Raw genomic sequence first — 42701 nt, 5'->3', positions numbered from 1 at the left:
CCGATGCTGCCAAAGTCCCCATCAGCCATCGCATCAAGAAATGCGCCTGGAACGACGACTATCTCATCAATGCCATCACTCATATGCGATAGCCCTGCCCTCGAGAGGGAGATGGCCGGCAGGCCAGAGGGGGTTGCCGCGCGTGAAGCGCCAACTTTCTCTTTGGTCGTACATGGCGTCGCGCCAGCCGAGGCAACCCCCTCTGTCGCCTTCGGCGACATCTCCCCCTCGAGGGGGGAGATCACGCGCTCAGCCGCGCTCGACCAGGAAGCGGTGGCCGCCTGCCATCGCCGTCGTTTCGATCAGCCGATGGCCGCTCTCGGCGCAGAAGGCGGGAATGTCGATGACGGCGAGCGGGTCGGTGGTTTCGAGCCACAAGCGGCTGCCCGGCTGCATTGCGGCCAGGCGCTTTTTTGCCTTGAGCACGGGCAACGGACAGTTCAAGCCTTTGAGGTCGTAGACGGCGGCGGGGCTGGTTGAGGGCCTGTCTTCTTGGCCTCCAGCTTCCTGTTCAAGCATGAACCTCAGCCGCCAAACATGCCGAGCAGCTTCTTCTTCAGCCGTGTCGCCGTGCTTTCGGCGTCCGCAGCCTGCGTTTCCGCGACCGGAACGGCCTCCGCGGATGGCGCGACGGTTGCGGTCGCGACAGGCGCTTCGGCCGCCGCCTTGGCAGCATCCTTTTCGGCCAATGCCTGCGCCTTGGCGGCTTCCTTCTCGGCTAGGGCTTGCGCCTTGGCTGCGGCTTTCGCTGCCTTCGCCGCTTCTATCGCGGCAAGCCGCTGTTCCTCGGCCTTCTGCTTGGCAGCCTTTTCGGCGTCGAGCGCCGCCATCTTGCGGCCCGCCGGCGAATCGACGCGGCCCATGCGCGCTGTTTCGGTCACCGTGCCGTCCGGGTTGAGCGAGGGCGGCTCGATCGGCACGCGTTCGCCGCGCGCGCGCCGTTTCGACCAGTCGGAAACGATGCTGGCTTCCTTGATCCCGGCGATGGTCGGCTTGGGCGCCGGCACGCTGGCCTTTATGGCGCCGTTGAAGGCCGCCTCATAGGTGCTCTGATAGGCGTTGATGGCGCTTTTCAGCGAATCAGGCTGGGTGGTCGGCGGGCAGGGGCCGGTCGGATTGAAGGTCGAGCCGTCGGCTGCAACCTGGTTGAAGACGTAGCGCTTCTCGCAGACGTCGACTTTCGGCGGCACCTTGGTGACCTCGAAATTGTCGTAGCCAACCTTCAGCATCTTCCAGAATTCGTAGTTCGGGTCGTTGCGATAGCGCGCCATATTGGCTGCAGTCATGCGGAACGGAAAAGCCTGGATCTGGAACTCGGTCTGGCCGCCCTGGAAGGCGTCTCGGCCGAAAGCGTAGATCTGCTCGATCTGCGCGTCGGTCATCGAATAGCAGCCAGACGACGAGCAGGCGCCATGGACCATCAGGTTGGAACCGGTGCGGCCATTGGCACGGTCATAGGCGTTGGGGTAGCCGATATTGAAGGACAGGTGGTAATTCGACCGCGGGTTCATCTGTGCCGGGCGGACCGTGTAAAAGCCTTCCGGCGCCTGGCGGTCGCCTTCGGTGAATTTCGGGCCGAGCTTGCCCGACCATTTGCAGATGTCGTAGCTCGCGACCAGGTCGTAGCGGCCGTTGGTCTTGGCCTTCCAGATTTCGAGCTTGCCTTCTTCCTTGAAGATGCGGGCCATCACCGAGGAGGTGCGGACCATGCCCTTGGCTTTCATTTCGGCCAGGATCTTGTCCGGCAGCGGCTTGTTGGCTTGCGGCGCAAAATCCTTCATCGAAGCGTCATTGCAGCCGGCGACGCCGATCGCGGCGATCAGAACTCCGGTGCGGGCAAGCTTGGCAAACATGGATATGGCTATCGTCTCATCTCTGCGCCGCGGATGCCGCAGCTGCTAAACCGACCACTGACGGACTCTAAGCCCGTTAACCTTGAAAATTCCTTACCGCAAGCATGCGGCGCGTCCCCTTACGGCAAGCCCACTGAGCCGAATGCAGCGGCATTTTTGTGGCGAAACTGGTTCGCGCCGCCACATTTCAGGCCGCGTGCCTGGGTTGGTTACAGATTGCGGCCCATCGCCAGGTATTTCTCGCGGCGATGCTCGCGGAAGTCGGTGTTGGCGCCGGAGAATTCCTTCATCGTCCTGGCGATGAGGTCGCCGGTGGCGGCGATCACCGTTTCGGGGGCGCGATGGGCACCGCCGAGCGGCTCCGCGATGATGGCGTCGATGATCTTCAGCTCCAGCAGGTCCTGCGCCGTGATCTTCATGTTGGTCGCGGCATCCTTGGACCGCGTGGTGTCGCGCCACAGGATCGAGGCGGCGCCCTCCGGCGAGATCACCGAATAGATGGCGTGTTCGAGCATGTAGACGCGGTTGGCGGTGGCGATCGCTATGGCGCCGCCCGAGCCGCCTTCGCCGATCACCACCGAGATCGACGGCACCTTCAGGCCAAGGCAGGCCGAAGTCGAGCGGGCGATGGCTTCCGCCTGGCCGCGCTCTTCGGCGTTGACGCCGGGATAGGCGCCGGCCGTATCGACCAGCGTCAGCAACGGGATTTGGAAGCGGTCGGCGAGTTCCATCAGCCGCACCGCCTTGCGGTAGCCCTCCGGCCGCACCGAGCCGAAATTATGCTTCAGCCGGCTTGCCGTGTCGGAACCCTTCTCCTGGCCGATGATCGCCACCGGCTCGCCACGGAAGCGGGCGAAGCCGCCGACGATCGCCTGGTCCTCGCCGAAGTTGCGGTCGCCGGCGAGCGGCGTGAAATCGGTAAGCAGGCCCTTGATGTAGTCGATGCAGTGCGGCCTGTCCGGATGGCGCGCCACCTGCACCTTCTGCCACGGCGTCAGCGCCTTGTAGGCGTCGCGCAGCGCATCGCGCGAGCGCTTCTCGAGACGGGCGATCTCATCGCCGACATCGACCGCCTCGCCGTTCTCGGCAAGCTTCTTCAGCTCGAGGATCTTGCCTTCGAGATCCTGTACAGGCTTTTCGAAATCGAGGTAATTGTACATTCTTGGGCGGACCGGCAAGTCGGAAGGCAATGACTGACGCAAGCCTGAAAATGCAGGCTGGGCGCGGTGGAACGTCGTTCTCACATAGCGACATGACGCCTAGTCGGCAAGCGGATGATGATCGTTGACCAGGCGCATCAGCCGCTCCTCCAGCACATGCGTGTAGATCTGCGTCGTTGAAATATCGGCGTGGCCAAGCAGCTGCTGCACGGCCCTGAGATCGGCGCCGTTCTGCAGCAGATGGCTGGCGAAAGCATGCCGCAGCACATGCGGCGATATCTTCGCCGCGGCAATGCCGGCCCGCGCGGCAAGCGCTTTCAGCTCGCGGGCAAAGACCTGTCTCGAGAGATAGCCGCTGTCGGCGGCGGCCGGAAACAGGAACGGGCTGTCGGCAAGAGCCGGCACCGCCGCCCGTGCGGCAAGCCAGGTCCGCATCGCCGTGCGCGCCTTGGCCGACAGCGGCACCATGCGCTCCTTGTTGCCCTTGCCGCGCACCATGAAGAAGCGGTCGTCGCGCTGCGCCACCGCCACAGGAAGGCCGACCAGCTCCGAAACGCGCAAGCCGGTGGCGTAGAGCACCTCGACCAGTGCGTGGAGGCGCAGCGCCGCGAGCGTGTCGCCGTCATGCATGGAGGGGTCCTTCGCCTCTTGCGCGGCGCGGTCGAGCAGCCGGCCGGTATCGGCTTCGCTCATCGTCTTCGGCAGCGGCCGGCCCTTCTTCGGGCTGTCCAGCGTGCCGGTCGGATCGTCGCCGCGCAGGCCCTCGGCATAGAGGAACTTGAAGAACTGCCGAATCGCCGACAATTTGCGCGCCTGCGAGGTGGCGGCGAAGCCGCGCGCGGCGATGTCGTCGAGATAGGCGCGGATGTCGGCGCTGGTGGCACCGGCAAGTCCGCCGGCGATCCCGGCGGAAGCGTCCTCGAGGTCGCGGCGATAGGACGAAAGCGTGTTTTCGGCGGCGCCGCGCTCGGCGCTCATCATTTCCAGGAAGGCTTCGATGCGGGCGGCGCTGTTCATTTTTTCGGATTGAGCTTTTCCGGAGGGATACGCACGCTCATTTCCGCCTTTCTCGGCTCGACGAACATGACCAAGGCGAACATCGCGCCATAGACAATGCCGGCCAGAATCGCGAGCGTCACGACAAAGCGAAACAGTGTTGGCATTAATTTTCGCCCGTCGTCTTATTCTGCATTTCCAACCCTGTGCCCTTATGAGACGCCAATCCGGGCAATTCAAGGGAGAAGCCATATCCGGTCTTGGGCGCGTTACGCTTGACGCAAACAGGCTTTTGATGTCGATACGCCGGCAAAGAGGCCCTAGAAGCATGAACGCGCTACCAGCAAATCCTTCGGGCGAGAGCCATGCCGCGCTGCTCGGCCGGCTGGGCGGCCGTTCCATCGTCTTTGTCGGGCTGATGGGCGCCGGCAAGACGGCCATCGGCCGCAAGGTGGCGGCGATGCTGGCGCTGCCCTTCATCGACAGCGATCAGGAGATCGAAACTGTTTCGCGCATGAGCGTCCCGGACCTGTTCGAGCGCTATGGCGAGGCTGAGTTCCGGGCACTGGAGCAGCGCGTCATCCTGCGTGTGCTGGAGCACGGGCCGCAGGTGCTGTCGACCGGCGGCGGCGCCTTCATGAACGCGCAGACGCGCGAGGCGATCGCCAGCCATGGCGTTTCGGTATGGCTGAAGGCCGAGATCGATCTGTTGATGGAGCGCGTTTCCAAGAAGCAGAACCGGCCGCTGCTGAAAAGCGCCGATCCGCGCGCCGTGCTGGAACGGCTGATGGCGGAACGCTACCCGGTTTACGCCGCGGCCGATGTCACCGTGCCGACCCGCGACGACCGCAAGGAGATCATTGCCGCCGAGGTGGTGGACGCGCTGCGCGGCCATCTCGGTGTTGCCGACATCGATGAGGTGCGGTCGTGAGCGCTGATGCAACGGTCTCTGTCGAAGTCGGGCTTGGCGAGCGTGCCTACGACATTTTGATCGGCCCCGGCCTACTGTCACGCGCCGGCGCCGAGATCTCGCGCCGCCTGCCGGGCACAAGGGCGGCGGTCGTCACCGACGAAAACGTCGCAGCCGCGCATCTCGCAACGCTTGCGGCCGGCCTGGCAAGCGGTGGCATCCAACATGCCGTCATCACGCTGCCGCCAGGCGAAAAGACCAAGAGCTTTGCGCATCTTGAAGAGGTGGTCGACGGCGTGCTGGCCGCCAAGCTGGAGCGCGGCGACGTCGTCATCGCGCTCGGCGGCGGCGTCATCGGCGACCTGGCCGGCTTTGCCGCCGGCATCGCGCGGCGCGGCATGAATTTCGTGCAGGTTCCGACCTCGCTGCTGGCGCAGGTCGATTCCTCCGTCGGCGGCAAGACCGGCATCAACAGCAAGCGCGGCAAGAACCTCGTCGGGGTGTTCGACCAGCCCAAGCTGGTGCTGGCCGATACCGAAGTGCTCGACACGCTGCCGATCCGCGAGTTTCGCGCCGGCTATGCCGAACTGGCCAAATACGGGCTGATCGACCGGCCGGAGTTCTTCGCCTGGCTGGAAGAAAACTGGCGCCAAGTGTTTGCCGGCGGGCCGGAGCGGGCTGCCGCCATCGCCGAGGCCTGTCGCGCCAAGGCCGACGTCGTTGCCCGCGACGAGTTCGAGACCGGCGACCGCGCCCTGCTCAATCTCGGCCACACCTTCGGCCATGCACTGGAGGCGGCGACCGGCTATGACGGCGCAAGGCTCGTGCATGGCGAAGGCGTCGCCATCGGCATGGCGCTGGCGCACCGCTTTTCCTCAAGGCTCAATTTGGCGAGCCCCGACGATGCGGCGCGCGTCGAGGCGCATCTTCGCGCCGTCGGCCTGCCCTGGCGCATGGCCGACATTCCGGGCGAATTGCCCGACGCCGAGCAGCTGTTCTCCTTCATCACCCAGGACAAGAAGGTGTCGCGCGGCGCGCTGACCTTCATCCTGACGCGCGGCGTCGGACAGGCCTTCATCGCCAGGGATGTGCCGGCCTCGGAAGTGCTGGCGTTCCTCAGGGAGAACCATCCGGGTCGGCAGGAAAGCCGCCCGGGATGAGTCAGGCCGGCTGGATCGCGGCAGCAGTGCTCGCCGGCCTCGGCCTGCTGGGCTTCGTCCTGCGCCGGCACCTGCTCGCCGCCTTCGGCTATGAGCTGCAGCGCATCGAGCCGCAGCGCTCGGCGCGCGAGGAACTGCGCGGCGCCGTCGACGATTTCCGCCGCGACGGCCAGGTGGTGCGCGAGGACCGCGCCCGCATCGGCGGCCTGTTCGACCTCGAGGAGCTCGAAGTGTCGGACGTCATGGTCCACCGCACGAATATGCGCTCGGTCAATGCCGATGACCCGCCCGAAGCGGTGGTTCGCGAGATCCTGCAGAGCCCGCACACCCGCATGCCGTTGTGGAAGGGTTCGCTCGACAACATTGTCGGCGTGCTGCACGCGAAGGATCTGCTGCGCGCCCTGAACGAGGTCGGCAACGATTTCTCCCGGATCGACGTGATGAAGATCGCGTCTAAACCGTGGTTCGTGCCCGACACCACGACGCTGCAGGAGCAGCTCAACGCCTTCCTGCGCCGCAAGGCGCATTTCGCCATCGTCGTCGACGAATATGGCGAGGTCGAAGGGCTGGTGACGCTGGAGGACATCATCGAGGAGATCGTCGGCGAGATCGCCGACGAGCACGACATCGACATCCAGGGCGTCAAGCAGGAGGCCGACGGCTCCGTCGTCGTCGACGGCACGGTGCCGATCCGCGACCTTAACCGGGCGCTGGACTGGAACCTGCCGGACGAGGAAGCCACCACCATTGCCGGCCTTGTCATCCACGAGGCGCAGTCGATCCCGGACGAAAAGCAGGCCTTTACGTTTCACGGCAAGCGCTTCGTCGTCATGAAGCGCGACAAGAACCGTATCGCGCGGCTGAGGATCAAGCCGGCGATGCTTGGCGAATGACAGTGCGCACCGTGTGGCAGCCTTGGGCAGTCAGGAGTCTATGACAATCGATCGGCGAAGCCTGCTTCTGGTGTCAATGGCGGCGCTGTTGCCGGGGCAGGCGGCGGCATTGCAGCTGCGTTCGCCGTTGCCCGAAACCTTCGACTATGGGCCGGCCAAGCTCGACATCTATTCCCGCGCGGGCGCAAGCGGCCTGCCGGTCGTCTTCTTCGTCCATGGCGGCGCCTGGCGGGTCGGCAGTCGCGGCAACGTCAATGCCAAGCCGCAATTCCTGCTCGACAATGGCTTCTGCTTCGTCTCGATCGACTACCGGATGCTGCCCGAGGCCGACGTCGCCACCCAGGCGGCGGATGTCGAACTGGCCTATCGCTACGTCCGCGCCAACATCGCCAGGCATGGCGGCGATCCGGACCGGATCGTCGCGATGGGCCATTCGGCCGGCTGCCATCTCGTCGCATTGACCGGCCTGCGCGGCGGCCTGCCCGGGGTCGCGGCGCTGATCCTCGACGACACCAGGGCTTACGACCTGGAGGCATTGGCCAGGAGCGGCGGCATGGCAGGGGTCTATGCCCGCGCCTTTCCCGATCCGGCGCAGTGGCGCGCGCTGTCGCCTGTCACCTATGTGGAAGGCCGCAAGCACCCGCCGACCTTCATCGCCCATTCACGGGCGAAAGCCCGCGCGGCGGACGCGCAGGCCTTCGCCGGGCGTCTGCGCGCCACCGGAACCAGGGTCACGCTGTTCGACGGCAGCGCCTATTCGCACATGTCGATCAATCGCGACTTCGGCACCGAAGGCGATGCATTGACAGCGGCGGTGATAGCTTTCCTGAGGGCGAGCCTCGGCTGATCTACCAGCGGGTCTTTTCGCCGGGCGCCGCCGGCTCGATCGCCAGGGCGTGGACGCCGGATTTCAACTCTTCGGCCAGCAGATCGTTGACTGCACGGTGACGCTCGACGCGGCTCATGCCGGCAAAGGCTGGCGCGACGATGCGGACGCGGAAATGCGTCTCGCCGGCGCCGTCGAAGGCAGCGTGATGGCCGGAATCCACGTGATGATGACCGGCATGGAGATGGCTTTCGTTGATGACGTCCAGCCGTTCCGGCGAAAACGCCTTTTTCAGCTTATCTTCCATCGTTGCCTGTATGGACATCGCCGCTTCCCTTCACCACATCTATGTCATCGCACAAAATTCGCCATTCGCCGGTTTTATGCCGCGATTCAGCGGTTAGGGCGATCATCGCGAAAATGTCAATTCTTGTTTCGCATCCGCGAACGGCCCATAAATGGGTGAGATGAAGCCGTACCCAAAATATTTCGAAAAGATTCGTATCCGCCCGGAGAAGGACGCGGAGCTGAAGTCGCGTTCGCCGATCTGCCAGTGGGATGGCTGCAAGGAGGCCGGTACCCACCGCGCCCCGGTCGGACGCATGAAGGAAGGCGAGTATTTCCAGTTCTGCTTCGACCACGTGCGCGAGTACAACAAGGGCTTCAATTATTTCTCGGGCGTTCCCGACACCGAGATCGCGCGCTTCCAGAAGGAAGCCATGACCGGCCACCGGCCGACCTGGAAAATGGGCGTCAACGGCGCCTCGACACGCTCCTCGCCCGACTTCGCCCAGGCGCGTTCCGGCCGTGCCGGCTACTACAATCGCATGCGCGATCCCTTCGACCTGTTCAAAGGCCCGAAGGACCCGCGCGAAGCACGCGAGCGCAAGGCCAAGCCGCTTGAGGCCAAGGCACTGGAAACGCTTGGCCTTGATACAAAGGCAAGTGGCAAGGATATCAAGGCGCGCTATAAGGAACTTGTGAAACGCCACCATCCGGATGCGAATGGCGGCGACAGAGGTTCGGAAGACCGGTTCCGCGATGTGCTCCAGGCGTATCGCGTGCTCAAGCAGGCAGGTTTGTGCTGAGCGACCTTACGGTTCGTGTCGCTTTCCAACTTTCATAGGGTTGGAAAAGGCTCTAAGACCGCCCCCGAACAAAATCGATTACCAGCGAAACGCGGCGTTTCGCTTGTGGAGACGTGATAGAGATGAACAAGGTCGATCGCGACATCGCCAACTTGCCCGACACCACGGTGTCGGTGAAGGAGACATTCGGCTTCGACTCCAAGATGGTGGTGCCGGCCTATTCGGTGACGAGCGAGCATGTGCCCGACATCGATCCGGACTACCTGTTCGACAAGAACACGACGATGGCGATCCTCGCCGGCTTTGCCTATAACCGCCGCGTCATGGTGTCGGGCTATCACGGCACCGGCAAGTCGACGCATATCGAGCAGGTCGCCGCCCGCCTCAACTGGCCTTGCGTGCGTGTCAACCTCGACAGCCATGTCAGCCGTATCGACCTCGTCGGCAAGGACGCCATCGTCGTCAAGGACGGGCTGCAGATCACCGAATTCCGCGACGGCATCCTGCCCTGGGCCTATCAGCACAATGTCGCGCTGTGCTTCGACGAGTACGATGCCGGCCGCCCGGACGTGATGTTCGTCATCCAGCGCGTGCTGGAATCGTCGGGCCGGCTGACGCTGCTCGACCAGAGCCGGGTTATCCGCCCGCATCCGGCCTTCCGGCTGTTTTCGACCGCCAACACGGTTGGCCTCGGCGACACCACAGGCCTCTACCACGGCACCCAGCAGATCAACCAGGCGCAGATGGACCGCTGGTCGATCGTCACCACGCTGAACTATTTGCCGCACGACAACGAAGTGAACATCGTGCTGGCCAAGGCCAAGCACTATCGCGACGGCAAGGGCAAGGAGATCGTCAACAAGATGGTCCGTGTCGCCGACATGACGCGCTCGGCCTTCATCAACGGCGATTTGTCGACGGTTATGAGCCCGCGCACGGTTATCACCTGGGCCGAGAATGCCGAAATCTTCGGCAATATCGGCATGGCGTTTCGGCTGACCTTCCTCAACAAATGCGACGAGCTCGAACGCTCGCTGGTCGCCGAATTCTACCAGCGCGCCTTCGGCGAAGATTTGCCGGAATCGGCGGCGAATGTGGTGCTGGGCTAAGCAGAGTCTCGATGGCGGGTCCGGGCGACAACACGCGAAACAAATCCAAGACCGGCGCTGAGGCCGACAGCTTCAAGCGCGCGGTTACCGTCTGCATGCGCGCCATCGCCGGCGACAAGGATCTCGAGGTCGGTTTCGCCAAGGACCGGCCGGCGCTGGCCGGCAGCCGCGCCCGGCTGCCGGAACTGCCGAAGAAGGCATCAAAGGCGGACATCGCCATTACCCGCGGGCTCGGCGATTCCATGGCGCTGAAGCGCGCCTGCCATGATACGCGCATCCACACCAGGCTGGCGCCGGAAGGCAAACAGGCCCGCGCCATCTACGACGCGGTCGAGCAGGCCCGGGTCGAGGCGATCGGCAGCCGCGCCATGCAGGGCGTTGCCGACAATATCGGCTCGATGCTCGAGGACAAATACGCCAGGGCCAACCTCGCCGACGTCAAGGACAAGGCCGACGCGCCGATCGAGGAGGCGCTGGCGCTGATGGTGCGCGAAAAGCTGACCGGCCGCACTGTGCCGAAGAGCGGCGAACGGCTGGTCGATCTCTGGCGCCCTTGGGTCGAGGAAAAAGCCAGTGCCGATCTCGACGGGCTGTCGGCAAAGCTCGACGACCAGCAGGCGTTCGCCCGCGTCGTGCGCGAGATGCTCGCCTCCATGGAAATGGCGGAGGAGCTCGGCGACGACCAGGAGACGGAAGACTCCGAGGACAACGACGAAAACCAGCCGCAAGGCGAGGAGCAGAGCGAGGAGGGCGGCGAAGACGATTCCGGCTCCGAGCAGTCGCAGTCAGAGGATACCGAGGCATCGTCCGACGACGAGCAATCGGCCGAGACCGAAGCCTCCGACGCCACCGCCGAGGATCTCTCCGACGACGACGATGCCGATGCAGAGACGCCCGGCGAGGCGCGCCGCAACGACAATCCCTTCACCAATCTGCCGAAAGAGATCGACTACAAGGTCTTCACCACCGCCTTCGACGAGACCGTAGGTGCGGAGGAACTGTGTGAGGAGGAGGAGCTCGACCGGCTGCGCGCCTTCCTCGACAAGCAGCTCGCCAACCTTTCGGGCGTGGTCGGGCGGCTGGCCAACCGGCTGCAGCGCCGGCTGATGGCGCAGCAGAACCGCTCCTGGGATTTCGACCTCGAAGAAGGCTATCTCGATCCGGCACGGCTGGTGCGCGTCGTCATCGACCCGATGCAGCCTCTGTCCTTCAAGCAGGAGCGTGATACAAAATTTCGCGACACCGTGGTGTCGCTGGTGCTCGATAATTCGGGTTCGATGCGCGGCCGGCCGATCACGGTCGCCGCGACCTGCGCCGACATTCTGGCGCGCACGCTGGAACGCTGCGGCGTCTCGGTCGAAATCCTCGGCTTCACCACCCGCGCCTGGAAGGGCGGACAGGCGCGCGAGAAATGGTTGAAGGAAGGCAAGCCGCCGAACCCCGGCCGTCTCAACGATCTGCGCCACATCATCTACAAATCCGCCGATCATCCGTGGCGGCGGGCGCGCCGCAATCTCGGGCTGATGATGCGCGAGGGCCTGCTCAAGGAAAACATCGACGGCGAGGCGCTGCTGTGGGCGCATAACCGGCTGATCGCGCGGCCGGAGCAGCGCAAGATCCTGATGATGATCTCGGACGGCGCGCCGGTCGACGATTCGACGCTGTCGGTCAATCCGGGTAATTATCTCGAGCGGCATCTGCGCGCCATCATCGAGCTCATCGAGACGCGCTCGCCGGTCGAGCTTTTGGCCATCGGCATCGGCCACGACGTCACCCGCTACTATCGCCGCGCTGTAACCATCGTCGATGCCGAAGAACTGGCCGGCGCCATGACCGAGCAGCTGGCCTCGCTGTTCGCCGAGGAAACCGTGCGCGACACGCGGCGCGGCGGCATACGGCGCGCCGGATGATTTTTTCCCGCGGCGGCTTTTGGCAGAAGCTTTTGGCCGCCATTGCGTTGTTAGGCATCGGTTTGGCGCCGGCTGTCGCTGCCGGCCCGGCCTCGGTCGAGCCGGCCGAGATCACGGCACGGCCGATCAGCGAATTCCACATCGGCCGGCCGGACAAACAGTTCGGGCCGCTTGAATTCGTCGGCGGGCTCGAAATGACCTCGTCGACGCGCGATTTCGGCGCGCTGTCGGCGCTTCGGTTCCTCAAGCCCGGCAGCGATTTCATCGGCGTCGCCGACACCGGCTTCTGGTTCTTCGGCACCCTCGTCCACGATGCCGACAAGCGGCCTTCCGGCATCCAGAATTTTCGCATGCAGCAGATGGTCGATGCGGCCGGCCAGCCGATCGACGAGAAATGGGCGGTCGATGCCGAAGGCCTCGCGGTCCAGGACGGCATTGCCACGGTCGGTTTCGAGCGCGATCACCGTATCGCAGAGTTCAAGATCGATCCGGATGACATGAGGGCGCCGTTCAGGCAATTGGACTTCCTGATCCCGGCCTGGGAACTTCGGCGCAATCGCGGCTTCGAGACCGTCACCCGCGCCCATCCTTACGGACAGCACGCGGGCGGGCTGGTCGTGGTGTCGGAAAAGAGCCTCGACAAGGCCGGTAACATCTTTGCCGCGATCATCGAAGGGCCGCACAAGGGCGTCTTCACCGTCAAGCGCAATGGCGATTTCGACATCACCGACGGCGCCTTCCTGCCGGATGGCGACCTGTTGCTTCTGGAGCGCAGTTTTTCGATGGCTGGCGGCGTCAAGATGCGGCTGCGGCGCATCTATGGCGAAAGCGTCGAGAAGGGCGCTGTCGCCGACGGGCCGGTGCTGCTCGAAGCCGACATGGGTTACCAGATCGACAATATGGAAGCGCTCGACGTCTGGACCCGCGACGATGGCGCGCTGATCGTGTCCATGATGTCCGACGACAATCACTCGATCCTGCAGCGCAATCTTTACCTGGAATTCATCCTGCACGAGGATTGACGCGCGATCGCGGGCTGCTGCAGGCGCTCGTCGCCGAGCTTCAGAAACCGCAGTAGTCGGTGTGCCGGGCGGAGCCCAAACAGCAATCCGCCCAAATTGCTTCCGCTAGGCTTTGCTCGCGAGCCAGATGACGTGACGGGCGCCGCGCTTGCCGTGAGCCCGCGCCTTGACCTCCTCGACCGTGAAGCTCGCCTGCTTGAGCCGCCGGGTGAAGCCTGCGTCAGGGCCCTGCGACCAGACCGCCAGCATACCGCCGGGCTTGAGAGCTGCTCTCGCGCTGTTCAGGCCGGCGCCGCCGTAGAGCGCGTCGTTGCCCTTGTAGACGATGCCCTGGGGGCCGTTGTCGACGTCGAGCAGGATCGCATCCCAGGCCGAGGCTTGCGATCGGATGAGCTGACCGACATCGGCCTCACGAATGCTGACGCGCGGGTCGTCAAGGCAGCCGCCGAACAGCTCGGCCATCGGGCCCCGAGCCCAAATCACGACTGCCGGCACCAGTTCGGCAACGGTGACCTGGGCCTCGTCGCCAAGCTCGGCCAGCGCCGCACGCAAGGTAAAGCCCATGCCGAGGCCGCCGATCAGGATGCTTGGGTTCCGGCGGCCGGCAATCCTTTGACAGGACAGTTTCGCAAGCGCCTCTTCGGAACCGCTGAGCCGGCTGTTCATCAGCTCGTTCGCACCAAGCATGATTGAGAATTCGCCGCCGCGCCGTTTCAGGCGAAGTTCCTGTCCGCCGTCAGGCGTTTTTGCCGAATCCAGTTGGAGCCAGGGGATCAAAGACTGCCCCTTTGTTCGACCATGATCTTGTCCGAAGACCGGTTCCCACTTTCCGCTAACGCGGACCTTCGGTTCCGGGTCATGGTCTAGGCCGCCAGTGCCGGCTGGCTCCAGCGGGCGGCAAGCAGCCGGTAGGGGATCAGCGCCACCACCGCTATGACCAGTTTGACGCTGAGATCGCCGAGCGCCCAGGATACCCAGCGCATCGTCTCGACCGGCAACACACCCATCAGCGGCGCGGTTTCCAGCGCAAAGCCGTCGTTCGGTCCGGCGAAGGCGAAAGCCGCCGCAAAGGCGACGGTGAAAAACACCACCGTGTCGAAGACAGAGCCGACCAGCGTGCCGACAACCGGCGCGCGCCACCAACTCTGCCGGCGCAACCGGTTGAACACGGTGACGTCGAGCAACTGCGCGGTGAGGAAGGCGGCGCCCGAGGCCGTGGCAATGCGCACCAGCCGGTCGGCGGCGGTCTCGAATTCGATCAGGCCGTGGCGAAACAGCAGCGGCGGGATGACGATCGAGCAGATCACCGCTGTCATGAAGCCGACAAAGACGATCCTGCGCGCCACCGCCGGTCCATAACGGCGATTGGCGAGATCGGTGACCAGGAATGAGAACGGATAGGTGAAGGCGCCCCAGGTCAGGATGTCGGCCAACGACAACCCGCCGATTGCACCCTGCATCGGGAACTGCACAAGGATGTTCGAGGCCACGACGACGAGCGCCATGGCCGCCACGAAGGGCAGGTACCGCGAGAGGAAGATCATTTTTTTATCCTGGGTAATGGAACCAGCGGAACGCGATCCGGAACCCCGGTCACGCCCTGGAAGGCGGCTGCCGCCGAAAAACTCAGGCGGCCGGCTGTTCGGCGAGCTTCTTGGCGATCTGCTTCTTCAACAGGCGGGCGCGCTGCGACAATTCCTTGGCATCGGCCTTGGCCAGGAAGGCATCGAGACCGCCGCGATGCTCGACCGAACGCAGCGCGTTGGCCGAAATGCGCAGGCGCACATTCTGGTTCAGCGCTTCCGAGATCAGCGTCACATTGACGAGATTGGGCAGGAAGCGACGCTTGGTCTTGTTGTTGGCGTGGCTCACATTGTTGCCGGACATGACTGCCTTGGCAGTGAGTTCGCAAGTGCGGGACATGATACTAACCTTCGGTTCTCGGTCCTGGCCAAACATTCGACCCGCGCCGGGTGGCGCGCGGTTTCGGTCAGGCGGCCTCATGGAAAAAGTTGGCGTTCCATAGTTGCATTTCGCCGAGGCGTCAAGCTTGGGGGTTGCTTCGGGGATGGGGAATCGCACTTTCGGAGTAGGTGTCGTCAGTGAAGCTGCTGATCGCCTCCTCCGGAGGAGATGTTGCTGTTCCGCGGATCTCCCAAGATCTGGGTTCCTCGCCACGCATGATGGTTGCGCTCTCCCCACTTTCGTGGGGCGAGGAGCCCAAGCTGGAGTGAAGCCGCAACCCTTTCCCTCATCCGGGCCGAGGCAGATCCGCAAATTCGTCGATGGCCGCATTTTGTTCTTGCTTTGTGCCGGCAGCTATGCTACTAATTTAGGTATGGTGCTGATTCGCACCGACGACCCGCCCGCCGAGGCGGGTTTTTTTCTGGCCCTGGACCCTCCCCAGCGTTCCCTGTCGACGCCGCCTTTCACATTAAGGCCGGAATTCAGCCTATAAGCGGTCGCACAGGGACATGCCAGACCGGAGCCGCCCGTCCGGTCGACAACCAAGGACCCGCCATGCCTCGTTCTTTCCTCCATGCCCTGGTCGTGCTGATGGCCGTCGCGCTGTCGACGACGGTTTCGGCCGCTGAGCCGCAATCCTTCACGGGCGAGTATTCGGTATCGTTCCTCGGCCTTTCCGTGGCCAAAGCGAAATTCTCCAGCCACTACGAGGGCGACACCTATTCGATCGAGGGCAGCGTCTCCGCCGCCGGGCTCGCCACTTTGTTCGACGATACGCGAGGTACGATCTCGTCGAAGGGCAAGATTTCGGGCAAGCGGTTGCAGCCGCAAGCGTTCCACGCCGACTACACGTCCGGCAAGAAGGCATCGATGATCGACATCCGGTTTGCCAACGGCGTCGTCACCTCGACCAAGGTCGTGCCTGAGCCGAAGAAGCGCAATCCCAACAACTGGATACCGCTGGCCGGCAGCGATCTCGTATCGGTCCTCGATCCGATGGCCGCGACCGTCATCCATGCCGACAGCCTCGACCAGGTCTGCGGGCGCACGGTGAAGCTCTATGACGGCGAAATGCGTGCCGATCTCAAACTGACCTACGAGTCCAAAGGGTCGATCTCGGTGGCCGGCTACAAGGGCGATACGGTCACTTGCAGGCTGGGCTTCGAGCCGGTGGCCGGTTACCGCAAGAACCGCAAGGCGCTGAATTACCTGAAGAAACGCAGCCGCATCATGGTGACGTTTGCACCAGTCGGCCAAAGCGGCGTATATGCGCCGATCCGCGCCACGGTCAGCACGCAAATCGGCCCGTTGACGATCAGCGCGGAGCGGTTCGAAGCAAACGAATAGGCGTGATGGTGCGCCGCCAACGATGGGCAGGGGGCGACGGCTATGGCGCGCGCAACACTGATCGGCTTCTCCGCGGTCGCCATGTGGGCGCTGCTGGCGCTGCTTACGGATGCTTCGGGCGCCGTGCCGCCGTTCCTGCTTTCGGCAATCACCTTCACGATCGGCACTTGCGTCGGGCTGGTTGCCCGGCTGTTCATGCCGGCAGCCGATGGCGCCGCGAAGATACCGCGCCAGGTCTGGGTGATCGGTATTGCCGGCCTGTTCGGCTACCACTTCTTCTACTTCACCGCGCTCCGCAATGCGCCGGCCGTCGAGGCCAGCCTGATCGCCTATCTGTGGCCGCTGCTGATCGTGCTGGGGTCGGCGCTGATGCCGGGCGAGCGGCTGGCCTGGAACCACGTCGCCGGCGCGCTGCTCGGCCTTGCCGGCACGGTCCTGATCGTCACCAAAGGCGGCGGGCTTGCCTTCGACGCGCGTTATGCCTTCGGCTACGCCATGGCCGGCGTCTGCGCGGTGCTGTGGTCGTCCTATTCGCTGTTGTCGCGGCGTTTCCCGTCGGTGCCGACCAGCATCGTCACCTGGTTCTGCGCCGCCACCGCGGTCCTTTCGCTGGTCTGCCACCTATTGCTTGAACAGACGGTGCTGCCCGCCGGCGCCGGCCAGTGGCTGGCCGTGCTCGGCCTCGGTCTGATGCCGGTGGGGGCGGCGTTCTATGCCTGGGACATCGGCGTCAAGCGCGGCAACATCCAGGTGCTCGGGGCGGCGAGCTATGCCGCGCCGCTGCTGTCGACGCTGGTGCTGATCGCCGCCGGCTTCGCCCAGCCGTCATGGCGCATCCTCGCCGCCTGCGTGCTGATCACCGGCGGCGCGGCGCTGGCGGCGAAATCGCTGTTCCTGCGCAAGAGGGCTACGAGCGAGGCAAACGCTTGATGCCGTTTCCCGGCGGCATCGATGCCAATGCCAATGCGACGCTGGTGTTTTCGTTGGCGGCGGCGGTGATTTACGCGTTCAGCCTCGGCATGCCGCCGCGCCTTTCGCGGTCGGCGGCAAGGGCATTGGCGGTGGCGATGCTTGCGGTGCTGGTCGTGCAGCAGGGCGGTCCATGGCTGCTCGTCGCCGCACTCGGCGTCAGTGCCGTCGGCGACGCCCTCCTGTCGCGTGACGGCGAGAAGGCATTTCTCGGCGGCACCGCCAGTTTTCTTGCCGCGCACGTGCTTTACGTCGTGCTGTTCCTGCGTGCCGGCGGCGGCCTCGGGTTGCTTTTGGCCGAGCCATGGCGAGCAGCGATCGTGCTGGCGATGGCCGTGTCGGTGCTGGCGATGGTTTTCGCGCTCCGGCGCCGCGTCGGCCCTGCCTTGCGTTTGCCGATCGGCGTGCATGCCGCGGCACTGCTTGCCATGGGCATTGCGGCGCTCACCCTGAACAGCGGGGTCATTGGCGGCATCGTCCTGCTCATGCTGTCCGACGGGCTGCACGCCGCGGAAAAGTTCCTGCTGTCCGCCCTCTCGCCGCACCGCGTCTGGATGCGCTATGCGGTATGGGCGCTGTATTACGTCGGCCAGCTGGCGATCACGCTGGGTTTCCTGCTGGGCTAGGTGCCTATGGCGTTCCCGGCAGCCAGCCTGGTTCGGCAAGTTCGAAGGCGGCGAAATCGAAACCCGGCGCCACGGTGCAGCCGACCAGGGTCCATTCGCCGAGGCTGCGTGCCGATTGCCACCAGCCCGCCGGCACGACGATCTGCGGCCGCTCGCCTGCAGCGAGCCCGGTACCGAGGATCTCCTCGATGACGGGACCGCCTTCTCGATGGATCGACAGCGCCAGCGGCGCACCGTCATAGAAATGCCAGACCTCGGCCGCGTCCTTGACCCGGTGCCAAGCCGACAATTGGTCCTTCTCGAGGAGGAAATAGATCGCCGTCGAATGGCCTCGGGTGCCTGCCGCGCCGTCGCGAAAGGTCTCGGCATACCAGCCGCCTTCCGGATGCGGCTTCAGGCCGAGCAGAGCGATGATTTCGGCGGAACTGGTCATGACCCTAGCTCCTGGCGCCGCTCAGAAATTGTCCTTGCGCTTGCGGATCTCGGCGAACACTTCGGCGTCGGAGGCCTTCTCCAGGCCGAGATGTCTGCGGATCGCCGGATCGTGCCAGCGCAGGAACGGATTGGTCGACACTTCCTCGCCGATCGTCGTCGGCAGCGTCGGCTTGCCGTCGGCGCGCAACGCCTCGACTTTCGCGGCGCGCTCTTTCAGCGCCGAATTGGTCGGGTCGACGGTCAGCGCGAAACGGGCGTTGGCCAGCGTATATTCATGCCCGCAATAGACGACCGTGTCGGCCGGCAGCGCCGCGAGCTTCTTCAGGGATTCGTACATCACCGGCGGCTTGCATTCGAGCAGCCGCCCGCAGCCGAGCGCAAACAGTGTGTCGGCGGCGAATGCCACTTTCGACGCCGGCAGATGATAGGTGACATGGCCCGCAGTGTGGCCGGGCGTGGCGATGACCTCGATCCGCTCGTCGCCGAGGCGGACAACCGAGCCCTGTTCGACGGTTTCGTCGATGCCGGGAATCTTTGCCTTTTCGGCTTCCGGACCGACAATGCGCAGCTTGAAACGCTCCTTCAGCGCCAAATTGGCCTCGACATGGTCGAGATGGTGGTGGGTGGTCAGAATCATCGTCGGGGTCCAGCCGGTGCGCTTGATCGCCGCCAGGATGGGCGCCTCCTCGGGCGCATCGATGAGCGCCGTCTGGCCGCTTTTCGGGTCGTGCACCAGCACGCCGAAATTGTCGCTACGGCACATGAATTGTTCGATCTCGACCGGCATCGCATCTCTCCCTTTATTGCCGCAGACATAGGGCGCCTGCCGGCCGATGTCATCTGCCTTTGTTGAACTTGGACTGCTTCGAAGCTACCGTTCCGCGCATGCATTCAGACATTGTCGATCTCCGTTCTTTTTATTCGACCACGCTCGGCCGCCTGGCCGAACGCTCGATCACCATGGCGCTGTCCTCGATATGGGCCGTAGTGCCCAACGAGCGGCTGGTCGGCCTCGGCTATACCTTGCCGTGGCTGGAACGTTTCGGCAGCGATGCCGAGCGTGTCTTTGCCTTCATGCCGGCAACACAGGGCGCGGTCGTCTGGCCGGCGACGGGGCCGACGGCGACCGCGCTGGTCTTCGACGAGGAACTGCCGCTGGTCGATTCCTGCATCGACCGCATGCTGCTCGTCCATTCGCTCGAACATGTCGAGAACCCGCGCGAGACGCTGAACGAAATCTGGCGGGTGCTGTCGCCGGCCGGCCGTGTCGTCATCGTTGTGCCCAACCGGCGCGGCGTCTGGGCGCGCTTCGAGCATACGCCTTTCGGCAATGGCCGGCCGTTCTCGCGCGGCCAGCTCACCGAATTGCTGCGCGAAGCGAATTTCACGCCGGCAGCATGGTCCGATGCGCTGTTCTTCCCGCCGTCGCCGCGACGTTTCATGATGCAGTTCCACAATGTGCTGGAACGCGCCGGCCGGCGCTTCTGGCCGATCTTTTCGGGCGTTATCGTCGTCGAGGCGCAGAAGCGGCTTTATCAAGGCGTGCCGGTTGCCCAGCGCGCGTCCCGCCGCGTCTTCGTGCCGGTTCTCTCGCCGCATGGCGCCCCGACGCTCGGCCGGCTGTCGCGGGCCGAACATCCGGCGCCGGCAGGATGACGCGTTCGTGATCCGACGCAGGCTTTTTCTCACCTATCTGTCGCGGACGGGTTCGCTGCCCGATTGAAGGCATACGCAATCGGTTCTATGACCGGCGATTTCTATGACCGGGCTTCAGCACCGCTTCCGAATGCAAGGATTCACTCATGGCTGATCATCCGGATGTCGAGGCCAGCGCCCAGAAGCTTGCCACCTCGATCGAAGCCAGCAGCCTGCGTGAGCAGCTGGCAACAATCAAGATAGCGCTGACCACCTCGCCGGTGCGAAAGCAATTGTTTTGGGCCGCGATCGGCATCGTCGCCGTCATTGTCGCAACCTCGGTCGGGCAGATTCTGCTCAATCGCTGGAACCAGCCGTTCTTCGACGCGCTGGCGCGGCGCGACATGCCGGCCTTCCTGCATCAGCTTCTGGTCTTTGCGGCAATAGCCGGCGGGCTGCTTCTGTTTAACGTGGGCCAGACCTGGCTCGACCAGATGATCCGCCTGAAGCTGCGCGAGGCGCTGACGCTCGACCTGATCGGCGAGTGGATGCGGCCGGCGCGCGCCTTCCGGCTGGCCCATGCCGGCGCCATCGGCGTCAATCCCGACCAGCGCCTGCAGCAGGATGTCGCGCATCTCTCGGATCTTTCCACCGGCCTCGGCATCGGCCTGCTGCAGTCCTGCATCCTGCTTGCCTCCTTTGTTGGCGTGTTGTGGTCGCTGTCTTCCGGCTTCGTCTTCCACATAGGCGGCCATTCGCTGGCCATACCCGGTTACATGGTCTGGGCGGCAATCCTTTATGCGGGCACCGCCTCCTGGTTGAGCTGGTTGGTCGGGCGGCCGCTGATCCGCTTCAACAATGATCGCTATACGCGTGAAGCGGAGCTGCGTTCCTCGGTGGTTCGCGTCAACGAGAATGTCGATGCCATCGCGCTGGCGCATGGCGAGGCCGATGCCAGGCGCCGCCTCGAATTCGATCTCGGCATGGTGCTGGGCGCCATGCGGCACATCTACCGCGCCCAGATCAATCTTTCCTGGGTTACCGACACCTATGGCTGGATCACTGTCGTCGCGCCGATCCTGGTCGCCTCACCGGTCTATTTCGCCGGCGATATCAGCTTTGGCGGGCTGATGATGGCAGTTGGCGCCTTCAATCAGGTCCATTCTTCGCTGCGCTGGTTCATCAACAATATCGGCGGCATCGCCGATTGGCGCGCCACGCTGATGCGGGTCGCCGACTTCCGCATCGCGCTTGGTGACACCGACGCGCTGCACGATACGGAAAGGCGCATTTCATTCGGCGAAAACCCGGACGGCAGCCTGACCTTCGAGAAACTCGAGATCGCCTCGCCGGAGGGATGCACCAAGCTTGCCGAGCCGCATGTCGAAATCCGCGCCGGCGACCGGGTCATGATCACCGGAGATCCGGGCGCCGGCAAGACGCTGTTCTTCCGGGCCATTGCCGGTCTGTGGCCATGGGGCAGCGGGCGGATCGGCATGCCGGCCGGAGAAGCGCCGATCTTTGTTCCGCGCACCCCTTATTTCCCGCTCGGCAGGCTGCGCGAGGTGCTCAACCATTCGGGCGGCGCGGCCGAGGCGAGCGATGCCGAGATCTCGGAGGTGCTGGCCGATGTCGGGCTGCAACGCCTGTCGTCCTCGCTCGATCGCTCGGCGCGCTGGGAGCGTGAGCTCAGCGACGACGAGCAGCGTCTGCTGGCCTTTGCCAGGCTGGCCTTGCGACGGCCGAAATGGGTGATCATCGACGAGGCGCTGGATGCGTTCGACGGCCCGACGCTGAGGCAAGTGCTGTCGATGCTGGAGAAGCGCCTTCCCGACGCCGCGATCCTCAACATCGGCCGCGGCCAGCACAATGCCCGCTTCTTCCGGCGGGCGTTGACCATCGTCAAGGATGCCGGCCAACCGCCCCTCAAGCCGGTCCGTATCAGGGCAGGTGCCATCGAACCGCCTCCGGCCATCGCCTCGGCCGGCGGCAAGAAATAGAAGGGCAAGCTTTATTTCGCCGCGATCGCGGCGAAAAACTGTCGCGATCGTTTCAGATGGGAACGTTCCGATCGGCCATGCTTGACGCTCTCGCCCTGCTCGCCTGCCTTGCCTGCGCCCCCGCAGCACCTGCGGCCGCGCCGGCCAATGCACTTGCCGTCGATGTCGAGCTGGTGCTGGCCGTCGACATCTCGCAGTCGATGGATGAAAGGGAGTTTGCCCTGCAGCGCGCCGGCTATGTCGCGGCGCTGCGCCATCCCGACTTCATCAACGCCGTGCGTGCCGGCACCTCCGGCCGCATCGCCATCGCCTATTTCGAATGGGCCGGCACCATCCGCGACGACGCGGTCATTGCCTGGCAGGTCGTCGACAGCAAGGAGAGCGCCAACGCTTTCGCCGACAAGATCGCGGCCCGCCCGTTCAGGAGCTTTCGCGGCACCTCGATTTCCGGTGCAGTGGCCTTCGGCGCCGAGCTTTTCAACGGCACGGCCTTCGCCGGCAAACGCCGCGTCATCGACGTCTCGGGCGACGGCCCAAACAACACCGGCTTGCCGGTCACAACGGCACGCGATGCGGCGCTGGCGAAGGGCATCGTCATCAACGGACTGCCGATCCTGATCAGCCCGTCACCCACCTTCAGCCATCTCGACCGGTATTATGCCGAATGCGTCACCGGCGGGCCGGGCTCGTTCGTGCTGCCGATCTATGCTGCTTCCGAATTCGCCACCGCCACTCGCCGCAAACTGATCCTCGAGGTCAGCGGCATCGAGTATCCCAAGGTGGATCCGAGGACGATCCGCATCGACGCACCGATCGACTGCCTGCAAGGCGAGCGCGACCGGCGGTTTTTCTCGGACCCGTACTTCCCGGAACTTGACCGATAAGGCTGGCCCAGGGGTAGGTTAGGCTGGTGGCAGGCCGAAGACCGGGAACAGAGATGGCCCGAGCGGCCCTATGAAGATCGTCAAGGAAGCGATCCCGCCCTCGGCTGCGTCGAACACATGCAGGGAATGGGCCCGCCATTCAGGGCCATCGTGGCTGCGGGAATAAACCCCGACCGCCGGCTGGGCATTGGCCCGAGTGGCCAGCGTGCGGAAGCCGCCAAACCTCGGCCAGACGGTCTCGAAAAAACCGCGGATCGCTTCGCGGCCTTGATACCATTCGCGCCAAGGCGGCATTGTGTAGATGGCGTCCTCACGCAGCAGCTCGATCAAGCTGTCGAGATTGGCGGCCTGCCAGGCCTGCATGTAACGTTCGAGCAGCAGGCCTTCTTCAGGGCTGGGTCGTGATCGGCTGGCCGGCCGTCCCTGAGGATAGCGCGCCGCCAGCGTTGCGCGGGCGCGCTGCAACGCGCTGTTGATCGAAGCCGTCGATCCACCCAGCAAACGCGCCGTCTCGACAGCCGACCATCCCAGGACGTCGGCAAGCAGCAGCGCGGCGCGCTGCCTGGGCGGCAGATCCTGGATCGCGGCGACGAAGGCGAGCTGGACGGCCTCGCGGCTCTCGTAACGGGCTTCCGGACCTGGCTCGCTGCCGGCAATGTCTGGAAGCTCGGCGTCGGGGTAGGGCTCCAGCCAGGCGATGTCGGCCACGGGCCCGCCTATGGCCGCCCCGTGCGAGGGCGGCCGTCCGGGTTCCCGGAGAATGCGACGCGCCCTCGACCTCGCCTTGATGGCGTTGAGGCAAGCGTTGGTCGCGATCATGTAGAGCCAACCGCGAACCGAACCCCGCCCGTCGAACTCCGATCTGGCGCGCCAGGCGCGAAGCAACGTGTCCTGGACGAGGTCGTCGGCCTCGTGCAGCGAACCCATCATGCGATAGCAATGCAGCTTGAGCTCGCGGCGATGCGCCGCCGTGACCCTCTCGAAGGCCAGCCGATCGAGGATCGGCTGGGGTGCTGGGTCCAGAGGTGGTTGAGCGTCTGTCATGTGGCTTGTGCGGTTACGAGTGAGCGTTGCATTACGCGCGCCTCAGGCGGCCGAGGCAAGCCCGCTCCCGCTGACCATGAAGGAACTGCCTTGCGGCTGGCCGGTGGCGAGCGCGACCACCGCCCGTCCGACATCGGCCGGCGTTTGCATGTCGGTCATGGCGGCGATGAAGTCCGCCGGCTGGATGCCCATATAGGCAGCGATGCTGTCGACGCCGGCCTTGCCCACGCCGGTTTCCGGCATGATGCGCATCGGCGCGAGCGCCATGAAGCGAAGGCCGAGGCCGAGACGGTCGGCTTCCTTCTGGCTATGACCGGCCAGGAACATCTGCATGCGTTTTGCGCCGGCATAGCCGCCGGTATTGGGTGGCCCGCCGGTCAAGGCCGCGCCACTGGAGATCAGAACGATACGGGTTCCCGGCTTGAGCGGACGCCGCAGAGCGGCCCGGCAAAACAGGAACGATGCCTTGACGTCCGTGTCCCAGTTTGCGGAGAACGCCTTCCAGTTCTGTTCGTGCAGCGGCGCGGAAGGGGCCAGCGCGCCTGCGCAGATTACCAGCACGTCCGGCTCCAGCGCGGCGAAGACCTTATCGGGGGCGGAGTCCACCGTCGCATCGACCGCGAGCGTCTTCACGCTCGAGACCTCCCAGGCAAATCGCGCCAGGGCCTGTTTTCCGCGGGCGACGGCCAGCACCGTAGCTCTCTCCTTGAGGGCGGCCTCCGCGATGGAGCGGCCGACCCCACGGCTGCCTCCGACGACTACAACATTCTGACCTTGCAACGATCCCATGGATCACCTCTCTGTTCCCGGCCGCCGGACCATCCAGGCGCGCTCATCGATAAGGACAGCGCAGGCGTGCGGAAATCATCGGTGCCGGGCGGAAATATTTTTCAGGTGACAGCAGGGCTCGCGCACGGCCCTGTTCGGAGCAGCAACGGCAGAGGCGCGTCGGTTTTGTATTCAGTGTCATTACCTCGGGGGCAATCGACCAGCGTGCAAGGTCTCGGCAAACTGCTCCAATCAAGCCGGTTGTCTGGCTTCGACCACCAGGGAGACAGCCATGACCGCCTACGCCGTCGCGCATATGCGCCAGGTCACGCCGGGGCCGCAGATCGTCGAGTACCTGCACAAGATCGATGCCATGCTGGAGCCGTTTGGCGGGCGCTTCATCGTGCATGGCAGCGAGGTGGAAGTCGTTGAAAACACCTGGCCGGGCCACCTCGTCATGATCGAATTTCCAGACATGCAGCAGGCGCGCATGGTACCGCTCGCCCGCCTATCAGGAGATATTGCCGCTGCGCACCGACAATTCTCAGTCCGACGTGGTCCTGGTCGATGGCGTCCAGCACCCGCACAAGGCCACCGACGTTCTCGAATAAGGGGACGACCTGCGACGATTGGCTCTTATCGTTTCAGCAGAAACACCGCCTGCTGGCCGAAAAAGTTCCAGAACCACCAAGGCATCGAGAAGCCGATCCGCTGGCCATTGGCGTCGAGCGCGGTCGCCTTTTCCACCGTCGCGCCAAGCTCGTCGCACAGATTGACGAAATCGCGAATGGTGCAGAAATGGATGTTGGGGGTGTCATACCACGAATAGGGCAGGTCCTTGGTCACCGGCATGCGGCCGTTAAACAGTAGCGAAAAGCGCACCCGCCAGTGGCCGAAATTTGGGAATGAGACGATGGCGCGGTTGCCGATCCTGAGCAGTTCGTCGAGCACCAATTTCGGATTGCGGGTCGCCTGCAAGGTCTGCGACAAGACGACGAAGTCGAAGCCCTTATCGGGATAGAATTGGAGATCCTTGTCGGCATCGCCCTGGATGACCGACAGGCCGCGCGCCACGCATTCGTTGACGCCGCGCTGCGACAGTTCCAGCCCGCGACCGTCGACCTTCTTGGTCGCCTGCAGCAATTCGAGCAGCAGGCCGTCGCCGGAACCGACGTCCAGCACCCGCGACTGCGGCGGGATGAGATCGGCGACGACCTCGAGGTCGACGCGCTGGGCGCGGTTGACGCTCATGGGCTCGCCTTCTGCCTGGCGCATGATCCTGATCCGAAAAGTCTGCAACTTTTCGGGGTCATGCGCCGATGCCTGGCGCATGATCCTGATCCGAAAAGTCTGCAACTTTTCGGGGTCATGCGCTGATGCCTGGCGCATGATCCTGATCCGAAAAGTCTGCAACTTTTCGGGGTCATGCGCCGAGCCCTCTCGCCCGCGCGGCCGAGGCGATGAAGCCTTTGATGGCGGCGAACAGTTCCGGTTCGTCGAGCAGGAAGGCGTCGTGGCCGCGGTCGGTCTCGATCTCGACGAACGAGACCGAGGCGCCGGCCGCATTCAGCGCGTGCACGACCGAGCGGCTCTCCTCGGTCGGGAACAGCCAATCGCTGGTGAACGAAACCAGGCAGAAGCGCGTCTTGGTGCCGGCGAAGGCATCGGCCAGCCGGCCGCCATGGTCGGCGGCGAGATCGAAATAGTCCATCGCCCGGGTCATGTAGAGATAGGAGTTGGCATCGAAGCGATCGACGAAGGTCATGCCCTGATGGCGCAGATAGCTCTCGATCTGGAAGTCGGCATCGAAGCCGAAGGTCAGCGCTTCGCGGTCCTGCAGGTTGCGGCCGAACTTGCGGTGCAGCGCTGCTTCCGACAGATAGGTGATGTGAGCGGCCATGCGCGCCACCGCCAGCCCCTTTTCCGGCCGCTTGCCATGCTCGAAATATTTGCCGCCATGCCAGTCCGGGTCGGCCATCACTGCCTGCCTGCCGACCTCGTGGAAAGCGATGTTCTGCGAAGAGTGGCGGGCGCCGGTGGCGATCGGCAGCGCCGAGAAGACGCGCTCGGGATAGCTCGAGGCCCATTGCAGCACCTGCATGCCGCCCATCGAGCCGCCCAGCACGCTGAACAGCTGTTCGATACCGAAATGCTCGACCAGCATCAGCTGCGCGCGCACCATGTCGCGGATGGTGATGATCGGCAGGTCGAGCCCGTAGGGCTTGGCGGTGGCGGGATTGGTCGAGGCGGGGCCGGTGGAGCCGAGGCAGCCGCCGATGACGTTGGACGAGATGACGAAGAAACGATCGGTGTCGATGATCTTGCCGGGGCCGATCAGCACTTCCCACCAGCCCGGCTTGCCGGTCACCGGATTGGTGTTGGCGACATGCTGGTCGCCGGTCAGCGCATGGCAGACGAGGATGGCGTTGGAGCGCTCGTCGTTGAGCGTGCCATAGGTCTGGTAGGCGATCTGGAACGGCGACAGCAGCGTGCCGGCGTCGAGCTTGAGCGGCTTGTCGGCGCCGAAACGCAACACCGGGCTCGACGGCTGGTCGGCCTCGTTGTTGGTTTTTCGCGCGCGCAAAGCGACCATCACATCTCCTTGCCCGGCCTTCAGTTGTCCACCGCCGGTCTGGGCAACAACCAGCCAGGGCAACAAAAAACCGGCCATGCCTTCGCAAAGCCGGTTACAAGATGCAAACGGCCCTTTAGCAAGTTGTTTAACGTGGCTGCAAGCCGACCGGCCAAATCACCACGGGACTTTCGCTGCTCTTCTAGGACCGACGCATGGCTTCGTCAACGGCAAGTTCTTGATCCCGAATTGCCGCCCCTCGACATTCCGGGCCACGGCTTGTATTTCCGCTGCGGCCTCCGGATGGAGGCAATCTCGACGGATTTCATGGAATGAGCCAGATACCGGATCAGACACGTCCAAGGCCCCGCGCCGGCATCATGGACATCGAAGCCTATGTGCCCGGCAAGAGCGCGGCGCCTGAAGGTGTCGCCAACGTCCATAAATTGTCGTCGAACGAGAACCCGCTCGGCCCTTCGCCAAAGGCGATAGAGGCCGCGCGCGCGGTCGCCGACAAGCTCGCGGTCTATCCCGACGGCAGCGCCAGGCGCCTGAGGGAAGCGATCGCCGAGGTGCACGGGCTCAACCCGGCGAACATCGTCTGTTCCAACGGCTCCGACGAGATTCTGGGCCTGCTGGCGCAGACCTACCTCGCACCCGGCGACGAAGCGATCATCACCGAACACGGCTTCATGGTCTACAAGATCTACATACAGTCGGCCGGTGCCGTCCCGGTTACGGTCAAGGAGACCGATGAACGCGCCGATGTCGATGCAATCCTTGCCGCGGTGACGCCGCGTACCAGGATCATCTTCCTTGCCAATCCCAACAATCCAACCGGCACCTACGTGCCGTTCCAGGAGGTGCGCCGCCTGCATGCCGGCCTGCCGCGAAACGTGCTTCTGGTGCTGGATGCCGCCTACGCCGAATATGTCCGGCGCAACGACTATGAAGCCGGCGTCGAGTTGGTGGGCAGCGCGGAAAACGTGGTCATGACCCGCACCTTCTCCAAGTTGGGCCTAGGCGGCGCGCGGATCGGCTGGATGTATGCGCCAATGCACGTCATCGACGCGATCAACCGCGTGCGCGGGCCTTTCAACGTCAATGCGACTGCTATCGAGGCCGGTATCGCGGCGATCCGCGACCGCGTCCATATCGAGCGCAGCGTGGCGCATAACGAGACCTGGCTGGCATGGCTGACCGAGCAACTAAGCGGGCTTGGGCTGCGGGTGACACCGAGCGTCGGCAATTTCATCCTTATCCACTTTCCCGAGGACAAAAAGCATTCGGCGGCGGCTGCCGACGACTACCTCAGTGCGCGCGGCTACATATTGCGGCGCGTTTCCGGCTACGGTTTTCCGAACGCGCTGCGCATGAGCATCGGCACCGAAGAGGCCAACCGCGGCGTTGTCGCCGCACTCGCGACATTCCTGAAAAGCTAGAACACCATGACCTCACCGATGTTCGAAAAGATCGCGCTGGTCGGCATCGGCCTGATCGGCTCGTCGCTTGCCCGCGTCATCCGCCGCGAGGGGCTCGCCGGCCAAGTCGCGATTTCGACGCGCAGCGAAGCGACGCTGGCGCGGGCGAGCCTACTCGCCCTCGGCGACGCCTACACGACGGATGCGAAAGAGGCGGTTCGCGATGCCGATCTGGTCGTCGTTTCGGTGCCGGTCGGCTCTTCGGGTATCGTCGCCGCGGAGATCGCGCCGGCGCTGAAGAAGGGCGCCATCCTCACCGATGTCGGCTCGACCAAAGCATCGGTGATCGCGCAGATGCAGCCGCATGTGCCTGATGGCGTGCACTTCATCCCCGGCCATCCTTTGGCCGGCACCGAAAAGTCGGGACCGGATGCCGGTTTTGCCGAACTGTTCGAGAACCGCTGGTGCATCTTCACGCCGCTGCCCGGCACCGATCCCGCGGCACTGGAAAGGCTCTCGGAATTCTGGCGCCGCTGCGGCTCCAACATCGACACGATGGACCCGCAGCATCACGACATGACGCTGGCCATCGTTTCGCATCTGCCGCACATCATCGCTTATAACATCGTCGGTACCGCCGACGATCTGGAGTCGGTGACCAAGTCCGAGGTCATCAAATACTCGGCTTCCGGCTTTCGCGACTTCACCCGTCTCGCCGCGTCCGACCCGACCATGTGGCGTGACGTCTGCCTGCACAACAAGGACGCCATCCTCGAAATGCTGGCGCGATTCTCGGAAGATCTGTCCTCGCTGCAGCGGGCGATCCGCTGGGGCGACGGCGAAAAGCTGTTCGACCTGTTCACCCGCACCCGCGCCGTCCGCCGCTCGATCATCGAGGCCGGCCAGGATATCGACGTACCGGATTTTGGTCGCCAGGCAGTCGAACACCCGCCGAAGGGATAAGCCGCGGCAGGCCGATCGCAGGCCAGACAGGCTTGGAGCGGTTTATCGTTTCACGGAAACGCCGAACCGCTCTGTCTCTTTGTTTTTTGCGCAATTCCGGACGGAAGACCGTTCACACTTTTCCTGGAATTACTCTAGTCGAGCGGCTTGATCTTGCCGAGCGGGATGAAGCCGAGCGAGGCCTTGCCCTTGACGATCTTCAGCGGCATCGACGGCTGGTTGCCGAGCAGCGCCAGTCCGGCAAAGCCGGTTTGGATCTCTTTCTTCTGCTCGGGGATGGCGGTGGCAAGGATTGCCGCCACGGCCTTTGGATCATTGAGCTTGATCGTCAGATCGGCATTTATGAGACCGTCGTCATCGACCGACAGCGGTCCGGAAACGGTGATGCGCGCAGTTCCGGACGACAGATCGAGCTCGTGGATTTCGGCCGCGAGGCCGCGCAGGCTCTTCGAGTTTGCCTTGATCAGCGTCACGCCGTTCTTCAGCGTCACATCGCCGCTGCCATCGAGCGGCGGCAAGACGCGCCCGTCGATGGCCGCCGCGTCGATTTCGAGATCGGTGAAATTGCCGGCATAGTCGATGTCCGGGCCGTTTGGGCGCAATTGCCCGCTGGCAGTTCCGGCGCTGAACAGCGAGACGGGATCGGCATCGTCTGCCGGATCGGTCTGGCCGGACAGGCCTTCTGCCTGCAGCGAGAGGCGTCTCGGCAGCGGCCAGGACAGCTTTATGTCGGCCCGCAGATCATCCCAGTCGATCCACAGCGGGGTCATGCCGGGAACGGAGGTCCTGAGTGGCCCCCTGAGCTCGGCGGCAGGCGACAGAAGCCGCGTGATCTGGGTGGCGGCGTTGATCTTGCCTGTCGATGCCGCGACGTTGCGGCTGTCGTCCTCGTAAGCCAGACTGTCGCAGGAAAGGCTGAAGCTGAAGGGATAGCCGCTGACCGCGAGATTGGCACAGTCGGCCTTGATGCCCTTGTCATCGAGATCGGCGACCGCCTTATCGGTGGCGCTCTCGACCAGATCCGCCAGGTAGAACCAGCCCGCGCTGTAGATGCCGAACAGCACGAGAATGAAAGCGGCAAGCCACAACAGGCGGCGACGCTGGCTGGGCGGCTGGCGCTCGTCACTTGACGTCATGCTGCGGCTTTCGTTAACGCGGGTGGCACGGGCGGGCTGTCGCTTGCGGCAACAACAGGTAGACGGACTGAAACACCACCGGTGGAGTGGTTCGTTACAATCAGGCTTGGCGATATGGGCGATTTTTGGGTTTTTGGCTACGGCTCACTGATCTGGCGGCCGGGATTTGCCCATGTCGAGACGCGGCGTGCCCGCCTGCATGGCTACCGCCGTTCGCTCTGCGTCTACTCTTTCGTGCATCGCGGCACGCGCGAACGGCCGGGCCTGGTGCTCGGACTCGACCGCGGCGGCTCCTGCATCGGGCTGGCGTTCCGGGTCCCAGGCGAGCTGCGCAACGAGGCCATCACCTATCTGCGCGAACGCGAGCTGGTCACCAACGTCTATCTCGAACGTGTGCTCAGCGTTCGCCTCGACAAGAGTGAAACGGATGGGAGCGGGACGGTCGAAGCCATCGCCTATGTCGTGGACCGCAGCCATGAGCAATATGCCGGTGCGCTCGACCCGGCCGAGGCGGCGGCCGTCGTTCGCGGCGCCGTTGGCCAGTCGGGGAGGAATGAGGATTACGTGCTCAGCACGCTGGAGCACCTCGAAGCACTGGGTATAAGCGATCATTGGCTGGAAGACGTGACGAGACGGATCACGACATAGCGCCTTTTATCGCGTTACCATGATGTTTTCGGTGTCGTGACGCGGGCTACATCCTGAAAATCTGTTTACCAAGATCGGCGCGATCCAGGCTGTTTGCCACCGCAAGCTTGAACTCGGTCAGCGCGTGGAGACCGCCGACAGGAACGTGGAAGCCCGGCTGGCCAAAGATGTCGATGATCTCGCGTAGGACAGGCCGGTCGGCTTCGGCCGGTGGTGAAAAGAAATAGCGATAGATATTCGCCCTGATCTCGACACCGCTCAGCAAGACATCGAAATTGTGCAGTTCGAAGCGCTCGGCACTCATTCCGCCATTGATCACCATCTGCCCGCCGAGCGCCAGGGTGCGGATCAATTCGCCGCTGACAGGTCCGCCGACATTGTCGATAATCCCGTTCAATCCGGCGCCGCCGGTGATATCCATCAGCGCTTCCCGGATACTTGCCTTCAAGTCCGAAAGGTCAAGAATGACAGAGGCGCCAAGCGTCTTCAGGTCGAAGCTCTGGTGCGAGCGCCGCACCAGCGCGATGACGTTGATGCCGCGTCGTTGGGCGAACTGCATCACCATTGTTGAAATCGACGAATAGCCGGCCGTGACAGCCAGCCACTGCCCGGGCCGGACACGGGAATCCGTCAGCAGATCCCACGCGGTAATGGGGTTCACCATCTGCCCGGCGCGTTCGACCGGATAGTCCGCAGGCAACGGGATCAGCCATTCGGCGGGAATGGCCGCGTACTCGGCCCAGCTGCCATAATAGCTGAACGCGACAAGCGTGCCCGGTTCCAGCAAGACATTCGCGCCAACGGCTTCGACGATGCCGGCACCGTGGTTTCCCGCGATCTGCCGGGGAAAATGCGGCTTCTTCGGTTCGGGATAGAGGTCCTGGATAAACAGGAAGTCGCCCGGATTGATCGAAGCCGAGACCATCCTGACCAGCACCTCGCCGTCGCCGATGCGCGGAATCGGCAGGTCGTCCATGTAGAGCACGTCGCGCGGCGAACCGATGGCGTCAAATACGATTGCTTTCATGCCGTTCTCCATAACAAATGATCCCATGCCAACAGTCTGGCCCGGCCGACCGCGTTAGCGCGGCGGAACCTACGGTCGGCTGGCAAAATCAGAATTGGCAGATTTGACAATCTATGTGCCAAATTTGCCAGATCGTTTCTTCAGAGGCTGCTGGTTTGGATTCCGGGAACCAGCGCCTTGAGCCGGACACGGCGCGGCGGGTCGCGGCTTTGTGAAGCGCCGGCGGGTTGGCAAAGAGGCTATACGTTTGACGTTGCCACGGCGCGACATAGGTTAGCCCGGTCGGCGGCTCCCATCCGCCCCAGCATGAATCACCATGGAGATCAGTCTTGCAGAAACGTCGTCTCGGTCGCACCGACCTATCCATCGCGCCATTGATTCTGGGCGGCAACGTGTTTGGCTGGACCGCCGATGAGAAAACCTCGTTCGACCTGCTCGATGCCTTCATTGAGGCCGGTTTCAACGCCATCGACACGGCGGATTCCTATTCGCGCTGGATTGCCGGCCACCAGGGCGGCGAATCCGAAGCCATCATCGGCAGATGGATGAAGAGCCGCGGCAACCGCGACAAGGTCGTCGTCATCACCAAGGTCGGCTCGGATATGGGACAGGGCAAGAGGGACCTTTCGGCCGCCTATATCGAAAAGGCCATCGATGCTTCGCTGAAGAGGCTGCAGGTCGACAGCGTCGATCTCTATCTGTCGCATTGGCCCGACCCGGCGACGCCGTATGAGGAAACGCTCGGCGCTTACCAGAAACTGCTCGACAAGGGCAAAATCCGTTATGCCGGCGCTTCCAACCTCGACGCCGCCCAGTTACGCGCCGCACTCGACGTGGCAAGCCTGCGCGGCCTGCCGCGCTACGAGGTGCTGCAGCCGGAGTACAACCTCTACGACCGCTCGTCCTTCGATGGTCCGCTGCGTGACCTCTGCACGGCCGAGGACATCGGCGTCATCACCTATTTCAGCCTCGCCAAGGGATTTTTGAGCGGCAAGTACCGCAGCGAGTCCGACCTCGGCAAAAGCCCGCGCGGTGGCGGTGTGAAAGGCTATCTCAACACGCGCGGCATGCGCATCCTCTCAGCGCTCGATGCCGTGTCGGCCAGACATTCGGCCACGCCGGCGGAAGTGGCGCTTGCCTGGGTGATGGCGCGGCCCGGCGTCACCGCTCCGATCGCCAGCGCGACGACGCTCGACCAGCTCGACAGCCTGATGCGGGCCGCGTCGTTGCAGCTCAGCCCAGACGATATCGCCGAGCTCGACAAGGGCAGCGCATAGCCGCGCACGATCGTTCAAGACCGGCGCCGCTGCCTTGCCCTACCGTCCCTGCATCGTCACAGGATGCAGGGACGTCGCATGGCCGGACAGGGTCTTCTCGATCAGCAGCTATGGCAGCAATTGCTGGCGCTTGTGCTGGCATCGGCCATCGTTATGGGCGGCCCGGGGCCGGCGACGATAAGTGTCACCGCGATCGGCGCCGCGTTCGGCCTGCGCGATTCGCTCCGTTATGCCTCGGGAATCGTTGTCGGCACGGTCCTCGTGCTTTTGGTGGTGGTGACGGGCATCATGGCCGTTCTCACCGCGCTGCCGAAGCTCGCAGCGCTGTTGGCGGTCGCCTCGGCAGCCTACATCCTCTATCTGGCGTTCAAGATAGCGACGGCGCCGCCACTGGCGGCACGCGTCGGTAGGGCACCGCTTCCCACTTTCCTTGGCGGGTTCCTTCTGGCCGTTGCCAATCCGAAAGCCTATGTGGCGATTGCCGCCGTGTTTGCTGGCGCGTCTTCCGGCACCGGCGGTCTTGCTATTTCAGCCAAGCTGGCGGTCCTCGCCTTGATGATCGTTGCCATTCATCTCTTGTGGCTTCTCGCCGGCGCGGCTTTTGCACGTTTGCTGCGCAAACCGCTGGCGTCGCGGATCATCAATCTGGTGTTTGCGGTGACGCTGATTGCAACAGCCGGCCTGGCTGCCTTGCCGTGAACCCTTCTGGCGTTCGCGGCAGGGTGTCTCAGCCTTTCAATTCACGTTTCGCGTCCAGCTCACCAAGCCTTTTCACCGCCGTCGGCGGCATCGGCGGCGGGTTCGGCGTCTGCGACGCCTCGACGAGGAGCTGGTCGCAGGCTGCTTCCGTCTCGCCGATCAGCCGGTGCATGAATTCTTCCTTGCCGAGGCCCGGCGGGATCGGCGGCAGGAAGCGCGCCTTGATCGTACCGGGATAGCGCAGGAATTTGCGGCGCGGCCAATAGAGGCCGGCGACGTGAGCGACGGGCACCACTGGAATGCCAAGTTGCGCATAAAGTTCGACGATGCCGTATTTGTAGACCGGTTCGTCGCCCGGCGCACGGCGCGTGCCCTCGGGATAGATGATGAGCTGGCGCGGATTGCGCGCCAATTCCTGTTTGGTCGCGGCGATAACCATCTTCAATGCCTTCGAGCGGCTGCCGCGATCGACCGGAATCATCCGCATCTTCAAGATGTACCAACCGAAGAACGGGATCCAGGTCAGCTCCCGCTTCAATATGTAAACGGGATCGTCGAGATACGGCAGGAAAGCGATCGTGTCCCAGAAGGACTGATGCTTCGGCGCCAGGATGAAGGAGCCTTCAGGCAGGTTTTCCTGGCCGGTGATCTCACTCCTGGTGCCGGCGACCTTATCGTAGAGCCACATGCTGGTGCGCGACCAGAATTTCGGCACAAACCAGGCGCGATGGCGCGGCGACAGAAAATAATACGGAGTCCAGAGGATCATCTGGACGATCAAGTTGAGGTAGAAGGCGAGATTGAACGCCAGCGAGCGGAAATAGAGCATACAGCAAGTGCCCGGTGAGGAGGTGTGCGTTGGTTACACCAAGCGCCGGCAAAAAGGAAACGCTGCGAGGCGGGCGATCGGCCGCTCTTGCGATGGGCCGTCTTCGTCACATTTGCCACGTCGCCTGCAGCAGGCGCTGTCTCAGGCGCGGGGCGGCGAAATCGAGAAACGCACGCAGTTTCACTGGCAGCAGACCCTGGCCGGCATGCACGAGACTCACCGGCCATGGGTCTGGCTCGAACTCCTGCAACACCGGGCGCAGCGTACCAGACCGGACGGCGGGGGCGATCTGGTAGGAAAGCAGCCTCGTCACGCCGACGCCGGCAATCGCCGCATCGATTGCTGCCTCAGCCGTGTTGACCCGTAACCTGGAGCGGATCGGCACGCTGAATTCAGCCTTGCCGGTGGCGAAGCTCCAACTGGCGGCGGTGAGCCCTTCGAAGGTGATTGCACTGTTCCTGCAAGGTCTTGCGTCGTTTTCGGTGTGCCGTGCTCGGCGAGATAGGCCGGGCTCGCGCAAACGACGCGGCGGATTGAACCCAGGCGGGTGGCGATCAGGCTCGAATCGGCAAGCTCGCCGATGCGGATGGCGAGGTCGATGTGCTCTTCGACCAGTTGGGTTATCCGGTCGGCGAGTGTCAGCCGCACACTTACCTCGGGATAGACGGAGAGGAAGCCGGTGACGACCGGCAGCACATGCAGGCGGCCGAAGACGATCGGCGCAGTGACGATCAGTTCGCCGGTCGGGGCGCTGTATTCGCCGGCGGCCATTCGCTCGGCCTCGCCGATCTCATCGAGAATGCGACGACAGGCGGCGAGATAGGCGTGGCCTGCATCGGTCAGCGACAGCTGCCGTGCCGAGCGGTTCAACAGCCGTGTCTTCAGGTGCTTTTCCAGGTCCGAAACCTTGCGGCTGACCGTCGTCAGCGGAATGCCGAAGCGACGCCCGGCAGCCGAGAGGCTGCCTGTCTCCGCCGCGGCAACGAAAAGCGACATGGATTGGAGGCGATCCATAGCTCTACCGAAAATTTGCTCTTCCGAAAAACGGAAGGATAGGTTGCACATATCGCATCTGCATCTCGAAGACGGAAGGCCCTATTCTCGTAGGCGAACAATGCAGCGCAACTCGGCGCCTAAGGAGATCTTCATGAACGCTCACACCAGCGATGTCGCCTTCACCCCGACGGTGAAGGCGATCCAGGCCCGCAAGGGCTCGCGCCAGGCCTATGTCCGCGTCGAGGAGCGTGGTAGCTGGCAGGCGGCAATCACGCCCGATCTCGCCGCCTTCATCGAGGCGCAGACCAGCGTCTTTCTGTCGACCGCCAATGCGGACGGGCAGCCTTACATCCAGCATCGCGGCGGGCCTGCCGGTTTCCTCAAGGTGCTCGACGAACGGACGATCGGCTTTGCCGATTTTTCCGGCAACAGGCAGTTCATCACCCAGGGCAACCTCAGCGACAACCCACAGGCTTTCCTGTTTCTGATCGATTATGCGCACCGGCAGCGCATCAAGATCTGGGGCAAAGCGCAAGTCGTCGAGGGCGATACCGAGCTGACGGCAAAGCTGATGCCGCAAGACTATAAGGCGCGACCCGAGCAGGTTATCCTGTTTACGGTTTCGGCTTGGGATTCAAATTGTTCGCAGCACATCCCGCAGCGTTTCGAAGCGGCCGACGTGGCGGCGGCGCTGGGCGAACGCGACAAGCGCATCGAACGGCTCGAACAGGAGATCGCACGCTTGCGATCGGATGCAGCAGCCAGGGAATAAGAGCCAGGGGATAAAAAGTGCCGGTGCCGTTCAGCTTCCGCCTGCGGCGTCGGCCAGCGCGACGCTCTCGGTTTGCTTCACCGGCATGATGCCGCGCGCCAGCGCCAGCAGGTATTTGTTATATTCGGTGAACAGCACACGCAGCGCTTCCGGCTTGGTCAGCCAGCCGCCATTCTCGAGGTTGGTGTTGACCACCGGATAGGGCTCGAGCCTTGCGCCGTGCAGCAGCCGGCCCATTTCCAGCAGGCTGCGCGGCATGTGATAATTGTTGGTGACGAGAATGACCGTGCCGTAGGCATGGTCCTCGACCCATTTGGCGCTTTCCTCGGCATTGCCGATCGTGTCGAGCGCAGCGCGGTCGATGTCGACGCAGCATGAAAACAGCCTCTTGTCGCCGCCGGTCGCGGCTTGAAGCTGGCGGCGGCTGGCGGAAGGATGGACGCCGCTGATCAGCAGCCGCTCGCCCTTGCCTGACGCAAGCAGGCCCATAGCAGCGTCGAGTCGCGACTGGCCGCCGGTCAGCACGATGATAGCGTCTGCCCTTGCCGGATTGGCGGGCGTCGTCAGACGGCTGACGGTATTGGCGAACCAGCCGAAGCCGGCAACAAACAACGCCACAAAGGCGAGCAGAAGGAGAGCCGAGAGGCGCAAGGAGCGGGCTGCCAGCAGCCGCCCATGTTTGGCGGATTGATCCGGCTTGGCAAATTCATCAGGCCCGGCGAATTCATGCGGACGCGCAACCAGCACTGGCATGCACCCAGCGGTATCGGTCGAGTCCCGAACGTCCATCATGAAATGGTTAATCCCGAAATACGGCCTTTGGTAGGAAAAAAATGCAATTTTCGTGACGAGGCGTTTTCATCCGTGATCGATCTTTCCTTTAGCCGGCGTCCGGCTGGCGAATATCGATGTCGCTGAGATAGGTAACCACGGTGAAATGGGAGGTTGCCGCCGTCAGCGCGCCGATTACCAGCACCATGACAGCGACCCCGAGATAACCCGCCGAGCCGATGGCGAAATTACCGAACAGGGCGGCCGCCTGGTCGGCCTGCGGTGTCGCCATATTGCGTGACGACCACCAGGAGAAGACGATGAAGACGAGGATCGCCGCGGCGCCGCCTGCCGCGGCGCCCTTCATGCCGGTGACCAGAAAATGCCGGCGGAATTCGCGCGCGATGAAGCGCGCCTCGGCGCCGACGAAATGCAGCACCTCGATGATGTGGCCGTTGCCGGCCATGGCGCCGCGCGTCGCGAATACAACGGTCAGCACCGTCGCAGACAGCATCAGCGCCAGCACTGCGATACCGATCGTTACCGTGGTGCGGGCCATAGCAACCAGCCGGTCGACCCAGGTGCGATGATCGTCGAGCGAGGCGCTCGGCAGCTTCGGCGTGATTGCCGCACGCAGTGCGGCGAAATCGGGCGGACTGTTCTCGTCAATGGTGATGATGATCAGGCGCGGCACCGGCAGCTCATCGATGTTCAGGCCCGAGCCCAGCCAAGGCTCGAGCAGTCGGGCCGTTGCTTCGCGATCGACGATCCTGGCGCTTTTCACGCCAGGGAACTCGCCGGCGATCTGCGAGGCAAGCGCAAGTGCGGCCTCCATGTCGAGGCCGTCGACCGGCTTGATCTGGATGGTCGCTTCGCGCGAGATCTGGTTCTCCCAGACGGAGGCGGTGTCACGCACCAGCGTGACTGCGCCAAACGTCAGACAGGACAGAAACGTCATGATGGCGATGACCAGCACCAGCGCCCGGCCGGCGATGTTCTGCGCCGGCACGATCGGCGCCATCTTGCGCTGGACGCGGGGCTTTGCCGCCGCGGCGTCCTGACCCTCGAAATGTTCGACAGAGAGCTCAGTCATAGATGTCCAGCCTTCCGCCGGCCAGGATCATTCGCCGTGCGTCCACCTGTTCCATCAGGCCGAGGTCGTGTGTGGCAATCACCACGGCGGTCCCCAGCCGGTTGAGCTCGATGAACAACCGCAGCAAGCGTCGCGCCAGCGGCGGGTCGACATTGCCGGTCGGCTCGTCGGCGAGCAGGATCTCGGGCTGCTCGATCAACGCGCGGGCGATGGCGGCGCGCTGCTTCTCGCCGCCAGACAGCACCGGCGGCAGCACATGCATGCGCTCGCCGAGGCCGACCCATTTCAGCAGCTCGGTGACGTCGGTGCGGTAGGTAGCCTCCTCGCGGCCGCGTACGCGTAGCGGCAAGGCCACGTTCTCATAGGTGGTCATATGGTCGAGCAGGCGAAAATCCTGGAACACCACGCCGATGCGCCGTCTCAGATGCGGCAATTCGGTGCGCGAGATGCGCGAACGGTCCTTGCCGAAAATGGTGATCAGGCCGCGCGTCGGCTTCAGCGACATGAACAAAAGCCGCAGCAACGTCGTCTTGCCGGCGCCTGAAGGTCCGCTCAGGAACTGAAAGGAGCGCTCCGGAATGTGCAAGGAGATGTCGCGGAGAATCTCCGGACCCATGCCATAGCGGAGGCCGACATTTTCAAAGCGGATCACTTTCGACGACCTGAAATTCTTGGCGGCGAGATGCCAGCCCTTTCTGTGGTAAGACCATCGGCCGGCATGGTTAACCGACGGTTAATTTGGCGGCTTTTCGAGCGAGTCACAGGGGTTCCGGTGGGGAAGCGTTAACCATTTCCGTTTACCCAAAAGAAACGAACGGCGAACAGGTGCTGTAGTGTCGGGCCATGATGGCTGAGGATCGAACCGCGCGCCCGGTTTCCGGCGAAATCATGACCGATCCGGCCGCCGGGCCGGAACGCATCATGCATGACGTGACCACCGACGTCATCGATGCCGACTATGAGGTGCTGCCCCGCCATTTTACACGCCCAGACTTTGCGCCGCCGCCTGCGCGCATGATTTCCACGCCTTCGATCGAAGGCATGGACATGTTGCGCAAGCCCGAAACCGCCGTCGAACGGCCGTTGTGGGTGCACGGTGGGCCGATCTTCTGGATTGTCGGCGTCGGCGCCGCCTTTGCCGCCTTCTGGATGTCGGGCGGCCATGCGCTGGTTCGTTAGAACGGCGCCAGAAAATCAACAGGTCACCAGGTAAACGATTCGCGACGCGCTGGGGGCATCCGACCGTTCGCGGGCGTTCTGCGTAAGATTTGGCCTTGCCAGCCGGCTCGACATGCCTAGAAACGGGGTTGAAGACCGTTTCGGTCGGCTTCGCCTACATGGCGATCATTTCTGGAAGGGCAGCCAATGCCAGTTGTGCGCGGCAAGGACATCGAAGTCCTGTTTTCAGCGTCCGCCATTGCGCGGCGGAACCTGGAACTTGCCAAGGAGATCGCCGGGCACGACTACCAGGACCTTCTGGTAATCTCGGTGCTGAAGGGATCATTCATCTTCGCCGCCGATCTTATCCGTGCCATGCACGATGTCGGCCTGTCGCCGGAGGTCGAGTTCATCTTCATCTCCAGCTATGGCGCCGGCACGACCAGCGGCGAGGTGAGGGTGCTGCGCGACATCGACAACGAGGTCGCCGGTCGCGACGTGCTTCTCATCGACGACATTCTGGAATCCGGCAAAACGCTGAGTTTCACCCGCGACCTCATGCTGTCGCGCGGCGCCAGGAGCTGTGCCATCGCCGTGCTGCTCGACAAGCGCATGCGCCGCCAGACCACGCTCAACGCCGACTATGTCGGCTTCGACTGCCCCGATTATTTCGTCGTCGGCTATGGCATGGACGTCGCCCACGCATTTCGCGAATTGCCCTTCGTCGGCATCGTCAAGGGCGACGCCTAGTTGGGTTGTCGCCGCTCGCGGTTCAGGAAACATCAACTTTTCCTCGCCAAATATCCTGCCCATGGCAAAGCTCCTGATCGTCGAGGACGATGAATCCGTCCGCAGCCTCGCCGCCCGTGCGCTCGAACGCGCCGGGCATAATGTCACTGTTGCCGTCGATGGCGCGCACGGTCTTTCTCTGATCGGGGCGGCGCAGGGGGGCTACGACCTTGTGCTGTCCGACATCCGCATGCCGGAGATGGACGGCATCGAGATGGCCAAGGCGGCAGTGGCGCTGTTCCCGGCGGTGAAGATCGTGCTGATGACCGGCTATGCCGACCAACGCGAGCGCGCCGAGGAATTGGACGGCATTATTCTCGACGTCGTGCAAAAACCGTTCGCGCTGGCTGAAATCCGCGCCCGCGTCGAACAGGCGCTCGCCTGCTTCGCCTAAAGCCTAAGGTCGACCGCCTTCAGGCAGGGTCGCCGGTCGCCGCAATGGCTGGCTCGCCGCTCCGGCGCCGGCCGGCATTGAGCGCAAAAAGCCCGGCGCCGATGATGAGGGCTGCGCCGGCCGCCGTCGCTGGTCGCGGCATTTCGGCAAAGAACAGAAAACCCCATAGCGGCGACCAGATGATACCGGTGTATTCGAAGGTAGCGACGCTGTTGGCGGGCGCCAGCCGGTAGGCCTGCGACAACAGGATCATTCCGGCCGAGGCAACGAAGCCGCATGCCCCCATCTTGAGGAGATCCGGCGTCGCCGGCCAGGCCCATGGCCGGACGAGGAACTCGAGGCTCGGATGCACGGCGTGGTCAATGCCTGCCAGCCAAAACAATGCCGCTACCAAGGCCGCGCCGACCAGATAGGCGCCGTTCTGATAGAACGCCATGACGGTCGAGGATTCGGTGTCGCCGATCTTGCGCGCCATCAGCTGCGAGAAACCGTAGAGCAGAGCCGAACCTAGTGACAGCAGCGCCGCCCAGTCGAACAAGCCGGCGCCTGGGCGCACCATCACCAGCACGCCGAGCATGCCGACCAGGACGGTGGCGAGCGCCTGCCAGGACACGCGTTCGCCGAGATAGGGGCCGGCCAGCGCCATGATGAACAGCGGCGCCATGAAATAGAGCGCCACCGCGTCAGCCAGCGGCAGGGCGGCGATTGCCAGATAGTAGGCCGTGTAGGAGGTGAACTGGATGAAGGCGCGCATCGTCAGCATGCCGAACCGCTTCGACAGGATTGCCTGCAATCCGACATCGGCGTGGACGAGGAAAACCAGGATCGGCAAGGCGACGATCGAGCGGATCGCCATCACCTCGGTGACCGGATAGTGGCTCGACACCGCCTTGACCAGCGGGTCCTGCAGCGAAAAGACCAGTACGCCGAGACAGAGGCTGAGGATGCCGAGCACAAGCCGATTCTGCATAGGCGCTCCTGTCCCCGCGTGCGCGGCCGAACGCAGGCCTGCATCCGGGTAAAAAGAACCCGCCGCCATTTCGGGCAGCGGGTACGAGTGAGGACTTTTGATTGGTCCGCGGCCGATTTCGCGGCCGCATATCCAATGGGTAAGGCGAACTATTGTCCGCCGTTTGACATGTTGCAAACGAATTGGAATGATGCCAGCAATCAGATTTTCTTATGGCGGGCACATGCGACCCAATCTCGACAGCGACCTGTTGCGAACCTTCGTGGCGGTCGCCGACAGTGGCAATTTCACCAAGGCGGCGGAGCGGGCCGGCCGCACCCAGTCGGCGGTCTCGATGCAGATGAAGAAGCTTGAAGGCATGATCGGCGACAGCCTGTTCGAGCGCGGCTCGCGCGGTGTGGCGCTGACACGGCGCGGCGGCGAGCTCATCGCCAACGCCAGGCGCATCGTTTCACTGCTCGACGAGACGGCGGCATCGATGGTCGCGGCGCCGCTTGGCGGGCCGGTGCGCATCGGTATCCCGGAGGAATATGGCCACGCGATCCTGTCGCGCGCGCTCGGCGCCTTTGCCAAGCGCCATCCTCAG

The 42701-nt window shown here is 63.8% G+C and carries 46 protein-coding genes, 2 pseudogenes and 1 riboswitch (1 of these 49 running past the window's edge); of the genes and pseudogenes, 25 read left to right on the top strand and 23 right to left on the bottom strand.

Annotated features, from left to right (window positions below; genetic code table 11):
• Window positions 1–249: 249 nt before the first annotated feature.
• The 5 genes from NKI79_RS25995 to NKI79_RS25975 form a co-directional block, all read right to left on the bottom strand.
• On the bottom strand, window positions 250–519 hold the full coding sequence (locus NKI79_RS25995) for a sulfurtransferase TusA family protein (protein ID WP_352805604.1): 270 nt from the start codon (window positions 517–519) through the stop codon (window positions 250–252).
• A 5-nt stretch (window positions 520–524) separates the two neighbouring features.
• Window positions 525–1853, bottom strand: a complete 1329-nt coding sequence (locus NKI79_RS25990; RefSeq protein ID WP_254817064.1) for a L,D-transpeptidase family protein — start codon at window positions 1851–1853, stop codon at window positions 525–527.
• 209 nt (window positions 1854–2062) lie between these two features.
• Window positions 2063–3013, bottom strand: coding sequence for an acetyl-CoA carboxylase carboxyltransferase subunit alpha (locus NKI79_RS25985; protein WP_352471457.1), 951 nt, complete (start codon window positions 3011–3013; stop codon window positions 2063–2065).
• A 99-nt stretch (window positions 3014–3112) separates the two neighbouring features.
• Window positions 3113–4030, bottom strand: a complete 918-nt coding sequence (locus tag NKI79_RS25980) for a site-specific tyrosine recombinase XerD (protein ID WP_352476241.1) — start codon at window positions 4028–4030, stop codon at window positions 3113–3115.
• A complete protein-coding gene (locus tag NKI79_RS25975) occupies window positions 4027–4176 on the bottom strand; it encodes a hypothetical protein (protein WP_023677884.1) in 150 nt (49 codons plus the stop codon). The genes NKI79_RS25980 and NKI79_RS25975 overlap by 4 nt, the downstream gene beginning before the upstream one ends.
• Before the next feature lie 161 nt (window positions 4177–4337).
• Here NKI79_RS25975 and NKI79_RS25970 point away from each other — a divergent pair, with 161 nt between their 5' ends.
• Genes NKI79_RS25970 through NKI79_RS25955 form a run of 4 tightly spaced genes read left to right on the top strand, consistent with a single transcriptional unit; the run spans window position 4338 to window position 7819 of the window.
• Window positions 4338–4940: a shikimate kinase gene (locus NKI79_RS25970; protein ID WP_352476242.1), complete on the top strand. Its 603-nt coding sequence runs from the start codon at window positions 4338–4340 to the stop codon at window positions 4938–4940.
• Window positions 4937–6079 (top strand): 3-dehydroquinate synthase, encoded by a 1143-nt coding sequence (gene aroB, locus NKI79_RS25965; protein ID WP_352805601.1) that lies wholly within the window; start codon window positions 4937–4939, stop codon window positions 6077–6079. Before NKI79_RS25970 ends, aroB begins: the two co-directional genes overlap by 4 nt.
• Complete coding sequence (locus NKI79_RS25960) at window positions 6076–6972, top strand: HlyC/CorC family transporter (protein WP_352476244.1); 897 nt, start codon at window positions 6076–6078, stop codon at window positions 6970–6972. Before aroB ends, NKI79_RS25960 begins: the two co-directional genes overlap by 4 nt.
• A 40-nt stretch (window positions 6973–7012) precedes the next feature.
• The gene (locus tag NKI79_RS25955) at window positions 7013–7819 is read left to right on the top strand and encodes an alpha/beta hydrolase (protein WP_352476245.1); all 807 of its coding nucleotides are present in this window, start codon (window positions 7013–7015) and stop codon (window positions 7817–7819) included.
• Between the two features lies 1 nt (window position 7820).
• On the opposite strand, the gene NKI79_RS25950 is transcribed toward NKI79_RS25955, so the two are convergent.
• Complete coding sequence (locus tag NKI79_RS25950; RefSeq protein WP_352476246.1) at window positions 7821–8123, bottom strand: BolA family protein; 303 nt, start codon at window positions 8121–8123, stop codon at window positions 7821–7823.
• A 133-nt stretch (window positions 8124–8256) separates the two neighbouring features.
• Here NKI79_RS25950 and NKI79_RS25945 point away from each other — a divergent pair, with 133 nt between their 5' ends.
• The 4 genes from NKI79_RS25945 (at window position 8257) to NKI79_RS25930 (ending at window position 12927) form a co-directional block, all read left to right on the top strand.
• Entirely contained in the window at window positions 8257–8886 is a 630-nt protein-coding gene (locus NKI79_RS25945) for a J domain-containing protein (protein WP_254816626.1), read from the top strand.
• Between the two features lie 122 nt (window positions 8887–9008).
• On the top strand, window positions 9009–9995 hold the full coding sequence (cobS, locus tag NKI79_RS25940) for a cobaltochelatase subunit CobS (RefSeq protein WP_023721131.1): 987 nt from the start codon (window positions 9009–9011) through the stop codon (window positions 9993–9995).
• 11 nt (window positions 9996–10006) lie between these two features.
• On the top strand, window positions 10007–11905 hold the full coding sequence (gene cobT / locus NKI79_RS25935) for a cobaltochelatase subunit CobT (RefSeq protein ID WP_352805597.1): 1899 nt from the start codon (window positions 10007–10009) through the stop codon (window positions 11903–11905).
• Window positions 11902–12927: an esterase-like activity of phytase family protein gene (locus tag NKI79_RS25930; RefSeq protein ID WP_352476248.1), complete on the top strand. Its 1026-nt coding sequence runs from the start codon at window positions 11902–11904 to the stop codon at window positions 12925–12927. Before cobT ends, NKI79_RS25930 begins: the two co-directional genes overlap by 4 nt.
• 105 nt (window positions 12928–13032) lie before the next feature.
• Here the strand turns inward: NKI79_RS25930 and NKI79_RS25925 are convergent, their stop codons facing one another.
• From NKI79_RS25925 to rpmB, 3 genes are all read right to left on the bottom strand, one after another.
• Window positions 13033–13704, bottom strand: a complete 672-nt coding sequence (locus tag NKI79_RS25925; RefSeq protein ID WP_352476249.1) for a spermidine synthase — start codon at window positions 13702–13704, stop codon at window positions 13033–13035.
• An 86-nt stretch (window positions 13705–13790) separates the two neighbouring features.
• Entirely contained in the window at window positions 13791–14471 is a 681-nt protein-coding gene (locus NKI79_RS25920) for a queuosine precursor transporter (protein WP_352476250.1), read from the bottom strand.
• 82 nt (window positions 14472–14553) lie between these two features.
• Window positions 14554–14850 (bottom strand): 50S ribosomal protein L28, encoded by a 297-nt coding sequence (gene rpmB / locus NKI79_RS25915; RefSeq protein WP_006328411.1) that lies wholly within the window; start codon window positions 14848–14850, stop codon window positions 14554–14556.
• A 597-nt stretch (window positions 14851–15447) separates the two neighbouring features.
• Between rpmB and NKI79_RS25910 the strand changes: the two genes are divergently transcribed.
• Genes NKI79_RS25910 through NKI79_RS25900 form a run of 3 tightly spaced genes read left to right on the top strand, consistent with a single transcriptional unit; the run spans window position 15448 to window position 17834 of the window.
• Complete coding sequence (locus tag NKI79_RS25910; RefSeq protein ID WP_352649297.1) at window positions 15448–16239, top strand: DUF3108 domain-containing protein; 792 nt, start codon at window positions 15448–15450, stop codon at window positions 16237–16239.
• A gap of 42 nt (window positions 16240–16281) precedes the next feature.
• Window positions 16282–17169 carry an aromatic amino acid exporter YddG gene (gene yddG / locus NKI79_RS25905; RefSeq protein ID WP_352805593.1) on the top strand — a complete coding sequence of 296 codons (888 nt, stop codon included), beginning with the start codon at window positions 16282–16284 and terminating at the stop codon, window positions 17167–17169.
• The gene (locus NKI79_RS25900) at window positions 17169–17834 is read left to right on the top strand and encodes a lysoplasmalogenase family protein (protein WP_352805592.1); all 666 of its coding nucleotides are present in this window, start codon (window positions 17169–17171) and stop codon (window positions 17832–17834) included. The genes yddG and NKI79_RS25900 overlap by 1 nt, the downstream gene beginning before the upstream one ends.
• Window positions 17835–17838: 4 nt before the next feature.
• Here NKI79_RS25900 and NKI79_RS25895 read toward each other — a convergent pair whose 3' ends face one another.
• Both NKI79_RS25895 and gloB read right to left on the bottom strand, forming a co-directional pair.
• Window positions 17839–18267, bottom strand: coding sequence for a cupin domain-containing protein (locus tag NKI79_RS25895; RefSeq protein ID WP_352805589.1), 429 nt, complete (start codon window positions 18265–18267; stop codon window positions 17839–17841).
• 21 nt (window positions 18268–18288) lie between these two features.
• On the bottom strand, window positions 18289–19056 hold the full coding sequence (gene gloB / locus NKI79_RS25890; RefSeq protein WP_352805588.1) for a hydroxyacylglutathione hydrolase: 768 nt from the start codon (window positions 19054–19056) through the stop codon (window positions 18289–18291).
• A 98-nt stretch (window positions 19057–19154) separates the two neighbouring features.
• Here gloB and NKI79_RS25885 point away from each other — a divergent pair, with 98 nt between their 5' ends.
• The 3 genes from NKI79_RS25885 (at window position 19155) to NKI79_RS25875 (ending at window position 22788) form a co-directional block, all read left to right on the top strand.
• Entirely contained in the window at window positions 19155–19925 is a 771-nt protein-coding gene (locus NKI79_RS25885) for a class I SAM-dependent methyltransferase (RefSeq protein ID WP_352476256.1), read from the top strand.
• Window positions 19926–20071: 146 nt separating this feature from the next.
• A complete protein-coding gene (locus NKI79_RS25880; protein WP_352805585.1) occupies window positions 20072–21904 on the top strand; it encodes an ABC transporter ATP-binding protein/permease in 1833 nt (610 codons plus the stop codon).
• A 77-nt stretch (window positions 21905–21981) separates the two neighbouring features.
• On the top strand, window positions 21982–22788 hold the full coding sequence (locus NKI79_RS25875) for a DUF1194 domain-containing protein (protein WP_254816638.1): 807 nt from the start codon (window positions 21982–21984) through the stop codon (window positions 22786–22788).
• Window positions 22789–22806: 18 nt separating this feature from the next.
• Here NKI79_RS25875 and NKI79_RS25870 read toward each other — a convergent pair whose 3' ends face one another.
• Complete coding sequence (locus NKI79_RS25870) at window positions 22807–23832, bottom strand: RNA polymerase subunit sigma-70 (protein WP_352805582.1); 1026 nt, start codon at window positions 23830–23832, stop codon at window positions 22807–22809.
• A gap of 42 nt (window positions 23833–23874) precedes the next feature.
• On the bottom strand, window positions 23875–24621 hold the full coding sequence (locus NKI79_RS25865; RefSeq protein ID WP_352805579.1) for an SDR family NAD(P)-dependent oxidoreductase: 747 nt from the start codon (window positions 24619–24621) through the stop codon (window positions 23875–23877).
• A gap of 271 nt (window positions 24622–24892) precedes the next feature.
• Between NKI79_RS25865 and NKI79_RS25860 the strand changes: the two are divergent.
• Window positions 24893–25211, top strand: a pseudogene (locus NKI79_RS25860) (DUF1330 domain-containing protein).
• A 25-nt stretch (window positions 25212–25236) separates the two neighbouring features.
• Here the strand turns inward: NKI79_RS25860 and metW are convergent.
• On the bottom strand, window positions 25237–25851 hold the full coding sequence (metW, locus tag NKI79_RS25855) for a methionine biosynthesis protein MetW (protein WP_254817066.1): 615 nt from the start codon (window positions 25849–25851) through the stop codon (window positions 25237–25239).
• A gap of 172 nt (window positions 25852–26023) precedes the next feature.
• Window positions 26024–27193, bottom strand: a complete 1170-nt coding sequence (metX, locus tag NKI79_RS25850) for a homoserine O-acetyltransferase MetX (protein ID WP_254816640.1) — start codon at window positions 27191–27193, stop codon at window positions 26024–26026.
• 95 nt (window positions 27194–27288) lie between these two features.
• Window positions 27289–27366, bottom strand: a riboswitch (SAM riboswitch).
• 138 nt (window positions 27367–27504) lie between these two features.
• Between metX and hisC the strand changes: the two genes are divergently transcribed.
• Entirely contained in the window at window positions 27505–28614 is a 1110-nt protein-coding gene (hisC, locus tag NKI79_RS25845) for a histidinol-phosphate transaminase (RefSeq protein ID WP_352805576.1), read from the top strand.
• A 6-nt stretch (window positions 28615–28620) separates the two neighbouring features.
• Window positions 28621–29556 carry a prephenate/arogenate dehydrogenase family protein gene (locus NKI79_RS25840; protein ID WP_352805574.1) on the top strand — a complete coding sequence of 312 codons (936 nt, stop codon included), beginning with the start codon at window positions 28621–28623 and terminating at the stop codon, window positions 29554–29556.
• Window positions 29557–29690: 134 nt separating this feature from the next.
• Here the strand turns inward: NKI79_RS25840 and NKI79_RS25835 are convergent, their stop codons facing one another.
• Complete coding sequence (locus NKI79_RS25835; protein ID WP_352805571.1) at window positions 29691–30692, bottom strand: DUF2125 domain-containing protein; 1002 nt, start codon at window positions 30690–30692, stop codon at window positions 29691–29693.
• Window positions 30693–30806: 114 nt separating this feature from the next.
• Here NKI79_RS25835 and NKI79_RS25830 point away from each other — a divergent pair, with 114 nt between their 5' ends.
• Window positions 30807–31340, top strand: a complete 534-nt coding sequence (locus NKI79_RS25830; RefSeq protein ID WP_352476264.1) for a gamma-glutamylcyclotransferase — start codon at window positions 30807–30809, stop codon at window positions 31338–31340.
• Window positions 31341–31386: 46 nt separating this feature from the next.
• Here the strand turns inward: NKI79_RS25830 and NKI79_RS25825 are convergent, their stop codons facing one another.
• Window positions 31387–32367 carry a zinc-binding dehydrogenase gene (locus NKI79_RS25825; protein ID WP_352805568.1) on the bottom strand — a complete coding sequence of 327 codons (981 nt, stop codon included), beginning with the start codon at window positions 32365–32367 and terminating at the stop codon, window positions 31387–31389.
• A gap of 329 nt (window positions 32368–32696) precedes the next feature.
• Between NKI79_RS25825 and NKI79_RS25820 the strand changes: the two genes are divergently transcribed.
• Complete coding sequence (locus NKI79_RS25820; RefSeq protein WP_352805566.1) at window positions 32697–33644, top strand: aldo/keto reductase; 948 nt, start codon at window positions 32697–32699, stop codon at window positions 33642–33644.
• A 78-nt stretch (window positions 33645–33722) separates the two neighbouring features.
• Window positions 33723–34343 carry a LysE family transporter gene (locus tag NKI79_RS25815; RefSeq protein ID WP_352805564.1) on the top strand — a complete coding sequence of 207 codons (621 nt, stop codon included), beginning with the start codon at window positions 33723–33725 and terminating at the stop codon, window positions 34341–34343.
• A gap of 28 nt (window positions 34344–34371) precedes the next feature.
• On the opposite strand, the gene NKI79_RS25810 is transcribed toward NKI79_RS25815, so the two are convergent.
• The gene (locus NKI79_RS25810) at window positions 34372–35172 is read right to left on the bottom strand and encodes a lysophospholipid acyltransferase family protein (protein WP_352505091.1); all 801 of its coding nucleotides are present in this window, start codon (window positions 35170–35172) and stop codon (window positions 34372–34374) included.
• 106 nt (window positions 35173–35278) lie between these two features.
• Window positions 35279–36186 (bottom strand): annotated as a pseudogene (locus NKI79_RS25805) (LysR family transcriptional regulator).
• Between the two features lie 133 nt (window positions 36187–36319).
• Here NKI79_RS25805 and NKI79_RS25800 point away from each other — a divergent pair.
• Window positions 36320–36940, top strand: a complete 621-nt coding sequence (locus tag NKI79_RS25800; protein WP_352805561.1) for a pyridoxamine 5'-phosphate oxidase family protein — start codon at window positions 36320–36322, stop codon at window positions 36938–36940.
• A 30-nt stretch (window positions 36941–36970) separates the two neighbouring features.
• Here NKI79_RS25800 and NKI79_RS25795 read toward each other — a convergent pair whose 3' ends face one another.
• The 3 genes from NKI79_RS25795 to ftsE form a co-directional block, all read right to left on the bottom strand.
• Entirely contained in the window at window positions 36971–37732 is a 762-nt protein-coding gene (locus tag NKI79_RS25795; protein WP_352805559.1) for a YdcF family protein, read from the bottom strand.
• Between the two features lie 88 nt (window positions 37733–37820).
• Entirely contained in the window at window positions 37821–38804 is a 984-nt protein-coding gene (locus NKI79_RS25790; protein WP_352805558.1) for a cell division protein FtsX, read from the bottom strand.
• Complete coding sequence (ftsE, locus tag NKI79_RS25785) at window positions 38797–39456, bottom strand: cell division ATP-binding protein FtsE (RefSeq protein ID WP_023677923.1); 660 nt, start codon at window positions 39454–39456, stop codon at window positions 38797–38799. The genes NKI79_RS25790 and ftsE overlap by 8 nt, the downstream gene beginning before the upstream one ends.
• Window positions 39457–39692: 236 nt before the next feature.
• Here ftsE and NKI79_RS25780 point away from each other — a divergent pair, with 236 nt between their 5' ends.
• The 3 genes from NKI79_RS25780 to NKI79_RS25770 all read left to right on the top strand — a co-directional run bounded on the left by NKI79_RS25780 (window position 39693) and on the right by NKI79_RS25770 (window position 41145).
• On the top strand, window positions 39693–39983 hold the full coding sequence (locus tag NKI79_RS25780) for a hypothetical protein (protein WP_352805555.1): 291 nt from the start codon (window positions 39693–39695) through the stop codon (window positions 39981–39983).
• Window positions 39984–40169: 186 nt separating this feature from the next.
• Window positions 40170–40712, top strand: coding sequence for a hypoxanthine phosphoribosyltransferase (hpt, locus tag NKI79_RS25775; protein ID WP_352805553.1), 543 nt, complete (start codon window positions 40170–40172; stop codon window positions 40710–40712).
• A 61-nt stretch (window positions 40713–40773) separates the two neighbouring features.
• The gene (locus tag NKI79_RS25770) at window positions 40774–41145 is read left to right on the top strand and encodes a response regulator (RefSeq protein ID WP_352805551.1); all 372 of its coding nucleotides are present in this window, start codon (window positions 40774–40776) and stop codon (window positions 41143–41145) included.
• Between the two features lie 19 nt (window positions 41146–41164).
• Here NKI79_RS25770 and NKI79_RS25765 read toward each other — a convergent pair whose 3' ends face one another.
• Window positions 41165–42115, bottom strand: a complete 951-nt coding sequence (locus tag NKI79_RS25765) for a DMT family transporter (RefSeq protein ID WP_352805550.1) — start codon at window positions 42113–42115, stop codon at window positions 41165–41167.
• Between the two features lie 223 nt (window positions 42116–42338).
• Between NKI79_RS25765 and NKI79_RS25760 the strand changes: the two genes are divergently transcribed.
• On the top strand, window positions 42339–42701 hold the 5' end (the start) of the coding sequence (locus tag NKI79_RS25760; RefSeq protein WP_352649318.1) for a LysR family transcriptional regulator. The gene runs 495 nt beyond the window's last position; only the first 363 of its 858 coding nucleotides appear in the window; it begins with the start codon at window positions 42339–42341; the stop codon falls past the right edge of the window.

Origin of the sequence: Mesorhizobium sp. M0340, from assembly GCF_040321535.1 — a bacterium.
In the GTDB taxonomy this organism is placed as follows: Bacteria; Pseudomonadota; Alphaproteobacteria; order Rhizobiales; family Rhizobiaceae; genus Mesorhizobium.
The sequence above is the reverse complement of the archived record's forward strand: the minus strand, read 5'-3'. Positions and strand labels throughout refer to the sequence as shown.

Excerpts from the sequence above, each read along its gene's own strand:
- NKI79_RS25995 (WP_352805604.1), bottom strand. The coding sequence starts at position 519 with ATGCTTGAACAGGAAGCTGGAGGCCAAGAAGACAGGCCCTCAACCAGC.
- NKI79_RS25990 (WP_254817064.1), bottom strand. The coding sequence starts at position 1,853 with ATGTTTGCCAAGCTTGCCCGCACCGGAGTTCTGATCGCCGCGATCGGC.
- NKI79_RS25985 (WP_352471457.1), bottom strand. The coding sequence starts at position 3,013 with ATGTACAATTACCTCGATTTCGAAAAGCCTGTACAGGATCTCGAAGGC.
- NKI79_RS25980 (WP_352476241.1), bottom strand. The coding sequence starts at position 4,030 with ATGAACAGCGCCGCCCGCATCGAAGCCTTCCTGGAAATGATGAGCGCC.
- NKI79_RS25975 (WP_023677884.1), bottom strand. The coding sequence starts at position 4,176 with ATGCCAACACTGTTTCGCTTTGTCGTGACGCTCGCGATTCTGGCCGGC.
- NKI79_RS25970 (WP_352476242.1), top strand. The coding sequence starts at position 4,338 with ATGAACGCGCTACCAGCAAATCCTTCGGGCGAGAGCCATGCCGCGCTG.
- NKI79_RS25960 (WP_352476244.1), top strand. The coding sequence starts at position 6,076 with ATGAGTCAGGCCGGCTGGATCGCGGCAGCAGTGCTCGCCGGCCTCGGC.
- NKI79_RS25955 (WP_352476245.1), top strand. The coding sequence starts at position 7,013 with ATGACAATCGATCGGCGAAGCCTGCTTCTGGTGTCAATGGCGGCGCTG.
- NKI79_RS25950 (WP_352476246.1), bottom strand. The coding sequence starts at position 8,123 with ATGTCCATACAGGCAACGATGGAAGATAAGCTGAAAAAGGCGTTTTCG.
- NKI79_RS25945 (WP_254816626.1), top strand. The coding sequence starts at position 8,257 with ATGGGTGAGATGAAGCCGTACCCAAAATATTTCGAAAAGATTCGTATC.
- cobS (WP_023721131.1), top strand. The coding sequence starts at position 9,009 with ATGAACAAGGTCGATCGCGACATCGCCAACTTGCCCGACACCACGGTG.
- cobT (WP_352805597.1), top strand. The coding sequence starts at position 10,007 with ATGGCGGGTCCGGGCGACAACACGCGAAACAAATCCAAGACCGGCGCT.
- NKI79_RS25930 (WP_352476248.1), top strand. The coding sequence starts at position 11,902 with ATGATTTTTTCCCGCGGCGGCTTTTGGCAGAAGCTTTTGGCCGCCATT.
- NKI79_RS25920 (WP_352476250.1), bottom strand. The coding sequence starts at position 14,471 with ATGATCTTCCTCTCGCGGTACCTGCCCTTCGTGGCGGCCATGGCGCTC.
- rpmB (WP_006328411.1), bottom strand. The coding sequence starts at position 14,850 with ATGTCCCGCACTTGCGAACTCACTGCCAAGGCAGTCATGTCCGGCAAC.
- NKI79_RS25910 (WP_352649297.1), top strand. The coding sequence starts at position 15,448 with ATGCCTCGTTCTTTCCTCCATGCCCTGGTCGTGCTGATGGCCGTCGCG.
- yddG (WP_352805593.1), top strand. The coding sequence starts at position 16,282 with ATGGCGCGCGCAACACTGATCGGCTTCTCCGCGGTCGCCATGTGGGCG.
- NKI79_RS25900 (WP_352805592.1), top strand. The coding sequence starts at position 17,169 with ATGCCGTTTCCCGGCGGCATCGATGCCAATGCCAATGCGACGCTGGTG.
- NKI79_RS25895 (WP_352805589.1), bottom strand. The coding sequence starts at position 18,267 with ATGACCAGTTCCGCCGAAATCATCGCTCTGCTCGGCCTGAAGCCGCAT.
- gloB (WP_352805588.1), bottom strand. The coding sequence starts at position 19,056 with ATGCCGGTCGAGATCGAACAATTCATGTGCCGTAGCGACAATTTCGGC.
- NKI79_RS25885 (WP_352476256.1), top strand. The coding sequence starts at position 19,155 with ATGCATTCAGACATTGTCGATCTCCGTTCTTTTTATTCGACCACGCTC.
- NKI79_RS25880 (WP_352805585.1), top strand. The coding sequence starts at position 20,072 with ATGGCTGATCATCCGGATGTCGAGGCCAGCGCCCAGAAGCTTGCCACC.
- NKI79_RS25875 (WP_254816638.1), top strand. The coding sequence starts at position 21,982 with ATGCTTGACGCTCTCGCCCTGCTCGCCTGCCTTGCCTGCGCCCCCGCA.
- NKI79_RS25870 (WP_352805582.1), bottom strand. The coding sequence starts at position 23,832 with ATGACAGACGCTCAACCACCTCTGGACCCAGCACCCCAGCCGATCCTC.
- NKI79_RS25865 (WP_352805579.1), bottom strand. The coding sequence starts at position 24,621 with ATGGGATCGTTGCAAGGTCAGAATGTTGTAGTCGTCGGAGGCAGCCGT.
- metW (WP_254817066.1), bottom strand. The coding sequence starts at position 25,851 with ATGAGCGTCAACCGCGCCCAGCGCGTCGACCTCGAGGTCGTCGCCGAT.
- metX (WP_254816640.1), bottom strand. The coding sequence starts at position 27,193 with ATGGTCGCTTTGCGCGCGCGAAAAACCAACAACGAGGCCGACCAGCCG.
- hisC (WP_352805576.1), top strand. The coding sequence starts at position 27,505 with ATGAGCCAGATACCGGATCAGACACGTCCAAGGCCCCGCGCCGGCATC.
- NKI79_RS25840 (WP_352805574.1), top strand. The coding sequence starts at position 28,621 with ATGACCTCACCGATGTTCGAAAAGATCGCGCTGGTCGGCATCGGCCTG.
- NKI79_RS25835 (WP_352805571.1), bottom strand. The coding sequence starts at position 30,692 with ATGACGTCAAGTGACGAGCGCCAGCCGCCCAGCCAGCGTCGCCGCCTG.
- NKI79_RS25830 (WP_352476264.1), top strand. The coding sequence starts at position 30,807 with ATGGGCGATTTTTGGGTTTTTGGCTACGGCTCACTGATCTGGCGGCCG.
- NKI79_RS25825 (WP_352805568.1), bottom strand. The coding sequence starts at position 32,367 with ATGAAAGCAATCGTATTTGACGCCATCGGTTCGCCGCGCGACGTGCTC.
- NKI79_RS25815 (WP_352805564.1), top strand. The coding sequence starts at position 33,723 with ATGGCCGGACAGGGTCTTCTCGATCAGCAGCTATGGCAGCAATTGCTG.
- NKI79_RS25810 (WP_352505091.1), bottom strand. The coding sequence starts at position 35,172 with ATGCTCTATTTCCGCTCGCTGGCGTTCAATCTCGCCTTCTACCTCAAC.
- NKI79_RS25800 (WP_352805561.1), top strand. The coding sequence starts at position 36,320 with ATGAACGCTCACACCAGCGATGTCGCCTTCACCCCGACGGTGAAGGCG.
- NKI79_RS25795 (WP_352805559.1), bottom strand. The coding sequence starts at position 37,732 with ATGATGGACGTTCGGGACTCGACCGATACCGCTGGGTGCATGCCAGTG.
- NKI79_RS25790 (WP_352805558.1), bottom strand. The coding sequence starts at position 38,804 with ATGACTGAGCTCTCTGTCGAACATTTCGAGGGTCAGGACGCCGCGGCG.
- NKI79_RS25780 (WP_352805555.1), top strand. The coding sequence starts at position 39,693 with ATGACCGATCCGGCCGCCGGGCCGGAACGCATCATGCATGACGTGACC.
- hpt (WP_352805553.1), top strand. The coding sequence starts at position 40,170 with ATGCCAGTTGTGCGCGGCAAGGACATCGAAGTCCTGTTTTCAGCGTCC.
- NKI79_RS25770 (WP_352805551.1), top strand. The coding sequence starts at position 40,774 with ATGGCAAAGCTCCTGATCGTCGAGGACGATGAATCCGTCCGCAGCCTC.
- NKI79_RS25765 (WP_352805550.1), bottom strand. The coding sequence starts at position 42,115 with ATGCAGAATCGGCTTGTGCTCGGCATCCTCAGCCTCTGTCTCGGCGTA.